We start from the raw sequence: 54,638 nt of genomic DNA on the forward strand, positions 1-54,638 counted from the left end.
ACTCTGGACCGGGCGTAGGTGCCACCAGGGGTTCCAAGTTCCTGCCGCTTAAGTGAGGTGGAAACATGGCTGGATACACTCAGTACGCAGATCCGGACAAGACCGCGAAGGCCATTGGAAAGGAGAGACCTGTCTCTCCCAAGGACTCCCGCGAAATCTGCCGCATGATCAGGGGCAAGAAGGTCAATGTGGCCATCAAGATGCTTGAGGAGGTCGTCGACCTCAAGAGGCCGGTCCAGTTCGCCCGGTTCAATACCGGCGTGGCCCACAAGCCCGGTGTCGGCCCCGGCCGCTTCCCCGCGAAGTCGGCCGCAGCCATCTTGGAGGTCATCAACAGCGCCAAGCACAACGCCGAGTACAAGGGCCTGGACGCTGACAACATGAAGGTCAAGGTCGTCACTACGAACCTCGGTCGGACCATCCCCGGACATATGCCCCGCGCCTACGGCCGGAGCACTCCCTGGAACCAGCAGACCGTCAATATCGAGGTCATCTTGGAGGAGGCACAGTAAATATGGCGAACGAGAGGAAGTTCATAGCCGAGAACGTCCGCAGGGTCCTCCTCAAGGAATACTTGATGAAGGAGGTAACCAGGGCGGGATTCGGCGGGCTAGACGTGCAGAGGACCCCCATGGGGACCAGGGTTACGCTCGTCACCGAGCGCCCTGGCATCGTGATCGGTCGCCGGGGCGCGGCCATCAAGAACCTGACCCGGGCGATCGAGGAGGACTTTAAGTTCGACAACCCCCAGGTCGAGGTCCAGGAGGTCGCCAACCCCAACCTCAACGCCCAGATCATGGCCGAGAAGCTGGCCTTCGCCCTCGAGCGGGGCTGGCACTTCAGGCGGGCCGGTCACAGCACCATCCGCCGGGTCATGGACTCCGGAGCGCGGGGCTGCCACATCATCATCGCCGGCAAGCTTACCGGTCAGAGGCACCGCACCGAGAAGTTCAAGGAAGGCTACATCAAGTTCTGCGGCGAGCCGAAGCTCAAGGACGTGGACAAGGGCTACGCGGTCGCGAAGCTCAAGCCCGGCGTCATTGGCGTCACCGTGGAGATCATGCGCCCGGAGACCAAGCTGCCGGACGAGATCGATGTCACCGCGCCTGCCGAGGCAGCTGAGAAGTTCCCAGAGCTCGCCCCGCTGATGGTGAAGAAGGAAGAGCCTTCCGTCATCGTCCCCAACGAGGAGAGCGCGCAGAGCGCCACAGAGGAGCCTGCTGCCCCGGTCGAAGAGGGCACCGACGCACCGGAGGGTGAGCAGTAAATGGCTCTCCTGCGGACGTCGGAGATCAAGGACATGACCGTCGAGGACCGCGCTAAGAAGCTGCGCGAGCTCCGCGACGAGCTCATGCACGAGAGAGGCACCGCCGCGATGGGCGGGGCGCCCACCAACCCCGGAAGGATACGGGCCCTCAGGACCAACATTGCTCGGATCGAGACCATCCAGACGGAGGAGGAGAAGCACTAATGGCCGAAATCTGCCCGGTATGTGGGCTGCCCAAGGAACTGTGCATGTGCGAAGAGATCGCGCGTGAACAGCAAACCGTACGGATCAGCACTGACAGCAGGCGCTATGGTAAGATCGTAACCGTGGTCGAAGGGATCGACGAGAACGACATCGACATGGACGACCTGGCTAAGAAGCTGAAGAGCAAGTGCGCTGCTGGCGGTACGGCCAAAGAAGGCCGCATTGAGCTGCAGGGTGACCACAAGAAGAAGGTCAAAGAGGTCCTCGAACAGATGGGCTTCAAGACGGATGTCAGATGAACGTGAACAAGAGGGATTTCATGAGGTCAGAACTGATCGGCTTGGAAGTGGAGGTCTTGCCCAATCCCGGCTGCGGGAATGTCCGCGGCGTAGTGGTGGATGAGACCAAACGGACCTTCGTCGTCCGCAAGGGCGAACGCGAGGTCACTGTCCCCAAGTCGAGCAATGAGTTCCTGTTCACATACCAGGGAGATAAGGTCCAGATTCACGGTTCGGAGATCCAGCACCGACCTGAGGATCGTATCAAGAAGATTAGGTGATCCCAATGGCTAACGAAGTCAAGGATATAGGAATCGATGTCAGGGCGCCTGAGTCCACATGCACCGACAAGCACTGCCCCTTCCATGGGGAGCTGTCGGTCAAGGGCCAGACCATCGAAGGGGTTGTCATTTCCACAAAGATGGACAAGACCGCGGTGGTTGAGCGCAACTATCTGAAGTACCAAGAGAAGTACGAGCGTTACGAGAAGAGAACGAGCCACTACTCAGTGCACAACCCCCCCTGCTTGGGGGTCAAGGCCGGCGACCAGGTCAAGATCATGGAGTGCCGCCCGCTGAGCAAGACCGTGTCCTTCGTGATCATCGAGAAGAGGTGAACGTGATGAAGGGAGTTGCAGGTAAACAGTCGCGCGGCGTCCAGACCGGCACCGTGCTCAACGTTATCGACAACACGGGCGCCAAGACGATCGCGATCGTCACCGTCCCGGGCTACCATGGCACCAACCGCCGGTACCCCAAGGCCGGTGTCGGAGACATAGTCATCGCCTCCGTCAAGAAGGGAAGCCCTGAGATGAGGAGGCAGGTAGTGTACGCCATCATCGTCCGTCAGCGCCGGCCGTTCCGCCGGGCCGATGGAGTCATGGTCTCCTTCGAAGACAACGCCGCGGTCATCACCACCGAAGAGGGTGAGACCAAGGGAACGGATATCAAGGGACCTGTGGCGAGGGAAGCGGCGGAGAGGTGGCCCCGCATAGCGGCGACCGCCTCGACGATCATCTGAAGGTGATATAATGGTACAGAGCAAGAAAGCACGGAAGCAGAGGAAGTCCTTCTATAACGCTCCCAGTCACATCCGGAGGAAGAACATCTCCTCCCACCTGAGCGAGGAACTGCAGAAGGAGTACAAGCTCCGCTCGCTGCAGGTCATCACGGGAGACACCGTGAGAGTGATGCGCGGCGACGAGGAGATCGTCGGCGTCGAGGGCAAGGTCGCTGCGGTCATAACCAAGACCGGAAGGGTTACCGTCGAGGGCGTCACCATCGCCAAGGCCGACGGCACCCAGATCGCTAGGCCGGTCCACGCGTCCAAGGTCATGATCACCAAGCTCGACCTCTCCGACCCCAAGCGGAAGGAGAAGCTGGCCAGGGCCAAGGAGGTTTCACAATGAGCAACGAGATGAAGAGATTGACATCGCCCCGCAGCTGGCCGGTGAAGAGGAAGACCGCCCACTGGATCACAAAGCCCTCCCCTGGCGCTCACGCCATCGAGGGAAGCATCCCCGTGGTCGTCGTCCTCCGGGACATGCTGCAGGTGTGCAAGACCGCCGCCGAGGTCCGGGCGGTCATATTCGAGAAGGGCATCTTGGTCGACGGAAAGGTCGTCGCCAATCCCAAGCAGGGCATCGGCCTGATGGACGTTGTGTCCCTCCCCAAGGCCGGGACCGCCTACCGCATGGTCATGGACCGGCGGGGCAAGCTGCAACTAGCCAAGATCCCCCAGGAGAAGGCGTCCTGGAAGCTGTGCCGCATCGAGAACAAGACCATCGTCAGCGGCGGCAAGGTCCAGCTCAACCTCCACGACGGAAGGAACATCCTGGTGGAGAAGGACAGCTACAAGACCGGGGACGTCCTCAAGATCGAGATCCCCAGCCAGAAGGTCCTGGACCATTACTCTCTGGATAAGGGCAGCCTGACCCTGATCACCTCCGGTTCCCACGTCGGCGAGACCGCGGTGGTCGATGAGTACCTCATCACCAGGCTCACCTCAGAGAACCTCGTCAAATTCAAGGACGGCACGTCCACCGTCAAGAGCAACGTGTTCGTGATCGGTGTCAAGGCACCTGAGATCGAGCTGCCCGAGGAGGCCGCGATATGAGCGATCTCATGAGGCAGCCTCGGATCGAGAAGGTCGTCGTGAACATCGGGGTCGGCGAGGCCGGCGAGCGGCTGAACAAGGCCCAGAAGGTCCTGAACATGGTCACCAAGCAAAAGCCCGTGATCACCTTCGCCAAGGTCACCAACCGTGACCTCGGGGTGAGGTACGGCATGCCCATCGGGTGCAAGGTTACCATGAGGGGAGAGAAGGCCCAGGACTTCATCAAGAAGGCCCTCACCATCCGGGAGAACCGGGTGGCGGTCTACTCCTTCGACAAGGAGGGCAACCTGTCGTTCGGGATCCCCGATTACACCGACTTCGAGGGTATGAAATATGATCCCGAGATCGGCATCTTCGGCATGGATGTCAACGTGGTCTTCATGAGGCCGGGTTACCGGGTGGCTAAGAGGCGCATCATGGCCCGGAAGATCCCCAAGGAGCACCGCATGACCCGGGATGAGGCTATCAGCTTCATGAAGGAACAGTTCAAAGTCGAGGTGGTCGAGTGAAGACTAAGAAGGAATATGGAAGGAAGAAGGGGTGCCTGCGCTGTGGAAGAAAGCGGGGCATCGTACGCCGCTACGGTATGCACGTCTGCCGGCAGTGCTTCCGCGAGATAGCCCCGGAGATCGGGTTCAAGAAGTATAGCTGAGGTGATGACATGCAGAGCGACCCACTTAACGACGCCATGTCGACCATCAAGAACGCGGCCTCGGTCGGTAAGAGCGAGTGCACCATCCGCCCCTCCTCGAAGCTCATCGGACGGGTACTGAAGGTCATGCAAGAGTATGGCTACATCAACCAGTTCGAGTTTGTCGAGGACGGAAAGGCCGGCGTGTTCAAGGTAAGGATACAGGGAAAGATAAACGACTGCGGCGTGATAAAGCCGAGATATTCGGTTCAGAAGAACGATCTGGAGAGGTTTGAGTCCAGATACCTACCCGCTCAGGACTTTGGAGTGCTCATAATGACGACCACCGCGGGCGTCGTGAGCCATGCCAGGGCCAAGGAGCTTGGTGTGGGTGGAAAGCTTCTGGCCTACGTGTACTGAGGGGACTTCGATGACACTTAGCGGAATACTGGAAGAGAGGGTGGCCATCCCCAAGGGGGTCACCGTCGCCGTGAATGGTTCCATCGTAGAGGTCAAGGGCCCCAAGGGAAAGTTGAGCCGGGACTTCTACAACCCCAAGACCAAGGTCAGGTTGGACGGAGACCATCTGGTCGTCAGCTGCCAGATGCCCAGGGTGAAGGACAAGGCCATGATCGGCACCTTCGCCTCGCATCTCAACAACATGATCGAGGGAGTGACCGTGGGATTCGAGTACCACATGAAGATCGTGTTCTCCCACTTCCCGATGAAGACGGCGGTGAAGGGTGACAAGTTCATCATCGACAACTTCCTCGGCGAGCGGTCTCCCCGCCAGGCCAAGATCCTGGGGGACACCAAGATCGTGGTCAAGGGCAACGACGTGGTGCTCACCGGCACGGACGTCGAGGCCGTCGGGCAGACCGCGGCCAACATCGAGTACGCCACCAAGATCTGGGGCTATGATCCCCGGGTGTTCCAGGATGGCATTTACATCACCGAGAAGGCCAAGAAGGTGAGCTCATGAGCAAGGAGAAGAAGGCAGATATCAACGAGCTGGCGGACCTCCCTCATTACAAGGAGGAGTTCGGCTCCCAGCTCGAGGACATGGGCATCACGAACGTTCCTGACCTTAAGGACGCCCTCCGCAACGCGGAGAAGAGCAAGAAGATCATGGACGAGCTCGTGGGGGTAGGCCCCAAGACTATCAAGACCTGGAGAGAGCTCCTCGATGTTAAGGTCGAGAAGAAGTCCAGGAAGGCCATCGTGCCCGCGACCGAGTCCAAGCCCGCTGCGAAGGACGTGGAGATAGTGGATAAGCCGCCGGCCGAGGTCGTCGAGAAGGGCGCCTACGTCGCCAAGAAGAAGCCGGTCCTCGATGATGAGACCAAGAAGCTCCTTGCCCTCCGCTACGAGATGAGCCACGACCGCATCGCCTTCCTCAGGCAGGAGTGGTTCCGCTTCCCCCGTCTGGGAGAGAAGTGGAGGAAGCCCCGCGGCATGCACAGCAAGATGCGCCGCCACATACAGTACCGGCCGAACGTCGTGAGCATAGGCTACCGCGGACCGGCCAAGGTGCGCGGCCTGCACCCCTCCGGATTCGAGGAGGTCATGGTGTGGAACCCCGATCAGCTGGAAAAGGTGGACCCCAAGGTCCAGGCGGTCAGGGTCGGCGGCAGCGTAGGATTCAAGAAGAGGCAGGCCATCGAGCAGAAGGCCGATGAGCTGGGCATTCGTGTCCTGAACAGGACGGGATGAAAATGGATCTGAAGAATCAGAGGCGTATGGCGGCCGAGATCCTGGACTGCGGTGAGAACCGCGTGTGGATCGATCCCAACCGGGCCGAGGACCTTGCCGACGCCATCACCAGGGCGGACATCCGCACCGCCATCGAGTCCGGCACCATCAAGGCGCTGCCCAAGGCCGGCATCTCGAAGGGACGGACCAGGTACAACGCCGCCCAGCGCAAGAAGGGCCGCCAGCGCGGCCCCGGAAGCAGGAAGGGCAGGGCCGGAGCCAGAACCCCTACCAAGAGGGACTGGATCCAGACCATCAGGCCCATCCGCGCCGAGCTGCGGGACCTCAGGGACAGCGGCAAGATCTCCAAGAGCGTCTACCGCGAGTTCTACATGAAGGCCAAGGGAGGGGTGTTCAAGAGCCGGGCTCACCTGCTCACTCACCTCAAGACCGAGGGCCACCTGCAGGAGGCTAAGTAAATGGCAGAAGGACCGAGATACAGGGTGAACTTCCGCAGGCGCAGGGAAGGAAGGACCGATTACAGGCAGAGGCAGAGGCTGCTGAGGGGACGCGTGCCCCGGGCGGTCGTACGCATCTCGCTGAGGAATGCGAACGTACAGTTCATAAGCTACGACGAGAAGGGGGACAAGGTCCTCGCCGCCGCCACCTCCAAGGAGCTGGCTAAGCTCGGCTGGACCGGCGCGACCGGGAACCTTCCCGCCGCCTATCTCACTGGCTATCTGGCCGGCAAGAGGGCGTCCCAGAACGGCGTAGAAGAGGCTGTGCTGGACATCGGCCTGAAGGGACCGGCAAGAGGCTCCGCCATCTTCGCCGCCCTGAAGGGCATGCTCGATGCCGGGATCGAGATCCCCCACGGCGAGGAGGTTCTCCCCGCCGATGAGAGGATCAACGGCGCCCACATCGACGAGAACATGGGAAAGATGGTCGAAGAGGTCAAGAGCCGGATGGAGGCGAAGTAAGATGGCAGAATGGAATCCCAAGACAAGACTGGGCAAGATGGTCCTGAGCGGTGAGATCACCACCATGAGCCAGGCCCTTGCCACCAAGCTCCCCTTGAGGGAGCCCGAGATCGTCGACATCCTGCTGCCCGAGATGAAGGACGAGGTCATCGACCTCAACATGGTACAGAGGATGACCGACTCCGGCCGCAGGGTCCGGTTCGCGGTCACCAGCTGCGTCGGCAACGGCGATGGGTTCGTCGGCTTGGGCCGCGCCAAGGGCAAGGAGGTCGGACCGACCATCCGCAAGGCCATCGACAACGCCAAGCTCAACATCATCGAGATCAAGCGGGGCTGTGGCTCATGGGAATGCGGCTGTGGCACCGCCCACTCGATCCCCCTGGCCGTCGTCGGCAAGGCCGGATCGGTGGAGGTCACCCTCAAGGCCGCCCCCCGTGGCATTGGCCTGGCGGTCGGCGATGTGGCTAAGACCATCCTCGGTCTGGCCGGGGTCAAGGATGCTTGGGGCTTCGCCCGTGGGCACACCAAGACCACCGTCAACTACGCCCTAGCGACCTTTGACGCCCTTAAGAAGACGTCCGAGATGAGGGTCACCGACGAGCAGGAGAAGCGCTTGAAGATCATCAGCGGACCCACCCGGGTCCACGTGGCCGGCGCCCCCATCGAGGGCGACGCCGATGCGCTCAAGGAAGCGTGATTGAAATGGCATTCGCGGTCATCAGAGTTCGCGGACACAGAAAGATAAACAAGGATATCGAAGACACGATGTGCATGCTCCGCCTCACCCGCGTCAACCACTGCGTCATCATCCCCGAGGACAAGACCATGAGGGGGATGCTGCAGAAGGCCAAGGACTTCATCACCTGGGGAGAGGTCTCCGAAGAGACCCTCGCCAAGATGATCCAGTCCCGCGGCCGGCTCATGGGGGACAAGCCCATCGATGATGCCTACGTGGGAGCCAACTCCCCGTTCGGCTCCATCCAGGAGTTCGCCACGAGCGTGGTCAAGGACGAGACCAAGTACTCCGAGCTGAAGGACGTCAAGCCCCTGTTCAGGCTGCATCCTCCCGTCCAGGGTTACGAAGGCGTAAAAAAGGACCTCAAGACCCACGGGTCCCTGGGGTACCGGGGCGACAAGATAAACGCCCTCATCGAGAAGATGCTATGAGGTGCTAGACATGCCAAGCAGGACCAACAAGTTCAGAGGAGGCCGCACCCATGGCCGCGGCAAGAAGAGCGGCAGGGGCGCTGGCAAGACCGGAGGTACCGGCAACGCCGGCCTCCACAAGCACAAGACCATCAGCGTGCTCAAGTACGACCCGATGCACTTCGGCCGCCATGGCTTCAAGCGCCCACAGAAGGTCGTTTCCGCCAAGATCACCCTCAATGTAGGGGACCTTGAGGAGCGCCTTGAGGAGTTCCAGAAGCAGGGCTTTGCTGTGAATGAGGACGGCAAAGTAAAAATCAACCTTGCTAATATGGGCGTCGACAAGCTCCTGGGTTTCGGGAAGGTCTCAAACTCCTTCGAGGTAGTGGTCGCCGAGTCCTCGGCCCGAGCGAAAGAGAAGCTCGAGGCCGCCGGGGGCTCGGTAGCCCAACCTTAAACACCAACCTTAGCCAGGCAGTATGCACTAATAGGGATGACTCATGGCCGAGCTACAGAACAGCCGACTCTACAGGTTGAAGCCGCTTACGGAAAGACTTCCATCGGTCAAACGTCCGGAGGGGCACGTGCACTTCCGGACCAAGATCATGTGGGTCATCCTTATGCTGGTCTTCTACTTCGTGATGACCAATGTGTTCCTCTTTGGTCTTAACCAACAGAACATCATTGACATTTTTGGTCCGTACCGGGCCATCCTTGCCGGGGCGCAGGGATCGCTCATGCAACTGGGCATCGGCCCGATAGTCACTGCATCGATCATCATGCAGCTGTTCGTCGGGGCCAAGATCATCAAGCTTGATCTGACCAACGACGAGGACAAGGCGGTGTACCAGGGGACCCAAAAGCTCCTGGTCATAATCATGATCCTGGTGGAAGCGGTCCCCCAGGTCTTCGGTTACCTGACGCCCTCCACCACCCTGATCAGCGGCCTGAATAACGTCGTTGGGGCTTCCGGTGCCATCAACGGCACCAGCATAGCGCAGATCATCCTGATAGCGCAGATGTTCGCCGGCTCTTATCTCGTCTTCCTCATGGACGAGGTCGTATCCAAATGGGGCATCGGCAGCGGCATATCGCTGTTCATCGCCGCGGGGGTGGCGCAAGCCATATTCACCGGTACGGTCAACTGGTACCCAATCAATGGAAGCGAGGCGCTGAGCGTCAGCAATCCGCCGGCGGGTACCATACCCAAGACCATCTACTTGCTGACCAACATGTCGGCCAGTCAGCTGGCCTCGGGAGGCTACGAGAAGATACTGATCCAAAACCCTAACCCGGTGGTGGCGTTGATCGGGACGATCGCGATCTTCCTGTTCGTCTCCTATATCGAGTCGGCGAGGATCGAACTACCTCTGGCCCACGGCACCGCAAGGGGCGCCAGGGGCAGGTACCCCATCAAGCTGCTGTACGCCTCCAACATCCCGGTCATCTTGATGGCCGCGGTGCTGGCCAACATCAGCATGTTCGCGTACCTGTTCTATACCAATAGCTTCCTGTCGCAGATACCGATCCTCGGCCACAATCCTCTGCTAGGGTACTATACTACGGCCTCGGGGACCTCTCCAGCCGGAGGGCTGGCGTGGTATCTGACCACGCCCAGCGGGTTGGCCGGATGGCTATTGCCGCTGCTCAATCCCACTACCTATGCCAGCGTGGTGTACGACCATAGCTCGCTGCAGATCTTCATCAAGGTCGTGGTCTTCTTCGGAGTGATGGTCCTCGGCTCGGTGGTCTTCGCCAAGTTCTGGATCATGACCACCAACATGGGTCCGGAAGCGGTGGCGAGGCAGATCGAAAACTCCGGCATGCAGATACCCGGGTTCCGTAGGGACCCCCGGGTCCTGAAGCGGGTGCTGGAGAGATACATCCCCGTGGTCACGGTCATATCTGGTGCCCTGGTCGGCGCGCTGGCGGCGGGAGCGGACCTCATCGGTACGGTAGGTAACGCCTCAGGTACCGGTGTGCTGCTCGCGGTGGGCATCCTGATCCAGTTCTACGAGGCACTAGGAAGGGAACAAATGATGGAAATGCACCCCATGCTCCGGGGCTTCTTCGGAGGCGATTGATAGATGCAGCAGGCACCTCTCCCGCCCCGTCCAGCCCCCGACCCGAAGAAGCAGATGAACCAGTTCATCACCATCTTCATCTTCGTGTTCGCCATGTTCGTGCTCTTCGACCAGTCCCTCCGGACCTGGTTGGGCACCATCGTGGGATACGTCCTTGAACCGCTAGTCGGCCTCAACGGCACCGTGCCGGTGGTGACGCTTATTCTCACGGGCATCATCATGACCGCACTGTCGGTCGTCCTGAGGCACTTCTTCACCGATTACGTCGGGCAGGCCGAGAGCCAGAAGATCGTCAGCGCCTTCAACAAGGAGCTCCAGAAGGCCAGGGTGGAGAACAACAAGTACAAGATCAAGAAGCTTACCGAGGAGCAGCCCAACATCCTCAAGAAGTCCATGGAGATGTCCACAAGCCAGATGAAGCTGATGCCAGTCACCATGCTGGCCATCATCCCCATCTTCGCCTGGCTTTCGGTGTGGATTGGGCACCTGGACCCTGCCATCGCAGTGGTCAACGTCCCCTGGGCCACCAACGTGAGCCTCACTGCCTCGAACGTGCTGCCCAACTGGGTGCTGCTGTACTCGCTCATCAGCATACCGTTCGGTCAGATCCTCAGCCGTGCCCTGCGTTACTTCGAGTTCCGCAAGCGGCTGCGTGAGATCGAGGCCCAGCCGGCATGAGGATCACCATCAGCGGCCCGCCGGGGTCGGGGAAGACCACGGCTTGCCGGTTGGTCGCGGAAAGGCTCCACCTAAGGGTGGTCATCTCGGGAGATATCTTTCGGCAGCTGGCCAAGGAATCGTCAATGTCCCTGGCCACCTTTGGCTCGATGTGCGAGTCCGATCCCGATGTCGATCGACGTCTAGACGAACGCATGGTAGAGATCGCCCGATCCGGGGACGATCTCCTTCTGGAAGGGCGCCTCACCGCCCACATGCTGACCATGCACGGCATCCCGGCCTTTAGGGTGTACATGGGAGCTGACCTCGAGGTCCGCGCGGCCCGAGTAGTAGAGAGGGAGGGGGGCACCCAGGCCCAGAGGAAGCAGGAGATCGTGGAGAGAGAAAAATGCGAGGCCCGCCGGTACCGCGCCTATTATGATATTGATATAAACGACCGGAACATCTACGATCTGGTGATCGATACCACTGATAAGACCCCTGAGCAGGTGTCTGAACTCATCTGCGACGCGGCGGTGGCCTACCATGGCTGATGTGCTGATCCGTGACAAGAGCCCCCTGGGCGTGAACGCCGGGAAGAAGCCGTCGGAGAGGACGATAGAGGAGCTCCTGGAGGCGGGGGTCATCATAATGGACAAGCCGATGGGTCCGACGTCCCATCAGGCGACGGCGTGGGTCCGGGACATCCTGCACATCGAGAAGATCGGCCACGGAGGCACTCTCGATCCCAAGGTGTCCGGCGTGTTGCCCATCGCCACCGGCCGCGCGGTCCGCGCGCTCAACCTCGTACTGCGCTCGGACAAGGAGTACGTCTGCCTCATGCGCCTGCACCGCGACCGGAAAGAAGAGGACGTCCGCCAGGTCATGGCCACCTTCATCGGCCGGATCTACCAGACCCCCCCGGTGCGCTCGGCGGTCAAGCGGCAGATGCGGGTGCGGACGATCCATACGCTGAACATCCTCGAGATCAAGGGACGCGACGTCCTGTTCCGCGTGGAATGCGACGCCGGCACCTACATCCGGACGCTGTGCGTAGACATCGGCGATGCTCTAGGGGTGGGGGCGAGTATGGAAGATCTCCGCCGAACGCGATCGGGAGACATGCTCGAGGACAAGGCAGTCACTCTGCAGGACATCAAGGACGCGTATGTCGAGTGGAAGGAAGGGGACGAGCGGTGGCTCCGTTCGATGCTCCTGCCCATCGAGGTGCTTTTCGACCCCCTGCCCAAGGTCGTCATCAAGGACAGCGCGGTGGACGCCGTGTGCCACGGCGCAGACCTCGCCGCGGTCGGAGTGGCCAAGGTGGACGCGGCGGTGAAGAAGGACGGCATGGTGGCGATGTTCACCGCCAAAGGAGAAGCGGTGGCAGTCGGCACGGCATCGATGTCCCCCGAGGAGATGGTAAGGGCCAAGGAAGGCGTGGCCGTCTCCACCGACCGCGTATACATGCCAGCCAGCACCTACCCCAAGATGTGGTAGCGACCGCTGGGCATTCTTTCAGCCCAGATACTTATTCATAGATGTCCATTTTCAGTCGGTCGGACCAATCCGCCGTTCAGATTTAATACTCATCTCCGTCCGAACATGTTCGTCACCTAATGGAAATAACCACCCAGGCATCTAGCTCGCAACGGCTCATCGGCTTGTCCGATGAGGTGAGGAGGGTTATTGAATGACACTGGAAAAGAGTAAAGTACAGAAGGTCCTGCGATACCGGTGGGCGGTGTTCGGGATTATGGCGTTCGCCTACTTCTTTGTGTACTTCCACAGGGTGTCCACATCGGTCGTCTCCAGCGACCTTCAGGACACTTTCGGAGTGGGCGCAGCGTCCATCGCGCTGTTGAGCTCGGCGTACTTCTACGCCTATACCGTCATGCAACTACCGTCGGGCATACTGACGGACAGCTGGGGACCGCGCAGGACGGTGAGCCTGTTCACTCTCGTCGCTGCGGTCGGCGCCATACTGACCGGGGTCGCCACGGACTTCGAACTGGTCATCGTCGGCCGTGTGATGATCGGCGTGGGCGTGGCCATGGTGTACATCCCCATCATGAAGATCCTGGCCACCTGGTACCGCAAGAACGAGTTCGCCTCGCTCAGCGGAATCCTGCTGGCGGTCGGCAACATCGGTGCCCTGAGCGCCGCCGGCCCCCTGGGCATCCTGTCCGAAGCCATCGGTTGGCAGCAGGTGTTCTTCATACTTGGCGTCCTGTCCGTGGTGCTGGCCATTGTTGCCTACCTGATAATACGGGACCGCCCCGCGGAAATGAACCTCCCGACCATCCAGGAGATCGAGGCCGAGGAGAAGGGGGAGCCTGTTCCCGAGGCCAAGGCGGCGGAGAAGATCCCCATGGTCAAGGCCCTGAAGATGACCTTCGGATCAGGCATGAACTTTTGGCCGCTGGCGATCTGGTTCTTCTTCATGTACGGCAGCATCATGGTGTACCAGGGACTGTGGGCCGGGCCGTTCTACAAGGATGTGCTGGGATGGGACAAGACGACCTACAGCACGGTGCTGACCTTCATCGGCATAGGCATGATCTTCGGATGCCCCCTGGCCGGAATACTCTCGGATAAGGTCCTGAAATCCAGGAAGAAAGTACTGATCGTAGGCACTCTGATCTACACGGCGGTGTGGGGCATCATATGGCTTGCCGGGGCGCAGATCACCAGCACTGTGGCGTGGATGGGCATCAACTTCCTGTTCGGCTTCTTCGGCGGGTTTTTCGTGGTGAGCTATGCCCAGATCAAGGAACTGTTTCCCATCACCATCGTGGGTACCACTACTGCAGCGCTCAACATCTTTCCCTTCGCCGGGGGCGCTGTGCTGCAGCAGGTCTCTGGCCTCATGCTCACCACCCGCACCGCGGAGGGCTACCAGCTCATCTGGCTGTTCATGTTCGCCTGCATGCTGATCGCCTGCGTCGGGGCATTCCTCTCTCGGGAGAAGACCCATGTGCCGGAGACCACCGCGACGGATGTGACCAAGAAGGGGCAGGCCTCCCATTAGGCTGCTAACGTCTTCGGGGGGTCCCCGCCCCCTTATTCATTCATGCTAAGGATGCAAGTGAGAATATGATTACAAGATCAAAGAAGGACGAGAACGGAGTAACGATGCGGGAACGCATGATGCGGGCCCTGGCATGCAAGGAGAACGACCGGCCTCCGGTGGCCGGCATGACCACGAGCGGAACGACCCAGCTCATGGACTACGCTGGAGCGGCGTGGCCCGAGGTGCACACTGATGCAGTCAAGATGTCCAAATTGGCGCTGGCGGCATACCCATTCCTGGGACTGGAATCGGCGCGGGTTCCGTACTGCCTCAGCTATGAGGCCGAGGCGCTGGGCTGCAAGGTCTTCCTGGGCACCAAGAACAGCACCCCCATGGTGAAGGCGCATCCTTACCGGGACGATCCCGATGCTGAGCTGGTGCTCCCAAAGCGCTCGGAGATCCCCGAACTCGCCAGGAACAAGGTGGTGCTGGAGGCGGCCAAGCTAATGAAGGCCGGCGCGGGTGAGCTGCCGACCATCGTGGGCGTCACCGGGCCGTTCACCATCGCCGGCCATCTGGTGGGAACGGAGAACCTTCTGTTGTGGGTGGCCACCGACCCGGAGAAGGTGCACAAGTTCGTCAAGTTCGCCGCCGAATATGAGAGAGAGTGGCTCAAGATCATCGACACCCTGGGCATTGACCTCATCCAGATGAGCGAACCATCCGCGTCCTGGGACATGCTGTCAGAGGAGATGTTCCGGGAGTTCGCCCTGCCCTACATCCGGGAGACATTTAGCGGAATGGAGAGCACCAAGAAGGTGCTGCACATCTGCGGCAACATGACCGAGGAGCTGGATAATATGGTGGCGACGGGGGCGGACGGGCTCAGCATCGAAGAGAAGAGCGACCCTTACCGCTCGGTCAAGCTCGTGAACCATCGGGCCGCCCTCATAGGCAACGTGGGCGTGGTGCGTCCACTGCTTCAGGGCACCCCGGAGCAGGTTCGCGAGATGACCATGAGGTCAGTGGACGCCGGGTTCAACATCATATCGGCCGGATGTGGCCTGTCGGCGATGATCGACAAGGCCAACATCAAGGCCATGGTCGACACGGTGAAGAGCCTGCCCAAGAAGAAGTGATCCCACGGCGGGGCGCGCCCATTCCCTTTTCCTCCCGCCCCGCCCGAAACCCTTTCTTAAGAGCGCGATAGGTAATCAGCCAGGACCTTGCGCTCGGCTCGCCTGAGAATGACGTTGAGGGTGGACTTGGAGCACTTGATGCTGGGAGCCATCTCCTGCAGCGTGGTCCTCTGCGGAATGTCGTAGAACCCGAGGTCGAAGGCAAGTAACAGCGCTTGCTTCTGCCGGAAGGTGAGGGCGTTCCGCGACTCCTGTTCCCGGGTGCAGTGGACCTTGACGTCCCGACCGCTGTCCTTCAGCTCACCGATGAGCCGACGGATGGAGTCGGCGTCCGGTCCCATCAGATTCCATATCACGGTCCCATCCTCCCTCATGGTGCATGATTCCAGGAAGCAGTGCGAGCCGGTGATGATGTGGCATATGGCACAATCATGGTTGGAGACCATAGCGATATAGTCGCCGGGCGCGGTCTTGGAGATCTCGACAGTACACCAGTCACCGACCCGATCCTTGATGTCCGCAAGCTCGGTCTCGCACAGCTCATGAGGTCCCTGGATCCTGACCAGGCTGTGCCCGAAACGCGGACCGACGGGGGCACATCGCAGCACGCTGACGCTCATGCCGCTCTTCACCAGGCTGGGCAGGAAGTTGCTGCAGATATGCTCGTTCACCATCTTGTACGATAGAATAACCCTCCGCAATCACACCACAGATGCTGTACATTACGGGAAAAGAAATAAACTTGCTCCGAAGGTCACGCAAGTCGGTTGATGTGTTAGAAATGCATAACAAATCTTAAATATCAAAGTTATGTATATCGCACATAAAGTTAGAATAACATAACATTGGTGATGTCATGGAAATGACCGGTTCGAAAACCGAGGAAAAGAGCCCAGTGAGGGGAAACAAGAGCATTAGCATGGTCAGGGCGAGAACGATAAGCATGGTGCTGGGCGGAGGGCTGCTGATCGCCTGTGGTATCCTTATGCTGATAGAGGACACCATAGACGACATCCTGTGGGTGGAAGTGTTCATGGGGTTGGGCCTCTTCGGCGGTGGCCTGTTCGAGTACCTCGGCCTACGTAAGCCACTCAAGGACGAAAGGACCGCCCGGATCGGCACTCTGGCAGCGACCTACTCATGGTATACCGTGCTGGTCGTGGTCGGCTTCCTTAGCATGGTCTATGGTATGGGCGGGGGCCACAAGATCTCCATGTCTCAGGCTACCGGGGCCGTCCTCATTACCATGGTCATATCCATCATGGCCTTCAACTGGTACCTCGGTCGCAAAGGGGACGTGGAATGAGGACCACCATCAAGGAGCACCGGGCGCGGATGGGCCTGACGCAGGAGCAACTAGCCGATAAGGTCGGAGTGAGGCGGGAGACCATCGTCTTCCTGGAGAAGGGTAAGTACAACCCCTCGCTCCGCCTCGCCCATGACGTGGCCTCTGTTCTGAGGGTCAAGATCGACGATCTATTCTTGTTCGACGACGAAGGTGCCGCTCACCAGGGGTGAGATTAATCTAGGTTCCGGAGATTCAGGATCCATGGCCGAGAGGACCGAGGGTCTTAGCATCGTGAAGGTCGATCGCAGCAACGCCGACCGGTACATCGAACTCATCAAAGCGCTAGCCGACTTCGAATCCCTCGACCCACCAGACGAAGAGGGAAAGGCAAGACTGATCCGGGATCTGACCTCCGATCCGCCCATGTTCCACGCCTACCTCGCCATGCTGGAGGGCGCCCCGGTCGGCTACCTGGCATTCTACTTTACCTACTCCACGTTCCTGGCCCGTCCGACGCTGTTCTTAGAGGATATTTTCATCCTGGAGGAGCACCGTAAGAAGGGGATCGGACGGGAGCTGTTCCGCTTCTGCGTGCGCGAGGCTGAACGCCGGGGATGTGGAAGGATGGAGTGGACCGCCCTCAACTGGAACACCCCAGCCCACCAGTTCTACGAGGGCATGGGGGCCAAGAAGCTAGACTGGTACCTCTTCCGCCTCGTTGCCGGGGATTTCAGCATAGCCCTGGACCGCTGAAGTCACTTAGAAGTGAAAGGTAAGCTCAGCGCTCGTACTTCGACTCCTCGATGCGGCGCTTCAGCGTCTCCTCTTCACTCTCTGATGCCATCTCCGGCGCCGTACTCTCCGCCTCGAGCTCTGGAGCAGCGGTTCCGTCACCCCAGATGTACAGCGGAGTAAGCTTACCGCACGCCCCGCAGCGCCGTATCCTGACCACGAACAGGTTCAGACCGAAGTAGCCGGGGACGAACAGCCCGCCACATCGCCGGCAACGCCTTATGCTGGCCATGACCGAACATGGCGATACATAATATATCTTAACGCTCGCGGGACCGAGCCATGTTCAGGTCTGTAAATGGTACGGTCACATTGAAGCCTTGGTCACGCATCCGGGACCCCTAGGGGTGCGCTCTTGGTCGATAATGGTGAAGTGAAGACAGGCGAAGCGGGCGAAGGTTATCGACGTCTGAACCGGAAATGCTTGCCCGCCATGTACCTCGGCAACGGGATCACGTACGTCATTCTGCTGACCGTATTCCTTCTGGTAATGAACTACGCCCGGGAGGGGCTCGGTCCGGCTGGCGGCACCTTATGGCTAGTGGGCATCGCCGTGCTGGCGACGGTGCTCGTCTACATGCTGGCGGCACCGCAGGTCTTCTATGCCCGTTACCGGTACGTGATCACCAGGGACAAGGTGGACGTTCGCTACGGCGTCCTGGTTCTAAGACACATCCTGGTGCCCATTGAAAGGGTGCATCAGGTCGAGGTGACGAGAGGGCCGATCGATAACATGTTCGGACTGGGGCACGTCAGCATCACGACCGCCGGGGGCACTGCCAAGATCAGGTACCTGGAGATCGACGAGGCGGAGAAGATAGCGGACCGCCTAAACGAGCTGGTCGGCACCATGTTGCGAGAAAGGGAGGGAACGTGTCCGACCCCCTGAGGTGCCACCCTACGGTTATCGCGGAGAATTCCCTCCGCCTGCTCTTCTCCCTGGCGGTCATCATCCTACTGGTGGGACGGCTGGACCTCACTCTGATGGCGTGGGTATGCGCAGCCGTCCTGGTGCTGGTCGTCCTCTTCAACTACCGCCAATGGAAGATGACGCTGATACACTTCAACGAGACGGAGCTGGTCATCGAGAGGAACACCCTGTTCAAGCTCAAGAAGACCCTGCCATACGACAGGATCGCAGCCGTGAACCTCAACCGCGGGGTGTTGAACAGGGCGTTCGGGACCTCCAAACTGATGATCAACATCAACTCCGGCCATCACGCCATGGCTCCCGAAGCGTCTCTGACGTTCAGGCAGGAAGTGGCAGAGCAACTGAGAAATGATGTGTCACGGCGCCTATACGCGCATCATCTTGCTCCGGAGGAGGAGGGAAAGGTCGAGACGCTGGTATCGTTTTCCCCGGCGGACGTCGTCATCCACAGTCTGTTCAGCGTCCCGACTTTCCAGAACCTGCTGGGCGCTTTGTTCCTGGCGAACTCCGTCTTCGAGCTGTACCGTTCAACAGTGGACGCAGGATCGTTGGGTTCGGCGCTGACGTCCCTGGGCATGTTCTTCCTGGTCCAGGTGGTGCCATCAGGGTTGCAGCTGTTCCGCTACTACAACTTTAGGGTATACCGCAGAGGAGATATCATCTACCTACAGCACGGCCTGATCCAGACATACAGGACGTCGTTCAGCATATCCAAGATCAACGCCGTCCGGGTGAAGAGCACCTTAGCTTCCAGACTGATGCACCGATCGTGCATCGAGGCCGAGGTGGTGGGCATCGCATCCAACGATGGCAATGGCAACGCTCGGCCAGTCATATGCCTGCTGAAGGACGACGCGACGATCGGCCGGCTGCTCGGTGAGCTGGTGCCGGAGTTCATTTACGAAGGCCGGCCGAGCAGACAGCCGAATGGAGCGAAGTGGGTACTTCTGGCCCGGGCAGCCATCGCCTCTCTGGCCCTATCCGCGATCATGGTCTATCCCTCGATCGCCGTTCACCGCCAGCTTACATCTCAGACTGGACTCCTGGGAGCGATGGCGTACGCTCTGCCGCTGTTCACGGCGATGTCCGTCCTGGCCTTCTTCTACGCTGCGCATCTTTCGTACAAGGTCCGGGAGATCGACCTCGATGACAACCTGTTCACCTTCGTTAACGGCATCCTGGACCGTGAGACCGTGGTCATGAGCTATGACAAGGTGCAGATGGTGCATGTGAGCAGGGGCCCGATCGCCAGGAGGTTCAAGGTATCGCAGGCCACGGTGTACATGCTCTCCTCCACCGGAACGAAGAGCGTTTCCTCCGGGCTGTTTCCAGAGGACCAGCTTGACAGGATCGGTGACATCGTGATGGACCGGATCACCGCGGGCAGGAGCGACCGCCGTACGAAGGAAGTCTAGGCGACCAACCGTCAGAACTCGAGGAGCGACCTCTGCCCGCGGATCAACGGTCGGGCCTCGATGCCCAGCCTTGCCTTGATCTCGCAGGCCAGGGAATCGGCGAAGCCATGATGGGTGATGACAACCTCCGGCTCGCAGGCCTTGACGAACGCTATGAGGTCGTTGAAGTCGGCGTGGTCAGAGAATGGGAACGCCTCGTCCACGCCCAGACGAGCCCTGTAGCCGCTGTCCAGGGCCCACCCTGATACTGCGAGGCGCTTGGGGTTCCTGCGGCGCAGCACCTCGGCGTTCTGCGTCCGGTTCAGCCACGGGGAGCAGATGACCACGAACGGGTCGTTGGGGTCCTCCCCATCCCACAGCCTGCACTCCAAGGGATCATCTTCGCTGCGCACCAGGGCGGTGGCGTTATACACTGAGCGATCAGCGTACGGCCCGAACTCACGAAGCACACGGAGCATGTCCTGGGACTTGCCGAAAGGATAGGCATAAAGCGACACCGGACGCCCCTGAGAGATGATGTCCTCGACCTCGTCCCGTACCAGCGAGGCGATGATATCGCTGGGCGGGAACACATAACGCGGCTTGCCGTAGGTGGACTCGATAATCAGCACGTCCGTCTTCACCGGCCTCGCCCCCTTGCTTCCGCAGCGGTCCCTGGTGCATAAGTCCCCGGTGTACAGTACCTGGCGGCCATCGACCTCCACTTGGAACATACGCGATCCGGCCATGTGCCCGGCGTCGAACTCCTCGATGCCGTTGGCCTGGCCCATGGTCAGCTGCTTCTTGCTCCGGCTATTAAGGCAACGGAGGGTAACCTCTGAGGCGACCACCTGGGTGCCGACCACGCGCTTGGGCAGGTGATCGGAGTGGGCGTGGGATATGCAAAAGGTGCCGCAGGCTTCGATGACGTCGGCGTCAAAGTAGTAGGCCTCGTCTCCCAGGACCTCTACGCCGTTCCCCAGGCGTATGGTCAGCGCTCTCCCCGGCATCTCGGTTTCGATGCTGGATAGAGTAGTTAAAAGTATCTACAGGACCCCGGCGACCGGCGAAAGAAGCCTGCCTGTGCCGTCCGGGAGATAGGAAGTTGGCCGGGAGCACGCCCCCGGCCTCTGTGCCCTCGGGTGACGGCACCGCCACAGCCAGCTCGTGGGGTGCCTGGCGGTTCACGGGACTCTAGCTCTGCAGCCTCATCGGACTGCCGCAGCAGTCGAAGGAGCAGCCCTCGACGCACCCGCAGGACTGGGACGAGGAGGTCTCGGTGCCGCACTCACTGCACTCCTTGACCACCCTGAGCTCCAGTCCACAGCTCTCGCAGACATATACCTGGTCCATCTTCATCTCGTTGCAGCTTGGCATTGTTAGTCCTCGATGCAACTACGTTGCCAGTGCATAGATAAGACTATCTCCCGAGCCCGACTGGACATTCGGGGGAGATGTGCTCCATATCGACAGGTCATCGCTCGTGGTCCAGCCTGCGGATCATTATGCTCCTTAGCCCCATCGTATCCCGTGCAGAGTATTTTTCCCGGCTATGGCATCTAAATCGTCAACAGATTATACATGAATGAATATGGTTAGACTGGTGGGAGAAGTTGAACGGTCTTAGAAGCAAGATCAAGATCGCCTCGATCTTGATCGTCGCATTCGTCATCATGATAGCAGCTCTGATGTACTATCCCTACAGGAAGGATAGCGTAGCTCACGATAATAACAATCCCATAGTGCTGACGGTTCATGGATTAGTCACCGATGAGAATGGAACGCCGTTGGAGAACGCTTCGGTCATTGTTACGGGCCCGGGAGTTATCACCAAGATGACAAATGCTAGCGGCTTCTATTCCATAACCTTCAATGCCGTATTGGAGCTTAACATATCGGCAATGGCTTCAGGTCACTGGGTGGAATACGCTACAATCTATCCTAATGATCAGAAGACTGATATTTTCGCGAACTTCACCCTATGGAAAAGCACGATCATCAGCGTGCCGTTGGGAATAGCGACGTTCATCGATTCCCCCGACGGCTCGTCCCGTTTTACGCTGAACATCAACGTTACCAACAGCTGTTATATCATCAAGCAGGCAGGCTCGGATGAATCCATTCCTATGTATCTATCCGCTGGCAATCTCACATGCAATACGTCGGTCGGTAGTGGTCCGACGATACTGTACATGAACGTCAGCATTTTTGGATCGTACTGGATGACGAACAAGACGATCAGAGGGTTTGGTTGTGAAGCAATAGGTCCTGCTTACGGCGTCCCCTTGAATATGGTTAATCCTGACACGACCACATCATCCTGGAACCATACAACTTTTGATCTTAAATATGGGGAGCGAGGAAATGTGACACTAGCTGCAAAGAATGATTCTTACTCATTTCCGACGAACTTTGCTCCTACGTTCACAGTGGATGCTCTTGGTAAGAACATCACGTTCCATGAGATCGGTGTGCAGACATTCGATTACATCATTGAAAGGGAACAACTCGTCAATGTCAGTGGCGTGGTGGCTTCAATGGATGTCACTCCCTTGACGAGCGGGAACCACGCATATGATGTATACGTCGAGGACGGCTGCATGATCTGCCTCAGAGAGGTCGCTTCCAATCACTCATGACCAGCGTCCATCAGGCGACCTGATCTCACCGATCGCTAGATGGCAAGGTGACGGCCCACCGGTACCGGTCTTCACCCGGGCAACGTTTCGGCGCCCGCTGACGTTCCCAGCCCACCGGAAGCGAAGGGCTACTTTCGGGGACCTCCCCCGGCTCCGGCTTAATATTCATAAGGCAGGCATGATAAAGGGAGAATGAGCATAGCAACGAGGGAAGCGGGGGCGCTGGCCATCGGGTCGCGCCGGGAGTTCACCGACCACCTCACGGTCCGCACCTCCATACCCACCCTGGACGCATTCTTCGACGGAGTGCGGTGCAGGGCCATGACCCTCATCGATTCTTCCGACCGCATGCTCTTTGACCTGACTCACATCCTGTGCGTCAACGGCGTCAGCACGCTGGGCCGGGAGGTAGTGTGGATCGACGGCGGGAACTGCGTCGATCCCTACGAGCTGGGAAGGATCAGCAAGCGCTTCGGCCTGGACCGGACCGAGGTGCTGGACAGCGTGCGGGTGGCAAGGGCGTTCACCGCCTATCAGCTCGTCTCCCTGATCGACGAGCGGCTGGAGGACGAGGTGCGACGCACCGGGGCGGGAATGGTCATCGTGTCCTGCCTGCCAGATATGTTCCAGGACAAGGAAATGCACTGGTCCGAATCATACCAGCTGATCAAGCGATGCGTGGAGAGGCTGCACGATCTCTCGCGACGGGAGGGGACGGCGACTTTGGTGACGAACTATGGATTAATGAAGATCCTGCAGCGCAAGAGCCTGAAGGGCTTGCTGTACGGCACCGCGGACGATATCGTGCGCATCGAGAACGCCGCGGGCTGCCTGCGCATCGTCCTGCCGAACGACCAGGAGAGCATGCTGTACCATCCTGTGCCACACAACCAGACGACACTCGAAGAGTTCATGGGGCGATGATATGGGCCGCACCGTACCGACCTACCGGATGACGCTGGAGTCGATCGTGCAGAGCTGGGCGGACTTCCGTCGAGCGCTTCCCAAGGAGGACCGGGAGGTCTTCGATCAGATGGTCAACCGGGCAAGAATGCACTCTTCCGCCGCATCTTACGCGGCGTTCTCCGACCCGGTGGAGGGCGCGTTCCTGTCCATCTTGCTGGAGCAGGAGAAGGAGATCCGCCGCTTGAAGGGAAGGGAATGAGGGGCTGGGTCCTGGACTGCTACGCCGACATGACGGAGAACCGCATGGTCACCTGGGTGAGGACAAACCACGGCATGCGAAGAGTGGTCGAGGACTTCGTCCCTCGCATCTACGTCCAGGCGCCGAGGGACCGCCTGGAGAAGCTGAAGGATGATCTGGCGATGATCGGGGTCGAGGATACCGCCTTCGTCCGGCGCCGCACCGGGCTGGGGGAGAGAGAACGAGAGGTGCTCGCGGTGGCGGTGCATGACTACTCGACGATACAGCCGTTGGCGGTGACCATCGACTCCTGGGGCCACTATCGTCAGAACCTGCTGTACGACGTCGATCTGCGCATGGACCAGCGGTACTTCCTGCACAAGGGCATATTCGCCATGGGGCTGGTGGAGCTTCCCGCCCTGAGGTCCCTGGACTCCAATCTGCGCATCGACTATCCCATCCCGGCGCTGAGCTCCCTGGACCTCAAGGTACGGACCGCCGGGGTGGGGATACCGACCTTCGACGACCGCATCGCCGCAGTGGAGGCGAACGGCATCGTCCTGGACGGCTCTGAGGACTCCATCCTGGAGCAGTTGCAGGCGCTGGTCGGCAAGGAGGACCCTGACATTATCTACACCGCCAAGGGCGACAGCTTCTACCTTCCGTACCTTAGGAAGCGGGCGGCCGAGAACGGCATGGGGCTGGAGCTCGGCCGGGAGAGGGGGGAGCGAACCTCCCGGGGGAAGAGCTTTTTCACCTACGGCCGCATCGTATACAAGCCGCCAGGCCACAAGCTGAGGGGCCGGGTGCACATCGACCGCGAGGCGTCGTTCACCTTCCGGGAGAGCGGGTTGCACGGCCTCATCGAGCTGTCGCGGCTGTCGATGATCCCGCTGCAGGACCTCTCCCGCCTTTCGCCCGGCAGTGCCATCAGCGCCATGCAGGTCAACGAGGCGGTACGCACCGGGCACATCATCCTATGGAAGAAGAACCGGCCGGAGGACTTCAAGACCGCCGGGGCGCTGATCGTTTCCGACCGCGGAGGGTTCATCTACGAGCCCCGGGTCGGCGTCCATGACGGCGTCTGGGAGGTGGACTTCTTCTCTCTCTACCCGAGCATCATGGTGGTGCACAACATATCGCCGGAGACCATAATGTGCAGTTGCTGCCCCCGGTCCTCGCGGACCGTGCCGGAGCTCGGCTACCGCATCTGCGAGCAGCACACCGGCCTGGTGCCCAAGGTCCTCGAGCCGATACTGAACCGCCGCCGAGCGTACAAGGAGCTGAGGAAGCAGGGTGGGCACAAGGGAGAGATGTACGACCAGCGATCCAAGGCGTTGAAGTGGGTGCTGGTCACCTGCTTCGGCTACACCGGCTACCGCAACGCACGGTTCGGCCGCATCGAGTGCCACGAGGCCATCACCGCATTCGGTCGGGACATCTTGGTGCGATCGGCGGACCTCGCCGAGCGGCGGGGGTTCGAGGTCCTCCATGGCATCGTCGACTCGCTGTGGCTGAAGGGCGAGGGAGACATCACCTCGTACTGCGAGGAGATCGGCCGAGAGATCGGGATCCAGCTCAGCCTCGAGGGCCGCTATGCATGGATCGTCTTCCTGCCCAACATCTCCACTGGGGTCGGGGCGCTGAACCGCTACTACGGAAGATTCGAGAGCGGCGGGCTCAAGGTACGAGGCATCGCCGTTCGGAGGAAGGATACTCCCGCCATGGTGGAGGACCTCCAGCAGGACATGCTCGCCCACCTCTCCGTCGCCGGCGACGCACGCTCTTTCCTCGACCTCGTGCCTTCGACCCTGAACGTCCTGGACCGTTATGTGGAGGAGGTGCGGTCAGGGACCGTGAGCAGGGATCGTCTGGTCATGAGGAGAAACATCTCCCGCCGCCTGGAAGAGTATACTCAATTCAACGACTCGGTGGCCGCGCTCCGCCAGCTCCACGACCGGGGCTTCGAGCTGCAGCCGGGACAGGCGGTGGAGTACCTGATCACCGACTCCAAGAGCGGCAGCTCCTGGCAGAGAGTGCGGGCGGCGCCCTTCCTGGATGGGGACGAGCGGTACGACGCCGAGCGCTATGTGGAGCTAGCGCTGCGCGGGGCGGCCGAGCTCCTCTCTCCCTTCGGATGGGGCTTCCAGGAGCTGCGAGACAGGGACGATCGCGAGAGGTCAAAGCACCGCCAGGAGAGATGCCTCTAGGCCCAGGTAGAAGAGGGCCGATGGGACCAGGAGGCAGCCGACCAGGTGCACCCGACCCACTCCGAGGCGGGGAGGCAGGGAGCCGAGGAGAGTGGCGATACCCAGCACCACCAGGCCGGGCAGGCCGCAGAATGCCACGACGAGGGCGACCAGGAGGGCCAGGATCCCGCGGTTCAGGAGACGGAGGTCCGCCCCGCCGGCCGCTCGGGCGAACCAGCGGCCGAGGACCAGGGTGAAGCGATAGGATACGGCGGCGGAGACGAGGACGGAGACCAGGAGCAGGGGGAACCACGGGGAGGGCGGGGCAACCGACCCGGCGCCTTCCGGCCCCAACACCTCCTTGGCGGCAAGCATGGCGCCGGAACGGCCCTTGAAAGCTACGGCCAGGGCCAGCAGGCCGAGGACGGTGGACGCCGTACCCACCGCCGAGACCATGGTCAGGTAGCGCCGGGCGTCGTTCTCCCTCCCTCTGCCCAGTGCCGAGGCCAGGATGACCCCGGTGGTCGAGGATATGCCCGGGAACCAACCCACCAGCGCCCCGGAGAATGCTCCACGGAGACCGGCGGCCAGGTCCCGGTCTTCCTTGACCTCACGATCCTGCGGGGGCACCGAGAAGCGGCTCAGGGAAGCGAGGATGGAGGGCATGCCGAAGAGCCCGGTGAGGAGCGGAAAGAGGATGCTTTGGCCTAAGCCTTCGAAAACTCCGGAGAGGGGCAGGGCGGCGTTCATGCAGGTGAGCCCCAGGACGCCGGAGAGCAGTAGCAGCAGCACGGCCAGAGAGCGTTCCCTCCGGGCAATGGGGCGCACCTTCCACCGGCCGTCCACCCGAACCTCGCCTGCGAGGCCACGAGCCCACAGCAGCCTCCAGCGACCGCCCGAAGTGCAAAGATGGCGCACGCCCAGAGGTCCCCTCTCCACCCTGCCGGTCAGGGAAACCGCCTGCCCATCGATCGGCACCGGGCGAACGATGCTCACTACCGAGGTGGACGAGGCGGCCAGGACCACGAGACGGGCCTCGACCCTCCGTCCCCGTTCCGACAGGACGAGCGTGACCAGGGCGACGACCACCACTGCCGGGGTCACCTGGTCCAGGAGAGAAAAGAGGTTGAGGGGCGGACCGAGGAGCAGGGACAGGGGAAGGCAGGCGACCACAGCCGCGGTTGCCCCTACCAGGCTGCCGTAGGCAGAGGATACCACGGCTGCCATCCCCCGGCCCTCGAGGAGCAGGCGGTGCCCGGGGAGCATGCTCAGCGCGGTATCCTCCTCGGGAGCGCCGAGGAAGACCGAGGGCAGGAAATCAAGAAAGGAGTGGGCCACCGCTGCGGAGACGATCATCGAGACCAGCAGCAGGGGAGCGCTCTCTCCGCCGATGCTCTCCAGCATGGGAAGTAGCACCGGCGAGGACGCCACCAGCACCAGGGCCAGAGTGTTGACGTGGACGCCCGGGGCGAGTCCGGTGAGGGTGCCCAGACCCGCTCCCAGCAGCGAGATGTATAGGACGGTCATCATCAGTAGGAGGTCCACGGGCCTGCTTTCTTCCGGGAAGGATGAAATTGGTGCCCCTACTCGTAGCCTGCGTCTAGTGTTTTAAGGAGCAGCAAGAATACCGTACCTACATGTCGGTGGTGTCCGCGAGGAAACTGGTGAAGAAGTATGACGGGCTAGTCGCCGTGGACCATATCGACTTCGACATCCAAGAAGGAGAGATATTCGGCTTCCTTGGGCCCAACGGTGCGGGCAAGAGCACCACCATGCGCATGATCCAGGGGGTCTCGCCCATCACCTCCGGCAAGTTGGAGGTCCTGGGCATGGACGTGGCGAAGAAAAGCAAGGAGGTCAAGGCCCTCATCGGCGTGGCGCCTCAGGAGAACAACCTGGACCCTGATTTCCCGGTCATCCGCAACCTCACCACCTATGCCCGGTACTTCCGCGTCCCTCCGGCAGAGGCGGAGAAGCGGGCCCGCCGGCTGCTGGAGTTCATGCAGCTGAAGGACAAAGCTGACGCCGAGGTCGAGGAGCTGTCTGGAGGGATGAAGCGCCGGCTCATCGTGGCCCGGGCACTGATCAACGACCCTCGCCTCCTGATCCTCGACGAGCCGACCACCGGCCTCGACCCACAGGCCCGGCACCTCCTGTGGGAGCAGATCAGGGACCTCCGCAAGAACGGGGCCACCATCATCCTGTCGACGCACTACATGGACGAGGCGGAGCAGCTCTGCGACCGGCTGGTCATCATGGAGAACGGGCGCTTCCTGGTCGAGGGAAAGCCGAAGGACCTCATCCAGCAGGTGGTCGGTCCGTGCGTCATGGAGGTCATCGAGCCGGGGGAGGGCAAGGAGAAAGACGCCTTCCTGGCCGCCAACGGCGACCAGGTGGAGCGCTCGGCCGACCGCATCTACGTGTACTCGAAGCAATGTCAGACGGTGCAGGCGGAGTTTCGCCGACGGTACCCTGATACATACTCCACCGTCCGCCCCGCCACCCTCGAGGATGTATTCCTGAAACTCACCGGAAGGAGGTTGAAGGAATGAGTTTGCTCTCCAACATTGACTCGGGTGCGGTGCTGGTGTGGCGGCGGAACGCCGATGTATTCTTCAAGACCTGGAAGACGAACTTCCTACCCTCGATCATCGAACCCCTTCTGTACCTGGTGGCCATGGGCGCGGGGCTGGGAGGCCTTATCGTGGGCCTCACCTACGCCGGGCAAGACATCAACTACGTGCGCTTCCTGGCCCCCGGCCTGGTGGCCATCTCGATCATGTACGGCGGGTTCTTCGAATGCACCTACGGGTCGTTCGTGCGCATGCACTATCAGAAGACCTTCGACGCCATCGTAGCCACCCCGGTCAGCCTGGAGGACGTCATCGCCGGCGAGATTCTGTGGGGAGCGAGCAAGAGCTTCCTCAACTCCAGCATCGTGCTGCTGGTCATCGAGACCATGGGACTGACTCTCGTGCCCGAGGTGTGGTACGCTTCTCCCACAGTCCTCCTGGTGCCACTGCTGGCGTTCCTCGGCGGATTGATGTTCTCATCCATTGCCATGATCTTCACCGCGGTGGTTCCCAACATAGACTCCTTCAACTATCCGTTCTACCTCCTGGTCACGCCCATGTTCCTGCTGGGGGGCACCTTCTTCCCCATCTCCCAGCTAGGGGCGGCGGAGCCCATCGCTTACATCTTCCCGCTGACCCACGTGAGCATCCTGGTGCGGAACATGTGCCTCGGGCTAGTGGGGTGGATCGACCTCGCCGCCCTGGTGTATGTGACGGCGGCGACCGTCATCACCTTCATTCCCGCGGTGTATCTGATGAGGAAGCGCCTGGTGCGGTGATCTGGTCCACGACCTCGAGGCGGCCGCCGTGGACCTCCACCTTGACCAGTGCGCGAATGACGAGACCGAGCTCCCGTTCCAGGCCGGGCCGCGTGTCCCCTTTCTCCACCGCCACCAGGACGTCTACCACCACCGCCCCGGCCGCCCTGAGCGCCAGGATCAGCGGGCGAAGGGTCCCCCCGGTGGACAGGACGTCATCCACGATGACCACGCGGTCACCCGGCCCCACACCGTTGATGTACAGCTTCCCCTTGGAGTAGCCAGTGGTCTGTCCCACCTCGATCTCCCCCGGAAGACCATAACGCCGCTTTCGCACCACCGCGTAGGGGACGCCCAGCTCCTGGGACAGGGCTACCGCCAGGGGGATTCCCATGGCCTCCGGGCCGAGGATGAGATCGCAGTCGAAGTCACCGATCCGGAGCATAGCTTGGACCACTTCCGACAGGATCGCGGGAGAGACTCTGGGGACGCCATCGGTGAGAGGATGAATGAAATAGTCGTACCCACCCACGTCGATGATGGGAGCGCTCTCCAGGCTGGCCTTGAACCGCTCGAGCATGGGACCAAACGAGGCGTTACCGCCCCTCCGCCCGGGCCCAGCTGCCCTTCGTCCTGATGATTTTGCCTCCCTCTTTGAGCTCCCTCAGCGTCGAGCGCACCAGCGGCAAAGGGACGTTGATCTTGAACTGGGACTTGAACGCCCGGCGTATGCCCGCGTCATCCCGGGCCTCGGTAAGGGTCTTGGGCAGAAGGGTCCGCATGTCCTCGTGCAGATTCCAGGGGAAGATGAACCACGTCCACTGATCCTCAGGCACCCGAACGGAGTAGTAGTCCGGCTCCATCTTGGAGTGGGCGATGTGCAACAAGGTGGAGGTTTTGATGGCCCTCGGGTGCTTGTTGGACAGGTGTGCAGTGGCTAGAGTAAGCGATTCCCCGGTGTCGGTAATGTCGTCTACGATGAGCACCGACTCATCCTTCACGTCGGTGCTCAGCTCCTGGGTCAGGAGCGCCTTTCCGTCCTGGTTGGCAGTCACTCCCCAGTGCTCGGTCTTCACCGCGTACAGCTTCTTCACGCTGAGGGTGTCGCACAGCAGCCTGGCCGGCACCCAGCCTCCCCGGGTCAGCCCGACGATGACCGACGGCCGGTAGCCGCTGGCCTGGACCTGTTTGGCAACGTCCATGGTCCACCTGGCGATCTCATCATAAGTGACCAACTTGCACCTGAAGCTCTCAACCTCTCCCATGTCGAACCTCCGTGCGCCGGGCGCCGTCGGCCCCCTCGGGGCCCCACGGCCTGGGCATCGGTGATGCTGGCAAACGATGTGGCCATCATTAATCTTTCGTCATCCATTTTCATCGGCGGGGAGAGGTTCCGACACCACGGCCCTCCCGTTCCGTACCTCGACCCTCAGCAGGGTCTTGATGCGCACTCCCAGCTCCCGCTCCAGAGCCGGCCGGGCGCCGCCCTTCTCCAGGACGGCAACAACATCCACGATGCGTACGCCAACTCGCCGCAGCGTGGATACGACGCACCGTAGGGTTCCCCCAGTGGACACGATATCGTCCACGATGACCACGCGGTCACCGGACCCCACGCCGTTGAGGTACATCGTGCAGCGCGAGTATCCCGTGACCTGTTCCAGCTCTACCTCCCCCGGGAGACCGTACCGGCGCTTGCGCACCACCGCGTAGGGGATCCCGGTGCGCAGCGAGAGAGAAACTGCCACCGGAATGCCCATGGCCTCCGGGCCGAGTATGAGGTCGCAGTCGAGGTCGGCGACCGCCATGATGCCGTCGGTGATCTCTGCCAGCATCAGGGGGTCGACCCGGGGAACGCCATCGGTGATCGGGGTGACGACGTAGCTGTAGTCTTCCCGTTTCACAACCGGCGACCTTTCCACCGAGCTTCGGAGCAGGGGCAGTCTTGCCTCAGGGGCTGGCATCAACGATCAACTCGGGTTCCCGTTCCCCCACCACCGGGCTCACCGGGACGCCGCGTACCGTGTCGTAGAGGCCACGGTCCCCCAGCTTGAGGTCCGGCACGGTGAGCAGGGATTGGAAGGAGAGAGTCATGAACGGAGCTGGCAGAGGACATCCCATGCCCTCGAGGAAGGCGGTGATCTCTTCCTCCTTCCGGATCACCTCGGCCCAGGGGGCTGCGGTCATGAGGCCCGCCACCGGCAGCTCCAACCTAACGTCCTCCGCTCCGTCTGTCGCGTAATAACCTCCACCCTGGGCCACGACGGCGTTGAGGGCCTGGGCCAGCAGGACGGGGTCGGTGCCCACGCCGATCAGGTTGTGGGAGTCGTGGGCGACCGAGGAAGCCATCGCCCCTCTCAGCAGGCCAAAGCCCTTGGCGAAGGCCACCGCCGGGGGCGCCGGCTGGTAGCGGTTGGCGACGGCGATGAGCAGCACGTCCTGTTCGGGATCCGGGATAACGGTCCCGTCCTCCACCTCAAGGTCCGCGGTGGCGGCCAGGCTGGCGATCTGTCCGGGCAAGGCCTTTATCGCCCTCACCGTTGCCTTCATCCGGCCCGACGTGACCCTGAGGTCCCTCGACAGGACCTCGACCGGCGCGATGGCCGGAGGCACGATGGTCGGCGTCCCGGTGAACAGGGGCACACCGTCCTTGGCCACGAGCTCACCCCCGATCCATGTTTCCAGCACTCGGAAGGTGGAGAGGTCGGAGACCACGGTCAGGTCGGCCGGGCCGCCGTCGTACAGCGAGCCGCCCGGCAGACTGTAGTGCTCGGCCGGCCACCGCGTCACCGCCCGCACCGCGTGGATGGGGTCCATCCCCCCCGCAATCGCCTTCCTTAGGAGAGCGTCCACATGACCCTCGGCCATGTCCTTGGCCCGCAGGTCGTCGGTGACCAAGAAGTGCTTGTTCTCCTTAGCGAATGGCAGTAACTCCTCGAAGTCCTGCGCGGCGCTCCCCTCCCGCACCATGATGGTCATGCCCTTGCGATGCTTCTCCTCCGCCTCCCTCAGGGTCGCGCACTCATGATCGGTGGAGATCCCGGCCATCATGTACCGGTCGAGATCGTATCCAGTGAGGCCGGGGCAATGGCCGTCGACCGGCTTGCCGAGTTGGGAGGCCACCTCGATCTTGGCCATGAGCGCGGGGTCCTCCGTCAGCACCCCGGGTATGTTCATGACCTCGCCCAAGGCCACGAACTCCTCGCTCGAAAGCATCCTCTTGACATCTTCCCAGCCGATTACCGCTCCCGCCGTCTCCATGGCGGTCGAGGGGACGCTGGATGGAGCTGTGTAGTAGAAGTGTAAGGGAGTATCCCTCCCGTCATCCAGCATGTACTGGATGCCTGGCATGCCCATGACGTTGGCTATCTCGTGAGGGTTCGCCACCACCGCGGCGGTGCCATGGGCCACCGCCAGCTCGGCGTATCGGTATGGTGTCAAGAGGGACGATTCGATGTGCACGTGCGCGTCGATCAGTCCAGGTAAGATGAAGCGCTGGGGGGCGGCGATCTTGCGTTCGATCCTCACGATGACCCCCTGGTAGAAGTTGACGCATGCCGGATGGATCTCGCCACTGAGCACGTCCACCAACTGACCATCGACATGCTTGACCACGATCGAGCCCAACGTGTCATCGTACGGATGCGAAGCCATGGTCCATACTAGGGTGCGGAATCCTAAAATTCTTTTCTAGACCTATGGAACGCTATGCCCTTTCCCCGCGATGTGCTGAACCGGGTGCGCTGGACCGAGGGGGACCTCAGGGGAGTCGTCATCACCTACCTGCACCGCGGGGCGCCGGAGGATCGAATGAGCGTTAGGGGTGAGGACATCGTGGAGCTGGGGCGGTCGTTCTTCGTGACCGCGGACAGCAAGATCCCGTACCACCGTATCAGGGTCATCGAGCGTGGAGGCGAGGTGCTGTATCGGGAAAGGGGCGAAAATAGGGATTGGTAAGAGGTTTGGTCCTGTTCACCGGGGCGCACCGCAATTCGGGCAGTTCCTCATGAACGCCGGATACTGGACGCCGCAGTTCTTGCACTTGATCATCTCCGACCTCTGCTGCTGAGGAGCCTCCGGAGCGGGGGCGGCGGGGGGCGGGACAGGCGCCTGGTACTGCTGCGGGGGAGCCGGATGCTGCTGCGCAGGGGCCTGGTACTGCCCGGGGGCCTGAGGCTTCTGAGGATACTGCTGCGGCTGCTGATAGTATTGGGTCGGGTACTGCTGGTATTGGGGCTGGAAGACCTCCTGCAAGCGGACGAACGCCAGGAGCAGGAAGATGCCCGGGATCACCAGGAAGATCAGGCCTAGGATGCCCCATATAAGGAGCTTGTCGCTGGCCTCACGGAACTTGCCCTGATCGAGCGGCTCGAACACGGTCTTGCCCATCATGTAGAAGAGGAAAGCCAGGACCAGCATGGCGAGGATGAAGTACAGGCCCGTTACCCACTCGCCGGTGACAAAGCTGACGACAGCCATGATCAAAGCGATTACAGACATCACGCCGGTAATCAGTTGCCCCCAGTACGCGAACTGGCGGGCATCCCTGGCGGCGGCCGGAAGCCATGCTGGCCCGGTGCTGCTTGCTAGGAATGGTATGTTTTGCATATTCGGTATATTAGACGACACGCTCTCCCTCCCTGGTTGTCTGGAAACCAGTCGTATGACGCCGAATGCCCCTCCGAAATAAATAATCTATCCATACTGATGCTGCCAGCAGGGACCTACCAGTCCTGATTGAGGCGGTCACCGTTCTTGTTATCGATATGTTTAATATACGGCAACAATTACGAAAAATAACCAAGATCTAGAGGATGAACGAGACTTATGAAGTTTGAAGAGTTCAAGGCCCTCTATGACCGGCTGAACACCCATGAGGATGTCAAAGCCCTGTCAGTGGAGACCGGTCTTGATGAGGAGCTTCTCAACGTCATCTATACCCAGAGGACGGTCCGAGAGGCGACCAAGCGCTATCACGTGGTGAAACGGAACGCTCCGCGATTGCTACGGGAGTGGAAGAACGGGACCAGCCTGCTGGATATCTCGAGGAAGTGGAACTTTCCCCCTATTCTCACCGCCCTGCTCATCTTTCAGGAGAACGGCTTCTCCAAGAAGCAATTCTGGAAGTACATCCGAGAACCGGAGTCCATCCCCAACCCCCGGACCAAGCGGGAGGTAGAGGAGATCACCAAGGCGGACACCATCTACTCACCGTGGGGCAACGAGATCCAATATAAGAGGGGAACATGGGGCGAGGAGAAGCTGCACGAATGGTTGAACGCGCATAATATCACCTACCGCACGGAGAAGGACCTCCGCGGCAAGTTCACAAAAACCCCCGACTGCCTGCTCGATGAACCGCTCAAGGTCAACGGCTGGACCATCAACTGGATCGAGTCCAAGGCCTCCTTCGGCGACCGCACCGAGTTCAACAAGAACATCCGCGGGCAACTGGGTCAGTACGTGGACATGTTCGGCCACGGATTAGTAGTATACTGGTTCGGGCACGTGGATGAGGTCGATTGCCCCCCGGGCATCGAGATCATCGACGCCAACCTGTGCACCATGGACTGTGAGAAGACCACGGGCGAGGATTTCTGCCCGGAAGAGATCACCGACGACCCCTAACCGGGGTCCGTTCTGATTTTCAAACATTGGTTCAGGTAGGCTAAGATAGGTCTAGGCCGATGCCCGACCGATGCCGGGCATCTCCGCCGGGGACTTAGAGAAGTTCTGCTACTGCCCCCTCAGCTGGAAGCTGAGCGACACAGAGAACGGCGGTGCCAACCTGGCCGAGGGGAGTGCTCGCCACCAACACATGGCGGGGGAGCTGGAAAGCATCGTGGAGGGGGAGCACCGGGCATCCATGTACGAGCGGGCGGTCATCGTCACCTCCCTGCTGGCCACCGCTCTCGCTCTCGTCGGCCTGTTCATCTTCGCCTCCACTGACCTCGCCCTGCGCGGCCGGGTATTGAGCATTTTGGCCATTCTGTGGGTGTTGTTGGCTCTCTTCTCGTTGTACGCCTCGGCCCGAGCCCGCCCTCCCTGGGATAAGGAGAAGGGAGACGTCATCGTCAGCACCCTGGCCATACTGGCCATGATCATGGCCCTGAACGCCGTCCAGGTCTTCGGGGTCAGTGAGAGCCAAGGCCTGCTGGCTCAGGCCCTCGCCCTGGTGCTCCTGATCGGCGCCTCACTGGCCCTGTATCTGTCGCAGGCGAATCGGGAGGGTGCCGAGAGAGCGAGGAAACGCTCCAGGGTCCGAGGACAGATCGCCTACATCGGGGAGGTGAGCTCGGCCCCGGTCCTCAGGTCCGAGGAGCATGGCCTCTCCGGCCGCCCGGACTATATCTTGGAGATCGATGGCAGTCTCGTGCCGGTGGAGGTCAAGACCGGACGGGTTCCCCGCGGCCCTCATTTCTCGCACATCATCCAACTCGCCGCCTACTGTCTTTTGTTAGAGAAGAGGGGCACCGTCAACTACGGCATTCTGAGGTACGGGGATGTGGAGCATATCATAGCCTACGACAACAACCTCCGTGCCCTTCTGCTGACGAAGATCGAGGAAATGAGGGCGGCTATGGCCTCAGGCGAGGTGCACCGCGATCATGATCGACCGGGCAAGTGCCGCTCGTGCTCCCGGCGTGACACCTGCCCGGAGAGGCTCGACTAGTCCACCGTGACGCTCTTGGCTAGGTTCCTGGGCTTGTCGATCGAGCAGCCCCTTTTCTTCGCAGTATAGTAGGATATCAGCTGCACCATCACGGTCAGGGGGACCGGTGACAGTATGGGGTTGACGGTCGGCACGCTCACCGTGGCGTCGGCCACCGCAGCCAGATCGCTGTCGCCCTCGATGCCGATGGCGAGGATGGGGCTGCCCCTGGCGGCGACCTCGGAGATGTTAGCCAGCATCTTCTCGTAGGTGTGGTCCCGGATACACGCCGCCACTACCGGGGTGGAGGCGTCCAGCAGTGCTAAGGGCCCATGCTTGAGCTCTCCCGCGGCGTAGCCCTCGGCATGAATGTAGGAGATCTCCTTGAGCTTCAGAGCGCCCTCCAGCATCGTGGGGTAGTTGATGTTGCGTCCGAGGAAGAAGACGTCCCGGGCGGGGACGAGCATGGCGGTGGCCGCTTCCACCTCCGGCGCCCGGTCCAGCACCTTGCCTATGTACCGAGGCATGCCCCTCAGCTCCGAGGTCAGTTCCCTCACCTCATCCCTCCCCAGGGTGCGGCATAGCTGTCCCAGCCTGATGCCCAGCAGATACATGGCCATCAGCTGAGCGGTGTAGGTCTTGGTGGCGGCGACTCCGATCTCCGGGCCGGCCTTAGTGTAGAACACTCTGTCCACCTCCCGGGCGATCGTGCTGCCGACCACGTTGGTCACGGCCAGGGTCGGGCATCCTCTACGGCGGGCCTCCCGCGCGGCGGCCAGGGTGTCGGCGGTCTCTCCGGACTGTGTCAACAGTACGGTCAGGGGGTTCTCCCCGGTGCCCGGTGAGTAGCGGTATTCCGATGCCAGCTCCACCGTGGTGGGGATCTTGGCTAATGCCTCGATGATGTACTTGCCAACCATCGACGCATGGTACGAGGTACCGCAGGCCACCAACTTGACCGAGGCAGGCTCACGGTTGACCATCAGACACCCTGTCTCAAGCTCGTCCAGGCTGCCCAGGAGAGAGTTGTGGATAGCGGTGGGCTGCTCAAAGATCTCCTTGAGCATGTAGTGCTCGAAACCGCCCCGCTTGGCGTCATCCACAGTCCAGGTGATGATGCATGGATCCCTCTCCACCGTCTTGCCGTTGCTATCGTAGACGGTGACCTTGTCCGAACGGAGAACCACGGTCTCCCCGTCCATGATGTACATCGCCTTGTTGGTGTAGTTGAGCATGGCGGTGACGTCCGAGGCGATGATGTTCTCCCCCACTCCCAGGCCGACCACCAGGGGGTTCTCTTTGCGTGCCGCCACCAGCTCCTTCCCGTCCGCCCGGATGGCCACGACGGCGTAGGTGCCTTTGACCTCCCTCAGCGTTTCCTTGAGCGCGGCGTGGAGATCGCCTTTGTAGTGCTTTTCCAGCAGGTGGACGAGGACCTCGGTGTCGGTCTCCGAGGTGAACACGTGACCTTCCTGGGTGAGCTTCTCCCTCAAGGCCAGGTAGTTCTCGATGATCCCGTTGTGCACCACTGCGATCTGACCGGTGCAGTCCAGGAAGGGGTGGGCGTTCTGCTGGGACGGCTTACCGCAGGTCGCCCAGCGGGTGTGGCCCACGCCGAGGTGACCCGATAGCCGGGGCATGCTGTCCGCGAGCTTGGAGATCTCTCCCTTGTCCTTGAACACCTTTAGGCCGCTCCCCACGACGGCCACACCGGCGGAGTCGTAGCCCCTGTACTCAAGCCTCTTGAGCCCATCCAGCAGGACCTCCTGCGCTTCGCGGTAGCCCGCGTAACCGATGATGCCGCACATATCAGACCACTACGCTGTTGTTGTCAAGATTTGCGCTCACCCTCACACCGTCCTCGACGCGGCAACCCGCCCCGATGACTTTGCCTGAAGAGATGACCACCCGGGACCCGATCCTGGTGTCCTGGCCGATCAGCGCCCCCACGTCCGGGAGCTTGAATACCTCGCGGTCCACCACCGCATGGGTGGAGCCGGTGGGGGCGGTTAATCCCGGCCCGACCTTCACTCCGTCATCCAGCACTGAGTGCGAGACATGGGAATGCGAGCCGATCCGGACGCTGCTCATGATGAGGCAGTTGTCGATGTAGGTATACGGGGCGATGATCACTCCGTTGCCTATGCTGGTGGACGGCATGATGGTGACGTTCGGGCCGATGTCGCAGCCTTCCCCGATCGCCACCGGACCCTCGATGTACGAGCCGGAACGGATACGGGTACCGGTGCCAATGGATACCGGACCTTTGATGGTGACCCCGTTCTCCACCGTCCCGTTGATCCCCTGTCCGTGGAACTCCAGGGCCGATGAATTAATTCCCAGGAGGTCCCATGGATACACCGCGTCGATCCATTTGCCCTTGGTCTTCACCGGGGTGAAGTCGAGCTTGGAGATCATTGGTGCGAGAACCTGAGTGATACCTCGTTCCATATCGAAGGTCTGCTCGGTGAAGTACTTCATCAGGTCGCTCTTGAAGCGATAGACCCCCGTGTTGATGATGTTGCCCACCCTGACCTCCGGCTTCTCCACGATGTTGCTGATCCTGTCGTCTTTGATCTGGACCACGCCATACTTGGCCGGTATCTCTGACTCGGTGACCACCAGCGAGGACCCCTTCTTCTTGGCCAGCAGATCGGCGATCAGTCGGGCATCGATCAGGTTGTCCCCGGCTACGGTTAGAAAGTCCTCTCCGTTCAGGTGCCGGGCGGCCAGGGAGAGAGCGTGAGCGGTCCCCAGCTGCTTGTCCTGGGTAACGTACTCGATGCGGGCGTCGAACCGCCTACCATCCTCGAAGTGGGACAGGATGGTGTCCTTACGGTAACCGACCACCATGACGATGTCCTTGACCCCGTTATGGACCAGCGCCTCGACGATGTATTCGAGGATGGGTCGGTTCCCGACCGGTATCATTCCTTTGGGCCTAGACATAGTGAAGGGACGCAATCTGGTCCCTTCCCCAGCAGCCAGTATTACCGCTTTCAACCTACTTCCTCCCAGAGTCGATTCGGCTTTCAGCTCATAAACCTTTTTGACCCAATGATTACCGGCGCCACTCGGACCCGAGATGTTATCACTTATAGTACTGTGCAACAAAGGTTTAAACCGCTCCCCAGGGCTTTTATTCAGGCCTTTAGTTAAAAAGAGGCCATTCCATGCAAGAGCCGATGAGGTTGAAGATACCCGCCGAGGTTTACCAGTTCTTCACCAATCCTGGTGGGCACTCGCTGATCGTGCGGGGCACGGCCGGTGCTGGCAAGACCACCTTCGCGCTTCAGACCATCGAGGAGCTGTCCCCGGTGGAATGGGGGTTCTACCATTCGACCCGAGTGTCCGACGCCAGCCTGCTGACACAGTTCAGCTGGCTCAAGGAGAAGAGCAACCACTTGGTGCGTACAGACAGCTTCTCTGATTCGAATCAGGGCGATGGGGTGAAGCGAACCGGGCTGAGCGACCTCAAGGGAGTGAAGAACCCGCCGATGGAGATAGCGAAGGTCGGCGGTCTCGCCATCTCCATAGGTAAGGACCTGGGCGAGCTGGAGATGCTCTATCGCTGCATCGAAGGCAACCTGCCGGCCAAGGGGCTGGTGGTCATCGACTCGATCGACGCCCTGGCCGATAAGTACAACATCGGCTGCTCCAAGCTCATCACCACGATCCAGAGGGACATCGTGGAGGGTTACGGTTCCAACGTCATGTTCGTACTGGAGACCTCCAACCCGGAGATGGACTACCTAGGAGACGGGGTCGTCAACTTCTCCTCCACCGAGTATAACCGCCGGCGCCTCCGGGAGCTGGAAGTGGTCAAGCTGAGAGGTTGCGAGATCCAGCAGCCGAAGTTCATCTTTACCCTTGACGGCGGGCGCATCCAGACATTCAGCTATAACCACCGCCAGTCGGCCCATCCTCCCCGCGGCCAGTGGAAGCCGATTCCCGACCGCGAGGAGCGCGTGTCCTGCGGACTGGGGGACCTGGACGTATCGCTGAACGGCGGCCTGGAGAAGGGATCGATCACCCTCATCGAACTGGGACAGGGGGTCCCGACGACGGTTAGCAACGAGCTCGAATCGTCACTGGTGTGCAATTTCGTTTCCCTCGGCCGGGGGGTACTGTGGGTCCCCATGCGGAAAGCATCGGCGGAGAATGCCCGAGCCAAGATCGCCCGCTATCTTCAGGGGACAGAGGTCGACCGCCTGGTGAGGATACCCGAGAAGGCCGATCAGATGACCTCGAGCATCGGCGGCTGCGTCGTGCCCGTGGAAGGTGCCAACGCGTTCCTGGATTTCAAGTGGCAGAACATCGAGTACTCGCTTAGCAGCGCGAAGAAGCCCCTACTGACGCTGATGGGCTTCGACACTATGCAGTCGATGTACGGCAATGATGTCAGCGAGCAGCTGATGGACTTCCTCGCCTTGGTGCGCAGGAACAACGGCATCTTCGTCGCCCTGGCTCCATCCTCCAGCGCCGCCACCGGACGCCTGGCCGACCTGGCCACCACTCACCTGAAGGTCGACCGCATCGGGGGCACGGTCCTGCTCTACGGCGAGGAACCGTTCACCGAGTGCTATGCCCTCAACTTCGAAGAGAAGGAGGCCGGAGGAGATGTATCCCTTGCCCGCATCCTCTGAGGTGAGCGCTTGATAAAGGCCACCTTTCCCGAGCACTCGGCCATGCTCATGATCGGGAGCCCGGGCATCGGGATGCTGGAGTTCTCCGTCAGCATCGCGAAGGACTGGATGGAGCAGGATAGCATGGTGATATTCGTTACCGTGGACCTGCTGCCGAGCGATCTGCTGAACGTGATGACCTCGTTCGGGGTTTCCTCGGAGGTGCTGGGCCGCAATCTGTTCATCATCGACTATCACTCCTCCCTGCTCGGCTCCTCGGACGCTCCGACCAGCTGCAACGGTACCGAGATCCGAAGGGTTTCGGACCTCGAGGGCATCATGTTCAACATATCGGCCCTGGCGGAGAGCACCAAGCGGCCGGTGAAGATCATCATTCACTCCCTGTCCACGCTGTTCCTGTACAACCAGTCCAACGTCGTACTCAAGTTCTTCCAGATTTCCTCGTCCCGCATACGCAATGAGTTCGGGACCGCGTTCTTCACCATCCACGAGGGCGTTCACGACGAGAGGACGGTGAATCACCTGATGGCCATTGCCGACGGGGTGCTGGAGCTGAAGTTCGACGAAGAGCTCAACCGGCGGATGCGGGTACGTAACATGCGGGGCTGCGTGACCTCCTCGCAATGGATACCATTCGAGATTAAGCAGGTGACAAGCGAGCAATCGCCCTCCGTGCTAGAGTGGCGATGATAATCGCCTGAAAATGTTAAAAAAGGAGGTCCCTGACCGGGACCTATGAGATCACTCGAACTCTTCGGCCGCCATGGTGCCATAGATCGAGGCCTTGAAGCTCTCACGGTTCTGCGCGGTCGCCCGGACGTAGACCTCGCACTGGGTCTTGGGCCTGACCACCAGCTTCTTCGACTGGCAGTAGATCAGGCCCTCGTTCACCCCTGCCTCGGGCCTCTTGTCAGAGTACAAGCAGGTAAAGCACAGATACTGGTCTTTGTTCAACGGGCTTGCGCAGGGAGTGTACCTATTTATTTATTCTGTCCTGGGCCCAATCTTTCGGCTAAGAAAACGGTGAGGTCCTGGACCTCCATGCCTCCCGCCCGGCGGAGGTTGACGACGCAGAAGGGGCAGGGCGCGAGAAGCAGGTCGGCCCCGGCATCGCGGGCTGAGCCGATCTTCCTCCGAGCCATGGCCTCGGCGACCTCCGGCCGGGAAGAAGCGACTCCCCCGCCCCCGCCGCAACAATCATCCTGGCCATCGTACTCAACGACCTCAACCCCGGGAACCCGGGCCAGCAGATCCCTTGCCATTTCCATGGTATGCGGTCCCACCACCCGGGCCAGGTGACAGGGGCGGTGCAATGCCGCCCGGACCGGCGGGGCGTGGGGGTCGAAAAGGTCTCCCGGCACCCCGCCCACGGCGTGCAGGTGCTCGATGATATGCCAGGCATCCATCCCGTGGGCGGTACGTAGCTGGACGGTGCACCCCGGGCAGGTAGTGACCACCTTCGCGACACCGAGGACGCGAGAGTTGATGCCCTTCACCGTCTCCACCAGCGACGATGCGCCGATCTTCTCCAGGGGCGAGCCGCAGCATGCCCATCCTTCGGGAATGTACGGCCGAGCGCCGGCAGCCCGGAGGAGCCTCAGGGCCGCGACGATGGTCTCGGGAAGGCGGGCGTGGGCGATGCATCCCGGGAAGAGCATGAGGTCCCCGGTCGTGGGGACCGAGGCCGGCGGTCCGGAGGGAACGACGGTCCGCCCGGTGGCGACCACGTTCTCCATCATACGCTCCTGCCCCTCCGGCCGCTCATCGCCCTCCAGGACGAGGGAGCGCACCCTCACGAGCGCTTGAGGTAGGGGCAGGCGGGAGGGGCAAACCTCCTCGCAGCGGCCACAGGTAGTGCACAACAGGAGGGACGAACGCAGTGCATGCAGCTCACCATCGAAGCGGGGAGCCTCCACCGCCAGCCGGCGAGGACCGGGAAAGGCGTCCCGGCCCTGCTGGGCGATGATTGGGCAGACCCGGACGCACGCCCCGCACTTGATGCAGCCGTCCAGCACACGCTCGGTCATAGCGCCTCCGCGGTCAGCTCGGCGGCCCGGAGGGCCGAGGAGACGACCTCTCCGATACCTTTTCCCAGGACGAAGGACTGGCCTGGGAGCGATGAGCCGGCCACCATCACGTTCTTCAGCTTCGTTCCGTCGGCGCGGAGCACGTGCCCGTCCTGCTCCAGGATACCTGCGGACAGAGCGGCGGAGAGCACTGGAAGGCCGGTCTCGGACCCCTGCGGACCCCCCACGGCGAAGAGCCCCAGGGGGTCGACTGCCCTCTCTTCCCTGACGACCAGACCGCCACTGACAAGGCCTCCCGCAGCCAACACTGCGGCACGGAACTGGATGGTCTGCTCGCGGAGGCCGGAGGTCACCTCCGCCGAGGCCGCCAGAGAGCCATGGAACCTCATACTCCGAACCTCACGCCCGGCGAGGAGGCGGCAGCCGGACCGGATGGCATGGGCCTCCAGGCAGGCCTGTAGCCGTCGGCCGGGGTTCGACAGCGGGGTTGCCGCCTCACGCACCCTTCGGCCGCTGGCGCTCTCCAAGACGGTGAGCGCATGATCGTAGAGCGGACCGACGAACAACGGGGGAAGGACCACCGTCTCCGGACCTACCTCCGAGATAATGCCACTCAGCCTGTCGATCGCCTCCCTGGCCTCATCCGATAGAGTAATGCCTCGGCCGGCGTCGACCGATCGGGCGATGCCAGGGTCGGCCCACAGCGGAGCGCACTCCGTTGATGGGGCCCGGTAGGAGAGGGAACGGCATGCCAGGTCTGGGTCCAGGTCCTCGTTGCCCCTCAGCCCCAGCACCGCCACCCGGTCCCCAGGAACGGCTAGCCAGTCGTGGTTCGAGGTCAGGTCCTGGTGTCCCAGGGTCCCGACGTTGGTGACCGCTTCCCCTTCCTGTCCGGAGAGGTAGAGACCGTGGTCCCGCCCTGCCGACCTGAGAATATCGGCCGCCCTGCTGTTTCCCAGAGCGATTCGTCCCGTGGACAGTTCCGTTGCCGTGGTCCCTCGACCGACCATTATCACGTCCAGTCCTCTGCCGGCCAGGGCGGCCGAGACCACGCACCCGGCGGCCCCGTGGCCGATGACCAGTACATCGCAGGACGCCCCGGCGATCATCGCTGCCCTCCCTTGGTGTGATCGATCCCGTAGCATCGCAGAAGGTGGGCCCGGAAGACCTCTTGCCTGAGCTGCTCCCCCTGCAACACCGGATCCACTCCCTTCCACCGCTCATCCATGAAGGCCAACGCTCCCTCCGCCGGATCGCCCTCTTCCAGGGCCCCGGCCAGGCGGAAGGCGCATAGTCCTCCCTGGCAGAATCCCATCCCCGCCCGGGTGCGGCGCATGAGGTCCGCCGGGGACCGGACATCAGGGGAGGAGGCGAAGTACTCCAACTCCCCCCGGGAGACGCCTTCGCACGAGCACACCTCATCCATTCCTAGCGGCGTTCGCTGGCAGAAGGACCAGATGGCATCTGCGAGCCCCCCGTACTTGGAGGCCATCATTGACCGGAGGAATGTCGAACTATCCTTAATCGGCGGAAGGATCTCTTCGAGCATGGTGCGGCAGCTTTCCCGCTTACCCAGCTTAGACATCGCCACATCGGAGGCTTTCTCAGCCATCAGGCGGTAGGTGGTCAGCTTCCCTCCTACCACGCTCACCAGGTTGTCCACCCCATCCTCTGAATGGTCGATGATGCTGAAGCCCCGGGACGCCTGCCGCCCTACTCCTCCTGTCGACAGCAGGGGGCGGACCCCGGCATACGCACGGACCATCCTGGCGGTGGCCATCCCCGGGGAGACTGCGGTCGCCTCCCTGGTCAGCCTCTCGACCTCCGCCCGGGTCGCCCGGACGTCATCCAGGTCCCCCGGCCCCGATGTCGTCCCCAGGATAGTGGAGGAGCGATGGGGGACCATGATGTCCCCGTCGGACGGCGACCGCAGGCGGTTCACCAGGCCATTCACCGTTCGGCCGTTGAATACGATCATGCTTCCCTTGTCTAACTGCATGTCGATCCTCACCCCGGCCATCGCCGCGGTCCGGCCGCACCAGGCTCCGGTTGCGTTGATCACCATCTCCGGCCGGACGGCCACCGTTCGGTTCCCGATACCCAGGACCGCCTCGGCGATGCGGCCCTCGCGTACCTTGAGGGAACGAAGGGGGAGGTGTGTGTGAATCTCCGCCCCGGCCTCCCTTGCCGACTCCACGTTCCCCCATGCTAGGAAGAAAGGATCGATCGAGGCGTCAGCCACCCTGACTGCCCAGCGGACCTCCCGGCTCAGATTGGGCTCGTCCCGGAACGCTTCCTCGGCGGTTATCTCCTCCGTCCACACCCCAGCCCCGCGGCAGGCGGTGAGGAACGCGCCGATATATTCCGGGTCATCTGGAGGCAAGGAGACGAACAAACCGCCACAGTCCTCGATGCAATAGCGGGCGATGCGCTTGAGCACCGCCCCCTCGGCCGCACATTCTGCCGCAGCCTGGGAATCCCTTACCGCGTACCGGCCTCCAGAGTGGAGCATCCCGTGGTTTCCTCCCGAGGCCCCGGCACACAGGTCCCCGGCCTCAACCAGGAGGACCTCCACCCCCCTCATTGCCATGTCCCTGGCGATGCCCGTCCCGGTGACACCACCACCGATTATCAGGACCTCGGGGGCGGGCCGTCGCACGCGTCTCATGCTACTCGTGAGCAGCAACCTGGCATTTAGCATTTTCATGGGTTGCTGTGCAGGTGGTGGTCATCCGGGATGCCTGGTGACATCAGCATCTCCCGCTCCTCGGCCCTGAGCTCGGCCTCCTCCTTGGAGAGCACGAAGGTGAGCACCGTACGAATGAGGACTATGCCTCCAAGGCGGATGACCTCGTCAATGTTCGGAGCGTTTATCGTGCTCACGATGTCCGAGGCGATGAGGAAATCAAGCCCGAAGATGATCTTCTTGGCGAACTCTCCCCGGATCCGGGTGAAGGTCTGCCCCTTCCCCTTCCTGACACCCCGGATGACGGTCTGGGCCAACGCTACCACCCCGCCGTAGGCGATTATCAGGACGCCAGAGTAGGCCAGGAACATGGCGATGAGGTCAAGAATTTCGGAGACATCCACGAGATATCCTAGGACAATACCGACAATTAACCATATCGAAAGGTAAAGAAAGAGTAGCGGGGGGTCGATTTGAACGACCGGTCTCCGGGTTATGAGCCCGACGGGATGTCCTGGCTACCCCACCCCGCTATGTAGTCCCGCTATTGCAAGACCCCATATAAAGCTTTGTGAGATTGCCTCTCGACCGAGCACGGTTCAGAAGAGGCTCCTCAGGCGAAGCATGTCGTCGATGCTGCCCTTGAGCTTCAGCTTCCTCAGCGCCACTGCCTTCATGGGCTTGATCTTGCCGGAGATAAGGCCTTCCATCGTCGCCGGGTCGGACAGGATGGTGATGTCGGGGTCCGCTATCTCCCCCGTCTGGAAGTCGTTGACCCTCTCGTTGCGCAAGTGGAAGTTGTACTTCTCGCTCTCCAGATCGATGAGGACCTTGCGGTCCACCCCTTTGAGCTCGTTGCGGATCTTCTCGTCTTTCTCGACCTTGTCGTTGAACTTCGCTATAAGTTCCTGAAGCTGTGGCTCTACCGTCATCATCCATCCGTCCAATCTGTCAACTTGGTAACCTTGCTTAGTGAATATAAGTCCTTGGCCGTCTTCCAGGAGGTCCGCACATGTGGGGGGAACGAACCGTTCTCCTTGAGCCACCCGCGGATGAACGCGAGGGTCACCTCATCGTGGGCGTACCCGGAACCTATGGGGCGTCCAATCGCTTCCTGAATCGTATCCATGGTCCGGTCCCGCAACACCTTGGCCACGATCGACGCGGCGGACACCACCGGGAACTTGACGTCGGCGTGATGGCTGCACACTAGCTCCGGTCGGCAGGTGATGCGATCCATGATGTTGCGGCCGAAGCGTTCCTCGACCACATCGGCAGCGTCCACGAACGCTCGCTCCGGGTGAAGGCGTTCGATGAGGGCGGCGAAGCGCTCCACCTCCAAGACGTTGAGGGTATCGCCTTTCATGAACTCGTCGATCTCCGCCGCGGTGACGACGGAGACCTCCACCATGGCAATCTCCCGGATCTTGAGGTCCAGCTCTTCCCTCTTCGGGTGGGAGAGGAGCTTGGAGTCCTTCACCTTGAGCTTTCTGAGGGCCCGGTCGTTCTCGACCATGACCGCAGCCACTACCAGGGGCCCCATCACCGGGCCGCGGCCAGCCTCGTCAACCCCGCAGATCACAGCACCGCCCAATTTTCTCACCATATATAGCGATATCGACGAGAGGGATTGCCCCGGGCGAGGTCGGACTACCGAGCAAGTCCGGTCGATCGCCCGAACCCGGGGACGGTAACCTAGATGGGCGATGCGATCGCCATACGGCGGTCCGCCGGGGAGCGGACGGAGAAGCTGGCTCCGGGGCCACCAAGGCCCGGCAAGGTAGCTACGCCCTTAGGCTGTAGCTACATAATCTATATTGACCTACAGCGGTTAAACTCGGATGCATAATAAGGTGATAATATTACGACCGACGTTCAGAACCGCAAGCTGGCCAACGGCTACATGCTGACCCGGGTAGGGGTCACCGGAGTCAAGAAGCCGATACGCATCACCAGGGCCGGCAGGAACAACATCCTGTTCTGCACCATCGACGTCTTCGTCGACCTCCCGGCGACCCAGAAGGGGTCTCATCTGTCCCGGAACCTCGAGGCCATCAACGAGACCGTCAACCGCAGCATGGTCGAGGCCATCCCGGGGATCGAAACGGTGGCGGCGGACATCTGCCGCTCATTGCGGGACAAGCATGAGTACTCGACCTACGCCGAGGTCCACCTGGTGGCCGACTACTTCGTTGAGCGGCCTGGACCGAGCGGAAAACGGAACCTCGAGGCCTTCAAGATCATGGCCAATGCCGTCAGCAGGAACGCGGATGGCTTGAAGAAGACGATCGGGGTCGAGGTCGTGGGGATGACCGCCTGCCCGTGCGCCATGGAGACCGTGCGGGAGCAGTACGGCAACAGCATCACCTTCGAGAACGACCTGCCGGTCATCAGCCACAACCAGCGCAACATTGCCACCGTCCTGGTGGAGGTGCCCGAGGAGTGCGATGTGGAGGCCAACGACCTCATTGATCTGGTGGAGTCGTCCTTCTCCTCGGCGACCTATGAGGTGCTGAAACGGTCGGACGAGGCGGCGGTGGTGCTGCAGGCCCACCAGCAACCTAAGTTCGTCGAGGACGTGGTCAGGACCATGCTCGCAAAGCTGCTGGTACGGCTGGAGGGCCTACCCGACGAGGTTCAGATCACCGTCCGCAGCGAGAGCGAGGAGTCCATTCACAAGCACAACGCCTTCGCCGAGAGGGTTACCAGCCTCGGGATGCTGCGCAGCGAACGCAATTAGAGCATCGACTTGGCCTCGCTGGTGACGGCCGGGAGGAGGACCACAAACCGCGCCCCCTTGGATGAATCTCCAGGAACGCGGTCCTCCACCCACACTCGGCCATTGAGATCCTCCACCAGCTTTCTTACCAAGTATAGGCCGAGGCCGCTGCCAGTGGTCTTGGTGCGCCCCCTCATCTTTCGCTGGAACAGCTTGCTCTTCAGATCGTCAGGGATACCTGGACCGTCGTCCTCCACCCATACCTTGTAGTACTCCCTTCCGGACTCAAAGACCTTGTTGAGCACGATCGAGATCTCCACTGGCCCGGTGGAGTGCTTGATGGCGTTGCTCAGGAGGTTGGTGAACACGTCCCTAAGCAGCTCCCCGGCCATGACATACTTCTTGATCGAGGTCTTATAGCTGATCTTGACCTCCCGGCCGGGGTAGTGCTCGTACTCCGAGCGTACGTCCTCCAGCAACCACCCCAGATCTACCAGCCCGTACCTCGAGTCGTGGCTCTCCACTTTCTGGATCTTGCGCACCGTCTCGATGAGCTCGTTGCTGTTGGCCAAGATCTCCTGGGACTTGGTGAAGAAGTGCATGTTCCTTTGATCGATGTCGATCCTGTCCACCGCTGCCTGAAGATACGAGGAAACGGCGGCATTCATGTTGCTGATGTCGTGCGACAGCAGGTCGATGTATAACTCCGCCTGCTCCTTGGCCTCGATGGCGTCATGCTCCAGCTTCCTTTGCCGGGTGATGTCCTGGATGACGCTCACCCCACCGATGATCCTGCCCTCGCCGTCCCGGATGGGGGCGGCCGAGCACAAAATCGTTCCCCGGCTGCCGTCGAGCCTCTGGATATCGATGACGTTCCCTACCGGCGTCTCTCCCTTGCGGATGGCCAGGGCGATCGGCCATTCGTCCGGCCGAACAGTCATGCCGTTGTCGGCCCACCAAGCCTTGAGGATACGATAGTCCTTCAAGCTGGACAGGGCGGGCAGCCTACCTCCCCAGATCGTGTCGATCAGGTCGTTGCTCATCGTCGTCCGTCCGTTGATGTCGGAGACGTTGACCCCCACTGGGAGGTTGTCGAGGATCGTCCTCACCCACCGCTTCTCGGCGTCCGCCCGCACTGCCATCTCCTCCATGCGGTTCTTTGCCGACACCTGTTCGGTCACGTCGGTCAGGAGGACCAGGGCGCCCTTCTCCCCCGCCTTCAGCTGGATAGGCACGATGGAGGTGTGAAGGAAGGTGGGCTTGCCGTTGACCATGACCGTCTCGACCTCTGTCTCGTTGGTCGGGGTGTTGGTCCTCAGCACGGCCTGAACCTTCTCGTTCAGCCGAAGTGGCGGGGACGACAGATGGGTGAGCGGCTTGCCGGCCATCAGTTCCGACCACTGATCGCCTCCGCAGACCTCAGCGAAGGCCTGATTGGCCCACCGCACCTTGAGGTCATGGCCCGACAGCGCCAGGATGCCGGCTGGGGCGTTCTCGATGACCGTCTGCAGCATCCCCCGTTGCTCCTCCACCTCCTGGGCTAGACGGGCCCGCTCCTCCTCGGCCCGCTTGCGGTCAGTGATGTCGTGCACGATCGAGTACATGTAGGTGCGGTTCTCGATGTGGATCGGGCCGGTGATGACCTCAACATCGCGCAGCTGGCCGTCGGCCAGCCGGTGTTTGATGAAGAGCGGCTCCTTTTCCGTCGGCGCGGCCTCCGGGCACCGGATATCCATCAGGCCCTTGCCGATGAATTCCTCCCGATCATAACCGTAGAAGTCCACTGCCGCCTGGTTGACATCCACTACCTTGTTCTCCACCGGGTCGACCAGGAACATGACCGCGTGGTTCTCCTTGAACAGGCTGACGTACCGGTCGTTGCTCTCTCTCAGCTCCTCCAGCATCCTCTTCCTCTGGATAGCGTATCGTATCGCCCGTTCCAGGCCGGCGCTGTCCACCTCTCCTTTGACCAGGTAGTCCTGCGCCCCTATGGTCATGGCCTTGACCCCCAGCTCCACATCGGTCAGGCCCGTGAGCACAATGATCGGCACTTTGGTGAGGCTCGCGCTCATCGTTTCCAAGGTCCTTAGGCCGCCCGAGTCCGGCAGCCCGAGGTCCAGAAGGACAATGTCGGGAGGATTGGTCTCTGCCGACTTGATGGCCTCGCTCAGCCGGGACGCCGAGGACAGCACGAACTCAGCCGAACGGGACTCGGCCAACATCTCCTTCATCAAGAGCACGTCCCCCTTGTTATCCTCGACCAGCAAGACCTTGACCGTATTGTTCGTCGCCTCACCCAGATGTTCCTTACCTTCGATCTCCACCATCATGATGACGCCCCCCCCTTGATCAAGCCGTTCGATCCCTGCCCTTATTCAATATCACGCCCGATAGGTCTGGAGCGTTGCCGCCATGGAACATCGGTTGAATCCCATCCGCGTCGTTACCCCCTATCGACGCCGGTCCGTACTGAGTTGAGTTTTCCTCACCGAACGGTCAAACCGGACGTTGATAAATGAGGGCTCAAGTTATATATCCTAATCGTCGGAACGAAAGCGGCCACCCGGTACCTCATGGGTGGGATAACGATTTATGTCGCTCCCACGATGGCCGGAGCGGCGAACCGAGAATGAGCATAAAAGCGGTGGTAGTGGATATCGACGGCACGTTGACCGACATGAACAAGGTGATGTTTACGTCGGGCATCGAGGCCTTGCGCAAGGTCCAGGAGCGAGGCGTTCCGGTCAGCCTGGCCTCCGGCAACGTGCTGCCAGTGGCCTACGGCCTCTCCACGTATCTGGGACTGAAGGGGCCCATAGTGGCCGAGAACGGCGGAGTGGTCTCGTATCGCGAGCAGATATTTCAGGTCTCCGAAGGCGTCCTGCCGGAGAGGGCATATGAGTACCTCCGCTCCCGAATGCCCGTGGAGCGCCTGTTCACTGACAACTGGAGGCGCACTGAGGTCGCCCTCCGGCGATCGGCTGACCTGAACCGAGTCCGGGATGAGCTGAAGGACTGGGACGTCACCATCGAGGCCACCGGCTTCGCCATTCATATCATGGACCCCGGGCATGGCAAGCTGGCCGGAGTCAGGAAGCTGGCGGAGATAGTGGGGATCGACCTCTCCCAGATTGCGGCGTTCGGGGACTCCGATAACGATGTGGGGATGCTGAGGGAATGCGGTGAGAGCGTCGCTGTGGGGAACGCCTCAGCGGCGGCCAAGGCCGTGGCGAAGTATGTGAGTCCGTACAACCACGCCGACGGCGTCATCGACGGATTGAAGCGCCTCGGCCTGCTGTGAAAAGAGTAAGGGGTTTTACTTGCGCTGGAGCAGTTCCAGCGCGCCCGCCTCGTCCAGACCGATGGACAGGAGCAGGTATTTCAGGGACTTCTTCATGACCATCTCCTCGGTCTTGTCGTCCATGTAGGCCTCCATGACCACAGGGGCACGCTTGAAGTACTCCACCCCGAACTCGGAGTAATAATAGGGGGCGTTGTCCGGGTCCAGCTCGGCGGCCTTCTTGTAAGCGGCCTCGGCGTCGTTGAACAGTCCGGCCTCCACGCAGAACGAACCCATCGAACTATGATACATGGGGTTCTTGGGGTCCAGCTCGGCGGCCTTCTTGTAAGCCGCCAGGATGTCCTCGGTCTTCACCTTGGGCACCAGGACAGCCGCCTCAGCCTTGCCGAACCAGGCCTCCGCGTTGCTTGCATCGGTCTTGGTCACCTTCTCGAACTTTGATAACGCCTTCTGATAATCGCCCTCTCCGAGCAATTGATAAGCCTGTTTCATGAGCTTGTCGGAACTCTCCTCAGCCATAGGATATCACCTTCGATATGATTTCTGATGTAAGGCCATGGAATTGATAAATCTTATTGCTCCATGGGTCTCCGGCGATATCCACGAGAAGAGCGTTCCCGATGTCTCCTGGACGAGGTCTAGGCGCACCTCTTTTGGCACGTGCCTGGGGAGGGGTGCGCCTACCGGCCTTCGATATGTTCCCGAACTCGGGTCCCCGCAAGGTGGCCTGGCCGTGCCCGCGGATAGTGTTAAATATCGATGCCCTAATGCTAAAGGGCATCCCAAGCCAGGAGAATTGAATGATGGACAGGGAGACAGTAAGCAAGGTTGCTAAGGTGGCCAGGTTAAAGCTCACCGATGCGGAGATAGAGCAGTACGCTGCCGACCTGGAGGATATCATCGAGGCCTTCGCGGTGCTCGACGAGGCACCAGTGGTGGAGGAGTACGACCTCGGGCCGATCAAGGTCGAGGACATCCTGCGCGAAGATGTGGTCTGCCGCGATTCCGACCCCGCCGAGCTGCGTGAGGTCATGGGCACCAAGGACGACTGGGTAAGGGGGCCGAGGCTATCGTGACCACCTTCCCCACCGCCGACCAGCTAAGGTCGATCGACGAGAGGCATCAAGTCTTCTGCGAGCGTCTCGAGGACCCCTTGGCACTGGATCAGGGAACATTTCACTTCTCGGCCAAGGACAACCTGTGCTCGCGCGGGTTCCAAGCCCGGGCGGGGAGCAGGATCCTGAAGGGATATCGGCCGCCCTTCGATGCCACGCCCATCCGGAAATTGAGGGAGAGCGGCGGGCTTCTGCTTGGCAAGACCAACATGGACGAGTTCGGGTTCGGCACCTTCAGCACCAACTCCGGATTTGGGGTGCCGCGCAACCCGTTCGATCCGGAAAGGAGCTGCGGAGGGTCCTCGGGCGGAGCGGCCGCCGCGGCCTCGCTCATCCCCCAGCACGTCGCACTGGGAGTCAGCACCGGAGGTTCAATCTCCTGCCCTGCCGCGTTCTGCGGCGTCATCGGCCTCACCCCGACCTACGGGAGGGTGTCGCGCTGGGGACTGATCGATTACGGTAACTCGCTGGACAAGGTCGGGCTGCTGACACGCACGGCCCGGGACCTGGAACGATACCTGCCGGTGATCTCTGGTCCCGACCCCAAAGACCCCACCTCTCTCACCCAGCCGGTACTCGATATGAGAGGCGAGGTGGAAACAGTAGCGGTGCCGGACGAGGCACTTGTCGGCCTGTCACCTGAGGTGGCGGCATCGTTCCGCGAGGCCCTCAAGGAGTTGGAGAGAAACGGCGTGAAGGTCAGGGAGGTCAAGATGCCCTCGCTGCGCTACGCCATCCCTGCCTACTATATCCTGGCGACCTCAGAGGCGTCCACGAACCTGGCGCGTTACTGCGGTATGCGGTTCGGGGCGATGAACCAGGAGTTCGATCAGGGATTCAACGACTTCTTTGCCCAGACGCGGTCGGAGGATTTCGGGCCGGAAGCAAAGAGAAGGATCCTTCTCGGAACCTTCTCGCGCATGGTGGGGTTCCGCAACCGCTACTACATGAAGGCGCTGCAGGTGAGGCAGCTGATCATCCGCGAGTACCGCAGGGTGTTCGACAGCTGCGACGCCGTCCTGACGCCGACCATGCCCTTTGTCGCCCCGCGGTTCGATGAGATCGCCCGCATGCGGCCGCTGGAGATGTACCAGGCCGACTTCCTTACCGTTCCCCCTAACCTCGCTGGAATGCCCCACCTGTCGCTGCCCTGCGGGTACTCCCATGGGATGCCCGTCGGCATGCAGGCGGTGACCCCACAGTGGACCGAGGGCTCGCTGGTGGGTCTCGCCCGCTTCTGGGAGGAAGAATTCCACTACCGCTTTCCCGAGGTGATGGTATGAAGATAGGTCTAGAGATCCACGTGCAGTTGCCCACCCGGTCCAAGCTGTTCTGCGGGTGTTCCACCGCCGGTGAGACCCCCAACAGCTCGGTGTGCCCGACATGCCTGGGACTGCCTGGTTCCCGGCCGTTCCTCAACCGCCAGGCCCTGGAGATGGGCGTGCTGATCGCTAAGTTCTTAAACTGCAAGATCGCCGACCGAGTGTGGTTCGCCCGCAAGACCTACTTTTACCCGGACCTTCCCAAGAACTTCCAGATCACCCAGTACGATTCGCCCCTGGGCACCGACGGCCACTTCACGGTCGGAGGGAGGAGCATTGGTATCTGGAGGGTCCATATCGAGGAGGACCCCGGCAGGATACGTAGGGTCGGCCGTTCCGGAGAAGAGGTCGCTCTGGTCGATTATGATCGCTCGGGCATTCCCCTGGTCGAGATCGTCACCGCACCGGACATGAGCTCTCCGGCCGAGGCAAGGGACTTTCTCACCGACCTCATCATCGAGCTCCGCCGCCTCATCGGCGTCACCGGGGAGGAGCAGACCATGCGGGTCGATGCTAATATCTCGGTGGGCGAGGAGAGGGTGGAGATCAAGAACATCACCGGCATGCGCAACGTGGAGAAGGGTTTGAAATCCGAGGTCAACCGGCAGACGAAGATGTTGGCCGCGGGGAAGCGCATCGTACGGGAGACCCGGCACTTCGACGAGGAGCGAGGAGTGACCATGCCCGGCCGGGAGAAGGAGTTCGAGGAGGACTACGGCTACATCGGAGAACCAGACCTCGGCACCTACCGCATAGGTCCCCTGGCCGCCTCCATGGCTATCCCCGAGACCCCTCTGGTCCGCGCCGCCCGGCTGTCGAAGGAGTGGAGAATGGGCGATCAGGCCGCCCGGCAGATCGTCCTCACCGACTGGGCCCTGGCAGACATGTTCGAAATCCTCGCCGCCAAGGTGGGGGGAGAGGCGGCGATGAGCTGGACCATGGGTCCCCTCAGCTCGAGCTGGAAAGACCTCAGGGGTCGCCTCCTCGATCTGAAGGGCGGCATCGTCGACATCGTTGTGTCCGTTGCCTCGGGCGAGATGACCGACAGCGAGGGGCGGATGCGCATATCGGCGCTGTCCAGCGGCAAGGAAGCAGAGGCTCCGGGCGAGAATGAAGGGGACCTCGATGCCATCATCGTCCAGCTAGTTGACGAGCACCCTGAAGTGGTCAAGGATTACCAGGGCAACGAGCGGGCGGCCAACTTCCTCATCGGCCAGGTGATGAAAGCGATGAGGGGGAAATATTCCTCCAAGGTG

At 61.2% G+C, this 54,638-nt stretch carries 68 protein-coding genes and 1 tRNA gene (2 of these 69 running past the window's edge); 47 read left to right on the forward strand and 22 right to left on the reverse strand.

Going from position 1 to position 54,638, the window contains the following annotated elements; genetic code table 11:
* From SA339_08840 to SA339_08965, 26 genes are all read left to right on the forward strand, one after another.
* Positions 1-56 carry the end of a 30S ribosomal protein S19 gene (locus SA339_08840; protein ID MDW5563318.1) on the forward strand. The gene continues 406 nt to the left of window position 1, outside the view, so only the last 56 of its 462 coding nucleotides appear in the window; its start codon lies off the left edge, out of view; it ends in the stop codon at positions 54-56.
* 9 nt (positions 57-65) lie between these two features.
* Complete coding sequence (locus tag SA339_08845) at positions 66-512, forward strand: 50S ribosomal protein L22 (protein ID MDW5563319.1); 447 nt, start codon at positions 66-68, stop codon at positions 510-512.
* A 2-nt stretch (positions 513-514) separates the two neighbouring features.
* Positions 515-1,267 carry a 30S ribosomal protein S3 gene (locus SA339_08850; GenBank protein ID MDW5563320.1) on the forward strand — a complete coding sequence of 251 codons (753 nt, stop codon included), beginning with the start codon at positions 515-517 and terminating at the stop codon, positions 1,265-1,267.
* Positions 1,268-1,471 carry a 50S ribosomal protein L29 gene (rpmC, locus tag SA339_08855; protein MDW5563321.1) on the forward strand — a complete coding sequence of 68 codons (204 nt, stop codon included), beginning with the start codon at positions 1,268-1,270 and terminating at the stop codon, positions 1,469-1,471.
* Positions 1,471-1,770, forward strand: coding sequence for a stress response translation initiation inhibitor YciH (gene yciH / locus SA339_08860; GenBank protein ID MDW5563322.1), 300 nt, complete (start codon positions 1,471-1,473; stop codon positions 1,768-1,770). The genes rpmC and yciH overlap by 1 nt, the downstream gene beginning before the upstream one ends.
* Complete coding sequence (locus SA339_08865) at positions 1,767-2,030, forward strand: ribonuclease P protein subunit (GenBank protein ID MDW5563323.1); 264 nt, start codon at positions 1,767-1,769, stop codon at positions 2,028-2,030. Before yciH ends, SA339_08865 begins: the two co-directional genes overlap by 4 nt.
* 5 nt (positions 2,031-2,035) lie before the next feature.
* On the forward strand, positions 2,036-2,365 hold the full coding sequence (locus SA339_08870; GenBank protein MDW5563324.1) for a 30S ribosomal protein S17: 330 nt from the start codon (positions 2,036-2,038) through the stop codon (positions 2,363-2,365).
* Positions 2,366-2,370: 5 nt separating this feature from the next.
* Positions 2,371-2,769 (forward strand): 50S ribosomal protein L14, encoded by a 399-nt coding sequence (locus tag SA339_08875; protein ID MDW5563325.1) that lies wholly within the window; start codon positions 2,371-2,373, stop codon positions 2,767-2,769.
* Between the two features lie 10 nt (positions 2,770-2,779).
* The gene (rplX, locus tag SA339_08880) at positions 2,780-3,157 is read left to right on the forward strand and encodes a 50S ribosomal protein L24 (GenBank protein MDW5563326.1); all 378 of its coding nucleotides are present in this window, start codon (positions 2,780-2,782) and stop codon (positions 3,155-3,157) included.
* Positions 3,154-3,864 carry a 30S ribosomal protein S4e gene (locus tag SA339_08885; GenBank protein MDW5563327.1) on the forward strand — a complete coding sequence of 237 codons (711 nt, stop codon included), beginning with the start codon at positions 3,154-3,156 and terminating at the stop codon, positions 3,862-3,864. Before rplX ends, SA339_08885 begins: the two co-directional genes overlap by 4 nt.
* Positions 3,861-4,373, forward strand: a complete 513-nt coding sequence (locus SA339_08890) for a 50S ribosomal protein L5 (GenBank protein MDW5563328.1) — start codon at positions 3,861-3,863, stop codon at positions 4,371-4,373. The genes SA339_08885 and SA339_08890 overlap by 4 nt, the downstream gene beginning before the upstream one ends.
* A complete protein-coding gene (locus tag SA339_08895) occupies positions 4,370-4,516 on the forward strand; it encodes a 30S ribosomal protein S14 (GenBank protein MDW5563329.1) in 147 nt (48 codons plus the stop codon). The genes SA339_08890 and SA339_08895 overlap by 4 nt, the downstream gene beginning before the upstream one ends.
* Positions 4,517-4,525: 9 nt before the next feature.
* A complete protein-coding gene (locus tag SA339_08900) occupies positions 4,526-4,915 on the forward strand; it encodes a 30S ribosomal protein S8 (GenBank protein MDW5563330.1) in 390 nt (129 codons plus the stop codon).
* Positions 4,916-4,925: 10 nt separating this feature from the next.
* Entirely contained in the window at positions 4,926-5,477 is a 552-nt protein-coding gene (locus tag SA339_08905) for a 50S ribosomal protein L6 (protein MDW5563331.1), read from the forward strand.
* Positions 5,474-6,208: a 50S ribosomal protein L32e gene (locus SA339_08910; protein MDW5563332.1), complete on the forward strand. Its 735-nt coding sequence runs from the start codon at positions 5,474-5,476 to the stop codon at positions 6,206-6,208. Before SA339_08905 ends, SA339_08910 begins: the two co-directional genes overlap by 4 nt.
* Before the next feature lie 2 nt (positions 6,209-6,210).
* Positions 6,211-6,666, forward strand: coding sequence for a 50S ribosomal protein L19e (locus SA339_08915; protein MDW5563333.1), 456 nt, complete (start codon positions 6,211-6,213; stop codon positions 6,664-6,666).
* The gene (locus SA339_08920) at positions 6,667-7,167 is read left to right on the forward strand and encodes a 50S ribosomal protein L18 (protein MDW5563334.1); all 501 of its coding nucleotides are present in this window, start codon (positions 6,667-6,669) and stop codon (positions 7,165-7,167) included.
* 1 nt (position 7,168) lies between these two features.
* The gene (locus SA339_08925) at positions 7,169-7,864 is read left to right on the forward strand and encodes a 30S ribosomal protein S5 (protein MDW5563335.1); all 696 of its coding nucleotides are present in this window, start codon (positions 7,169-7,171) and stop codon (positions 7,862-7,864) included.
* Between the two features lie 5 nt (positions 7,865-7,869).
* A complete protein-coding gene (locus tag SA339_08930; GenBank protein MDW5563336.1) occupies positions 7,870-8,334 on the forward strand; it encodes a 50S ribosomal protein L30 in 465 nt (154 codons plus the stop codon).
* A gap of 10 nt (positions 8,335-8,344) precedes the next feature.
* On the forward strand, positions 8,345-8,770 hold the full coding sequence (locus tag SA339_08935; GenBank protein MDW5563337.1) for an uL15 family ribosomal protein: 426 nt from the start codon (positions 8,345-8,347) through the stop codon (positions 8,768-8,770).
* 43 nt (positions 8,771-8,813) lie between these two features.
* The gene (gene secY / locus SA339_08940) at positions 8,814-10,397 is read left to right on the forward strand and encodes a preprotein translocase subunit SecY (protein ID MDW5563338.1); all 1,584 of its coding nucleotides are present in this window, start codon (positions 8,814-8,816) and stop codon (positions 10,395-10,397) included.
* A gap of 3 nt (positions 10,398-10,400) precedes the next feature.
* The gene (locus SA339_08945; protein MDW5563339.1) at positions 10,401-11,075 is read left to right on the forward strand and encodes an EMC3/TMCO1 family protein; all 675 of its coding nucleotides are present in this window, start codon (positions 10,401-10,403) and stop codon (positions 11,073-11,075) included.
* On the forward strand, positions 11,072-11,608 hold the full coding sequence (locus SA339_08950; GenBank protein ID MDW5563340.1) for an AAA family ATPase: 537 nt from the start codon (positions 11,072-11,074) through the stop codon (positions 11,606-11,608). The genes SA339_08945 and SA339_08950 overlap by 4 nt, the downstream gene beginning before the upstream one ends.
* Complete coding sequence (locus SA339_08955) at positions 11,601-12,554, forward strand: RNA-guided pseudouridylation complex pseudouridine synthase subunit Cbf5 (protein MDW5563341.1); 954 nt, start codon at positions 11,601-11,603, stop codon at positions 12,552-12,554. The genes SA339_08950 and SA339_08955 overlap by 8 nt, the downstream gene beginning before the upstream one ends.
* A 193-nt stretch (positions 12,555-12,747) precedes the next feature.
* Positions 12,748-14,085, forward strand: a complete 1,338-nt coding sequence (locus SA339_08960) for an MFS transporter (GenBank protein ID MDW5563342.1) — start codon at positions 12,748-12,750, stop codon at positions 14,083-14,085.
* 65 nt (positions 14,086-14,150) lie between these two features.
* Positions 14,151-15,206, forward strand: coding sequence for an MtaA/CmuA family methyltransferase (locus SA339_08965; GenBank protein ID MDW5563343.1), 1,056 nt, complete (start codon positions 14,151-14,153; stop codon positions 15,204-15,206).
* 56 nt (positions 15,207-15,262) lie between these two features.
* Here the strand turns inward: SA339_08965 and SA339_08970 are convergent, their stop codons facing one another.
* Positions 15,263-15,907 (reverse strand): helix-turn-helix domain-containing protein, encoded by a 645-nt coding sequence (locus tag SA339_08970; protein MDW5563344.1) that lies wholly within the window; start codon positions 15,905-15,907, stop codon positions 15,263-15,265.
* Positions 15,908-16,068: 161 nt separating this feature from the next.
* Between SA339_08970 and SA339_08975 the strand changes: the two genes are divergently transcribed.
* The 3 genes from SA339_08975 to SA339_08985 are packed head-to-tail and all read left to right on the forward strand — an operon-like array spanning position 16,069 to position 17,247.
* Positions 16,069-16,512 carry a hypothetical protein gene (locus SA339_08975; GenBank protein ID MDW5563345.1) on the forward strand — a complete coding sequence of 148 codons (444 nt, stop codon included), beginning with the start codon at positions 16,069-16,071 and terminating at the stop codon, positions 16,510-16,512.
* Complete coding sequence (locus tag SA339_08980; protein ID MDW5563346.1) at positions 16,509-16,724, forward strand: helix-turn-helix transcriptional regulator; 216 nt, start codon at positions 16,509-16,511, stop codon at positions 16,722-16,724. Before SA339_08975 ends, SA339_08980 begins: the two co-directional genes overlap by 4 nt.
* Positions 16,725-16,755: 31 nt before the next feature.
* Complete coding sequence (locus SA339_08985; protein MDW5563347.1) at positions 16,756-17,247, forward strand: GNAT family N-acetyltransferase; 492 nt, start codon at positions 16,756-16,758, stop codon at positions 17,245-17,247.
* A 25-nt stretch (positions 17,248-17,272) separates the two neighbouring features.
* On the opposite strand, the gene SA339_08990 is transcribed toward SA339_08985, so the two are convergent.
* Positions 17,273-17,518, reverse strand: a complete 246-nt coding sequence (locus SA339_08990; GenBank protein MDW5563348.1) for a hypothetical protein — start codon at positions 17,516-17,518, stop codon at positions 17,273-17,275.
* A gap of 201 nt (positions 17,519-17,719) precedes the next feature.
* On the opposite strand from SA339_08990, the gene SA339_08995 reads away from it, so the two are divergent.
* Both SA339_08995 and SA339_09000 read left to right on the forward strand, forming a co-directional pair.
* Complete coding sequence (locus tag SA339_08995) at positions 17,720-18,175, forward strand: PH domain-containing protein (GenBank protein MDW5563349.1); 456 nt, start codon at positions 17,720-17,722, stop codon at positions 18,173-18,175.
* A complete protein-coding gene (locus SA339_09000; protein MDW5563350.1) occupies positions 18,160-19,632 on the forward strand; it encodes a PH domain-containing protein in 1,473 nt (490 codons plus the stop codon). The genes SA339_08995 and SA339_09000 overlap by 16 nt, the downstream gene beginning before the upstream one ends.
* An 11-nt stretch (positions 19,633-19,643) precedes the next feature.
* Here SA339_09000 and SA339_09005 read toward each other — a convergent pair whose 3' ends face one another.
* Together SA339_09005 and SA339_09010 are read right to left on the reverse strand one after the other, a co-directional pair.
* A complete protein-coding gene (locus SA339_09005; GenBank protein MDW5563351.1) occupies positions 19,644-20,621 on the reverse strand; it encodes an MBL fold metallo-hydrolase RNA specificity domain-containing protein in 978 nt (325 codons plus the stop codon).
* Between the two features lie 184 nt (positions 20,622-20,805).
* Positions 20,806-20,988 carry a hypothetical protein gene (locus SA339_09010; GenBank protein ID MDW5563352.1) on the reverse strand — a complete coding sequence of 61 codons (183 nt, stop codon included), beginning with the start codon at positions 20,986-20,988 and terminating at the stop codon, positions 20,806-20,808.
* A gap of 236 nt (positions 20,989-21,224) precedes the next feature.
* Between SA339_09010 and SA339_09015 the strand changes: the two genes are divergently transcribed.
* From SA339_09015 to SA339_09030, 4 genes are all read left to right on the forward strand, one after another.
* On the forward strand, positions 21,225-22,250 hold the full coding sequence (locus SA339_09015) for a carboxypeptidase-like regulatory domain-containing protein (protein ID MDW5563353.1): 1,026 nt from the start codon (positions 21,225-21,227) through the stop codon (positions 22,248-22,250).
* 192 nt (positions 22,251-22,442) lie between these two features.
* Positions 22,443-23,174 carry a hypothetical protein gene (locus tag SA339_09020; protein MDW5563354.1) on the forward strand — a complete coding sequence of 244 codons (732 nt, stop codon included), beginning with the start codon at positions 22,443-22,445 and terminating at the stop codon, positions 23,172-23,174.
* 1 nt (position 23,175) lies between these two features.
* The gene (locus tag SA339_09025; GenBank protein MDW5563355.1) at positions 23,176-23,415 is read left to right on the forward strand and encodes a hypothetical protein; all 240 of its coding nucleotides are present in this window, start codon (positions 23,176-23,178) and stop codon (positions 23,413-23,415) included.
* Positions 23,412-25,604 carry a DNA polymerase domain-containing protein gene (locus tag SA339_09030; GenBank protein MDW5563356.1) on the forward strand — a complete coding sequence of 731 codons (2,193 nt, stop codon included), beginning with the start codon at positions 23,412-23,414 and terminating at the stop codon, positions 25,602-25,604. The genes SA339_09025 and SA339_09030 overlap by 4 nt, the downstream gene beginning before the upstream one ends.
* Here the strand turns inward: SA339_09030 and SA339_09035 are convergent.
* Positions 25,575-27,128 (reverse strand): tripartite tricarboxylate transporter permease, encoded by a 1,554-nt coding sequence (locus SA339_09035; GenBank protein ID MDW5563357.1) that lies wholly within the window; start codon positions 27,126-27,128, stop codon positions 25,575-25,577. The genes SA339_09030 and SA339_09035 overlap by 30 nt on opposite strands.
* A 92-nt stretch (positions 27,129-27,220) precedes the next feature.
* Between SA339_09035 and SA339_09040 the strand changes: the two genes are divergently transcribed.
* Both SA339_09040 and SA339_09045 read left to right on the forward strand, forming a co-directional pair.
* Positions 27,221-28,135 (forward strand): ATP-binding cassette domain-containing protein, encoded by a 915-nt coding sequence (locus SA339_09040; protein ID MDW5563358.1) that lies wholly within the window; start codon positions 27,221-27,223, stop codon positions 28,133-28,135.
* A complete protein-coding gene (locus tag SA339_09045; GenBank protein ID MDW5563359.1) occupies positions 28,132-28,935 on the forward strand; it encodes an ABC transporter permease in 804 nt (267 codons plus the stop codon). The genes SA339_09040 and SA339_09045 overlap by 4 nt, the downstream gene beginning before the upstream one ends.
* Here the strand turns inward: SA339_09045 and hpt (SA339_09050) are convergent.
* From hpt (SA339_09050) to ade, 4 genes are all read right to left on the reverse strand, one after another.
* Entirely contained in the window at positions 28,892-29,494 is a 603-nt protein-coding gene (gene hpt / locus SA339_09050; GenBank protein MDW5563360.1) for a hypoxanthine/guanine phosphoribosyltransferase, read from the reverse strand. The genes SA339_09045 and hpt (SA339_09050) overlap by 44 nt on opposite strands.
* A gap of 16 nt (positions 29,495-29,510) precedes the next feature.
* On the reverse strand, positions 29,511-30,179 hold the full coding sequence (locus SA339_09055; GenBank protein MDW5563361.1) for a phosphoribosyltransferase: 669 nt from the start codon (positions 30,177-30,179) through the stop codon (positions 29,511-29,513).
* Positions 30,180-30,278: 99 nt separating this feature from the next.
* Complete coding sequence (hpt, locus tag SA339_09060) at positions 30,279-30,878, reverse strand: hypoxanthine/guanine phosphoribosyltransferase (GenBank protein ID MDW5563362.1); 600 nt, start codon at positions 30,876-30,878, stop codon at positions 30,279-30,281.
* Complete coding sequence (ade, locus tag SA339_09065; GenBank protein ID MDW5563363.1) at positions 30,865-32,568, reverse strand: adenine deaminase; 1,704 nt, start codon at positions 32,566-32,568, stop codon at positions 30,865-30,867. The genes hpt (SA339_09060) and ade overlap by 14 nt, the downstream gene beginning before the upstream one ends.
* A 54-nt stretch (positions 32,569-32,622) precedes the next feature.
* Between ade and SA339_09070 the strand changes: the two genes are divergently transcribed.
* Positions 32,623-32,871, forward strand: coding sequence for an RNA repair domain-containing protein (locus tag SA339_09070; GenBank protein MDW5563364.1), 249 nt, complete (start codon positions 32,623-32,625; stop codon positions 32,869-32,871).
* Positions 32,872-32,886: 15 nt separating this feature from the next.
* Here SA339_09070 and SA339_09075 read toward each other — a convergent pair whose 3' ends face one another.
* Entirely contained in the window at positions 32,887-33,522 is a 636-nt protein-coding gene (locus tag SA339_09075; GenBank protein MDW5563365.1) for a zinc ribbon domain-containing protein, read from the reverse strand.
* Positions 33,523-33,741: 219 nt separating this feature from the next.
* Here SA339_09075 and SA339_09080 point away from each other — a divergent pair, with 219 nt between their 5' ends.
* Both SA339_09080 and cas4 read left to right on the forward strand, forming a co-directional pair.
* A complete protein-coding gene (locus SA339_09080) occupies positions 33,742-34,542 on the forward strand; it encodes a C15orf41 family protein (GenBank protein ID MDW5563366.1) in 801 nt (266 codons plus the stop codon).
* A gap of 70 nt (positions 34,543-34,612) precedes the next feature.
* Positions 34,613-35,587, forward strand: a complete 975-nt coding sequence (cas4, locus tag SA339_09085; protein ID MDW5563367.1) for a CRISPR-associated protein Cas4 — start codon at positions 34,613-34,615, stop codon at positions 35,585-35,587.
* On the opposite strand, the gene glmS is transcribed toward cas4, so the two are convergent.
* Together glmS and SA339_09095 are read right to left on the reverse strand one after the other, a co-directional pair.
* Positions 35,584-37,374, reverse strand: coding sequence for a glutamine--fructose-6-phosphate transaminase (isomerizing) (gene glmS, locus SA339_09090; protein ID MDW5563368.1), 1,791 nt, complete (start codon positions 37,372-37,374; stop codon positions 35,584-35,586). The genes cas4 and glmS overlap by 4 nt on opposite strands.
* Position 37,375: 1 nt before the next feature.
* Entirely contained in the window at positions 37,376-38,569 is a 1,194-nt protein-coding gene (locus SA339_09095; GenBank protein MDW5563369.1) for a sugar phosphate nucleotidyltransferase, read from the reverse strand.
* Between the two features lie 182 nt (positions 38,570-38,751).
* On the opposite strand from SA339_09095, the gene gvpD reads away from it, so the two are divergent.
* Entirely contained in the window at positions 38,752-40,212 is a 1,461-nt protein-coding gene (gene gvpD / locus SA339_09100) for a gas vesicle protein GvpD P-loop domain-containing protein (protein MDW5563370.1), read from the forward strand.
* Between the two features lie 9 nt (positions 40,213-40,221).
* Entirely contained in the window at positions 40,222-40,902 is a 681-nt protein-coding gene (locus SA339_09105; GenBank protein ID MDW5563371.1) for an ATPase domain-containing protein, read from the forward strand.
* A gap of 51 nt (positions 40,903-40,953) precedes the next feature.
* Here the strand turns inward: SA339_09105 and SA339_09110 are convergent, their stop codons facing one another.
* The 8 genes from SA339_09110 to rnhB all read right to left on the reverse strand — a co-directional run bounded on the left by SA339_09110 (position 40,954) and on the right by rnhB (position 46,507).
* Positions 40,954-41,166: a hypothetical protein gene (locus tag SA339_09110; GenBank protein ID MDW5563372.1), complete on the reverse strand. Its 213-nt coding sequence runs from the start codon at positions 41,164-41,166 to the stop codon at positions 40,954-40,956.
* A 26-nt stretch (positions 41,167-41,192) separates the two neighbouring features.
* Positions 41,193-42,239, reverse strand: coding sequence for a heterodisulfide reductase-related iron-sulfur binding cluster (locus SA339_09115; GenBank protein MDW5563373.1), 1,047 nt, complete (start codon positions 42,237-42,239; stop codon positions 41,193-41,195).
* The gene (locus SA339_09120; protein ID MDW5563374.1) at positions 42,236-43,348 is read right to left on the reverse strand and encodes an FAD-dependent monooxygenase; all 1,113 of its coding nucleotides are present in this window, start codon (positions 43,346-43,348) and stop codon (positions 42,236-42,238) included. The genes SA339_09115 and SA339_09120 overlap by 4 nt, the downstream gene beginning before the upstream one ends.
* A complete protein-coding gene (gene glpA, locus SA339_09125; protein MDW5563375.1) occupies positions 43,345-44,907 on the reverse strand; it encodes an anaerobic glycerol-3-phosphate dehydrogenase subunit A in 1,563 nt (520 codons plus the stop codon). The genes SA339_09120 and glpA overlap by 4 nt, the downstream gene beginning before the upstream one ends.
* Before the next feature lie 35 nt (positions 44,908-44,942).
* Entirely contained in the window at positions 44,943-45,329 is a 387-nt protein-coding gene (locus SA339_09130; protein ID MDW5563376.1) for a DUF1622 domain-containing protein, read from the reverse strand.
* 54 nt (positions 45,330-45,383) lie between these two features.
* A tRNA-Met gene (locus SA339_09135) sits at positions 45,384-45,458 on the reverse strand.
* Positions 45,459-45,524: 66 nt separating this feature from the next.
* Positions 45,525-45,857 (reverse strand): SCP2 sterol-binding domain-containing protein, encoded by a 333-nt coding sequence (locus tag SA339_09140; GenBank protein MDW5563377.1) that lies wholly within the window; start codon positions 45,855-45,857, stop codon positions 45,525-45,527.
* Positions 45,857-46,507 carry a ribonuclease HII gene (gene rnhB / locus SA339_09145; protein MDW5563378.1) on the reverse strand — a complete coding sequence of 217 codons (651 nt, stop codon included), beginning with the start codon at positions 46,505-46,507 and terminating at the stop codon, positions 45,857-45,859. Before rnhB ends, SA339_09140 begins: the two co-directional genes overlap by 1 nt.
* Positions 46,508-46,786: 279 nt before the next feature.
* On the opposite strand from rnhB, the gene mptA reads away from it, so the two are divergent.
* Positions 46,787-47,665 carry a GTP cyclohydrolase MptA gene (gene mptA, locus SA339_09150; GenBank protein MDW5563379.1) on the forward strand — a complete coding sequence of 293 codons (879 nt, stop codon included), beginning with the start codon at positions 46,787-46,789 and terminating at the stop codon, positions 47,663-47,665.
* Here the strand turns inward: mptA and SA339_09155 are convergent.
* On the reverse strand, positions 47,662-49,974 hold the full coding sequence (locus SA339_09155) for a PAS domain S-box protein (protein ID MDW5563380.1): 2,313 nt from the start codon (positions 49,972-49,974) through the stop codon (positions 47,662-47,664). The genes mptA and SA339_09155 overlap by 4 nt on opposite strands.
* A gap of 299 nt (positions 49,975-50,273) precedes the next feature.
* On the opposite strand from SA339_09155, the gene SA339_09160 reads away from it, so the two are divergent.
* Positions 50,274-50,945: a phosphoglycolate phosphatase gene (locus tag SA339_09160; protein MDW5563381.1), complete on the forward strand. Its 672-nt coding sequence runs from the start codon at positions 50,274-50,276 to the stop codon at positions 50,943-50,945.
* A 15-nt stretch (positions 50,946-50,960) separates the two neighbouring features.
* Here SA339_09160 and SA339_09165 read toward each other — a convergent pair whose 3' ends face one another.
* Complete coding sequence (locus SA339_09165) at positions 50,961-51,464, reverse strand: tetratricopeptide repeat protein (GenBank protein ID MDW5563382.1); 504 nt, start codon at positions 51,462-51,464, stop codon at positions 50,961-50,963.
* A gap of 284 nt (positions 51,465-51,748) precedes the next feature.
* On the opposite strand from SA339_09165, the gene SA339_09170 reads away from it, so the two are divergent.
* The 3 genes in view from SA339_09170 to gatB are tightly spaced (each overlapping or abutting the next) and all read left to right on the forward strand, a layout consistent with a single transcriptional unit that may run on beyond the window.
* The gene (locus tag SA339_09170) at positions 51,749-52,021 is read left to right on the forward strand and encodes an aspartyl/glutamyl-tRNA amidotransferase subunit C (protein MDW5563383.1); all 273 of its coding nucleotides are present in this window, start codon (positions 51,749-51,751) and stop codon (positions 52,019-52,021) included.
* Positions 52,018-53,343: an amidase family protein gene (locus SA339_09175; protein MDW5563384.1), complete on the forward strand. Its 1,326-nt coding sequence runs from the start codon at positions 52,018-52,020 to the stop codon at positions 53,341-53,343. Before SA339_09170 ends, SA339_09175 begins: the two co-directional genes overlap by 4 nt.
* Positions 53,340-54,638 carry the 5' portion of an Asp-tRNA(Asn)/Glu-tRNA(Gln) amidotransferase subunit GatB gene (gene gatB / locus SA339_09180; protein ID MDW5563385.1) on the forward strand. Its footprint extends 42 nt past the window's final position, so 1,299 of the gene's 1,341 nt are visible here — the first part of the coding sequence; its start codon is at positions 53,340-53,342; its stop codon lies off the right edge, out of view. The genes SA339_09175 and gatB overlap by 4 nt, the downstream gene beginning before the upstream one ends.

Origin of the sequence: Methanomassiliicoccus sp., assembly GCA_033485155.1 — an archaeon.
Lineage (GTDB): Archaea > Thermoplasmatota > Thermoplasmata > Methanomassiliicoccales > Methanomassiliicoccaceae > UBA6.

Coding starts and splice junctions, on each gene's coding strand:
- SA339_08845 (MDW5563319.1), top strand. CDS start 66: ATGGCTGGATACACTCAGTACGCAGATCCGGACAAGACCGCGAAGGCC.
- SA339_08850 (MDW5563320.1), top strand. CDS start 515: ATGGCGAACGAGAGGAAGTTCATAGCCGAGAACGTCCGCAGGGTCCTC.
- rpmC (MDW5563321.1), top strand. CDS start 1,268: ATGGCTCTCCTGCGGACGTCGGAGATCAAGGACATGACCGTCGAGGAC.
- yciH (MDW5563322.1), top strand. CDS start 1,471: ATGGCCGAAATCTGCCCGGTATGTGGGCTGCCCAAGGAACTGTGCATG.
- SA339_08865 (MDW5563323.1), top strand. CDS start 1,767: ATGAACGTGAACAAGAGGGATTTCATGAGGTCAGAACTGATCGGCTTG.
- SA339_08870 (MDW5563324.1), top strand. CDS start 2,036: ATGGCTAACGAAGTCAAGGATATAGGAATCGATGTCAGGGCGCCTGAG.
- SA339_08875 (MDW5563325.1), top strand. CDS start 2,371: ATGAAGGGAGTTGCAGGTAAACAGTCGCGCGGCGTCCAGACCGGCACC.
- rplX (MDW5563326.1), top strand. CDS start 2,780: ATGGTACAGAGCAAGAAAGCACGGAAGCAGAGGAAGTCCTTCTATAAC.
- SA339_08885 (MDW5563327.1), top strand. CDS start 3,154: ATGAGCAACGAGATGAAGAGATTGACATCGCCCCGCAGCTGGCCGGTG.
- SA339_08890 (MDW5563328.1), top strand. CDS start 3,861: ATGAGCGATCTCATGAGGCAGCCTCGGATCGAGAAGGTCGTCGTGAAC.
- SA339_08900 (MDW5563330.1), top strand. CDS start 4,526: ATGCAGAGCGACCCACTTAACGACGCCATGTCGACCATCAAGAACGCG.
- SA339_08905 (MDW5563331.1), top strand. CDS start 4,926: ATGACACTTAGCGGAATACTGGAAGAGAGGGTGGCCATCCCCAAGGGG.
- SA339_08910 (MDW5563332.1), top strand. CDS start 5,474: ATGAGCAAGGAGAAGAAGGCAGATATCAACGAGCTGGCGGACCTCCCT.
- SA339_08915 (MDW5563333.1), top strand. CDS start 6,211: ATGGATCTGAAGAATCAGAGGCGTATGGCGGCCGAGATCCTGGACTGC.
- SA339_08920 (MDW5563334.1), top strand. CDS start 6,667: ATGGCAGAAGGACCGAGATACAGGGTGAACTTCCGCAGGCGCAGGGAA.
- SA339_08925 (MDW5563335.1), top strand. CDS start 7,169: ATGGCAGAATGGAATCCCAAGACAAGACTGGGCAAGATGGTCCTGAGC.
- SA339_08930 (MDW5563336.1), top strand. CDS start 7,870: ATGGCATTCGCGGTCATCAGAGTTCGCGGACACAGAAAGATAAACAAG.
- SA339_08935 (MDW5563337.1), top strand. CDS start 8,345: ATGCCAAGCAGGACCAACAAGTTCAGAGGAGGCCGCACCCATGGCCGC.
- secY (MDW5563338.1), top strand. CDS start 8,814: ATGGCCGAGCTACAGAACAGCCGACTCTACAGGTTGAAGCCGCTTACG.
- SA339_08945 (MDW5563339.1), top strand. CDS start 10,401: ATGCAGCAGGCACCTCTCCCGCCCCGTCCAGCCCCCGACCCGAAGAAG.
- SA339_08950 (MDW5563340.1), top strand. CDS start 11,072: ATGAGGATCACCATCAGCGGCCCGCCGGGGTCGGGGAAGACCACGGCT.
- SA339_08955 (MDW5563341.1), top strand. CDS start 11,601: ATGGCTGATGTGCTGATCCGTGACAAGAGCCCCCTGGGCGTGAACGCC.
- SA339_08960 (MDW5563342.1), top strand. CDS start 12,748: ATGACACTGGAAAAGAGTAAAGTACAGAAGGTCCTGCGATACCGGTGG.
- SA339_08965 (MDW5563343.1), top strand. CDS start 14,151: ATGATTACAAGATCAAAGAAGGACGAGAACGGAGTAACGATGCGGGAA.
- SA339_08975 (MDW5563345.1), top strand. CDS start 16,069: ATGACCGGTTCGAAAACCGAGGAAAAGAGCCCAGTGAGGGGAAACAAG.
- SA339_08980 (MDW5563346.1), top strand. CDS start 16,509: ATGAGGACCACCATCAAGGAGCACCGGGCGCGGATGGGCCTGACGCAG.
- SA339_08985 (MDW5563347.1), top strand. CDS start 16,756: ATGGCCGAGAGGACCGAGGGTCTTAGCATCGTGAAGGTCGATCGCAGC.
- SA339_08990 (MDW5563348.1), bottom strand. CDS start 17,518: ATGGCCAGCATAAGGCGTTGCCGGCGATGTGGCGGGCTGTTCGTCCCC.
- SA339_08995 (MDW5563349.1), top strand. CDS start 17,720: ATGTACCTCGGCAACGGGATCACGTACGTCATTCTGCTGACCGTATTC.
- SA339_09005 (MDW5563351.1), bottom strand. CDS start 20,621: ATGCCGGGGAGAGCGCTGACCATACGCCTGGGGAACGGCGTAGAGGTC.
- SA339_09010 (MDW5563352.1), bottom strand. CDS start 20,988: ATGCCAAGCTGCAACGAGATGAAGATGGACCAGGTATATGTCTGCGAG.
- SA339_09020 (MDW5563354.1), top strand. CDS start 22,443: ATGAGCATAGCAACGAGGGAAGCGGGGGCGCTGGCCATCGGGTCGCGC.
- SA339_09025 (MDW5563355.1), top strand. CDS start 23,176: ATGGGCCGCACCGTACCGACCTACCGGATGACGCTGGAGTCGATCGTG.
- SA339_09030 (MDW5563356.1), top strand. CDS start 23,412: ATGAGGGGCTGGGTCCTGGACTGCTACGCCGACATGACGGAGAACCGC.
- SA339_09040 (MDW5563358.1), top strand. CDS start 27,221: ATGTCGGTGGTGTCCGCGAGGAAACTGGTGAAGAAGTATGACGGGCTA.
- SA339_09045 (MDW5563359.1), top strand. CDS start 28,132: ATGAGTTTGCTCTCCAACATTGACTCGGGTGCGGTGCTGGTGTGGCGG.
- hpt (MDW5563360.1), bottom strand. CDS start 29,494: ATGCTCGAGCGGTTCAAGGCCAGCCTGGAGAGCGCTCCCATCATCGAC.
- SA339_09055 (MDW5563361.1), bottom strand. CDS start 30,179: ATGGGAGAGGTTGAGAGCTTCAGGTGCAAGTTGGTCACTTATGATGAG.
- hpt (MDW5563362.1), bottom strand. CDS start 30,878: ATGCCAGCCCCTGAGGCAAGACTGCCCCTGCTCCGAAGCTCGGTGGAA.
- ade (MDW5563363.1), bottom strand. CDS start 32,568: ATGGCTTCGCATCCGTACGATGACACGTTGGGCTCGATCGTGGTCAAG.
- SA339_09070 (MDW5563364.1), top strand. CDS start 32,623: ATGCCCTTTCCCCGCGATGTGCTGAACCGGGTGCGCTGGACCGAGGGG.
- SA339_09075 (MDW5563365.1), bottom strand. CDS start 33,522: ATGCAAAACATACCATTCCTAGCAAGCAGCACCGGGCCAGCATGGCTT.
- SA339_09080 (MDW5563366.1), top strand. CDS start 33,742: ATGAAGTTTGAAGAGTTCAAGGCCCTCTATGACCGGCTGAACACCCAT.
- cas4 (MDW5563367.1), top strand. CDS start 34,613: ATGCCGGGCATCTCCGCCGGGGACTTAGAGAAGTTCTGCTACTGCCCC.
- glmS (MDW5563368.1), bottom strand. CDS start 37,374: ATGTGCGGCATCATCGGTTACGCGGGCTACCGCGAAGCGCAGGAGGTC.
- gvpD (MDW5563370.1), top strand. CDS start 38,752: ATGAGGTTGAAGATACCCGCCGAGGTTTACCAGTTCTTCACCAATCCT.
- SA339_09115 (MDW5563373.1), bottom strand. CDS start 42,239: ATGACCGAGCGTGTGCTGGACGGCTGCATCAAGTGCGGGGCGTGCGTC.
- SA339_09120 (MDW5563374.1), bottom strand. CDS start 43,348: ATGATCGCCGGGGCGTCCTGCGATGTACTGGTCATCGGCCACGGGGCC.
- glpA (MDW5563375.1), bottom strand. CDS start 44,907: ATGAGACGCGTGCGACGGCCCGCCCCCGAGGTCCTGATAATCGGTGGT.
- SA339_09140 (MDW5563377.1), bottom strand. CDS start 45,857: ATGACGGTAGAGCCACAGCTTCAGGAACTTATAGCGAAGTTCAACGAC.
- SA339_09155 (MDW5563380.1), bottom strand. CDS start 49,974: ATGATGGTGGAGATCGAAGGTAAGGAACATCTGGGTGAGGCGACGAAC.
- SA339_09160 (MDW5563381.1), top strand. CDS start 50,274: ATGAGCATAAAAGCGGTGGTAGTGGATATCGACGGCACGTTGACCGAC.
- SA339_09165 (MDW5563382.1), bottom strand. CDS start 51,464: ATGGCTGAGGAGAGTTCCGACAAGCTCATGAAACAGGCTTATCAATTG.
- SA339_09170 (MDW5563383.1), top strand. CDS start 51,749: ATGGACAGGGAGACAGTAAGCAAGGTTGCTAAGGTGGCCAGGTTAAAG.